The sequence below is a fragment of the Thalassotalea sp. ND16A genome, from assembly GCF_000764205.1.
Taxonomy (GTDB): Bacteria; Pseudomonadota; Gammaproteobacteria; order Enterobacterales; family Alteromonadaceae; genus Thalassotalea_A.
This window is the reverse complement of sequence record NZ_JQDZ01000112.1, coordinates 288358-336715: the sequence shown is the minus strand read 5'-3', so window position 1 is coordinate 336715 and position 48358 is coordinate 288358. Positions and strand designations below refer to the sequence as shown.

The following is a 48358-nucleotide window of genomic DNA, read 5'->3' as shown; positions in this document are numbered from 1 at the left end:
CGCTAGAGTAAGAAGAGGCTTTTGCATCCCGAGAAGCTAAAAGCTTTTGACGTCTTAGCCTCTTCTTCTCACTCTAGCTTAGCCCTTAAGTAATAATTTATTTAGGGGCTTCTTCTTTTATATGACGTGGTGTAAGTAAACCTAAATAGTTGGTTATCATATACTTAGAAAAATTACTCCGTCATCCCGTTATGCTTTTGAACGGGACCTCCCAAATTCAAAACGTGCATAGGAACAATGGCTCTTCGCTTCTCGTTTCTTAAGAATAATAAATTATCAATCAAAGTTGATATTAGAATATATAGACAGTTCTGTGAGTAATGCGCAGTCTGCTTGTACCTTGTACCCTGTACCTCGTACCTCGTACCTTGTACCTCGTACCCTTTTTTACCTACACCGAAAACGGGTATTTGATCGCATCGTGATGCTCATAACCTGTCACTTCAAAGTCATCCATCGTCACCCAGGTTTCAATATCTTCTAGCGATTTAATTTTAGGATTAATGGTAAGTTTTGGCGCCGAAAGTGGCTCTCGTTTTAACTGCACATTTTTCATTAAATCCAATTGATCTTCATAAATGTGGGCATTAACAATTTTATGGTAGGCAACACCAGCTTTATGGCCGGTAATTTGCGCCATAATCGCCAAAAAGGCAAACACTTGAATTTGATTAAAATTCAGTCCCAGAGGTACATCACAAGAGCGCTGAGCGCTGGTTAAATATAAGGTATCGCCGAGCAGTGAAAAATTGTGCGTATGCATGCATGGACGTAAACAGCCCATATGAAATTCACCCGGATTATAAAAGGTAATAATTTCGCCGCGGTCATCGACACCATTTTTTAGGTTTTCAACAACTTTTTTCAACTGATCAATGGTGCCACCATCAGGCTTTGCCCAGCCACGACCTTGCACGCCGTATACTCGGCCCATATCGTCTTCACCTTTGCGATATGAATTTTTCAGCCACACTTCATTGTCATTGGCATTGGCATCCCAGGTTTTGGTGCCCAAAGCGCGAAAATCGGCGGCATTGTCGTACCCTTTAAGGTAGCCAAGCAGCTCAGCAATTGCCGATTTGTAGAAGCTCTTACGGGTGGTAATTAATGGAAACTCATTGTTGCCAACCTGATACTCCAGATCCGCGTTAATTACCGTTAAACAACGCTTGCCGGTACGTTTATTATCAACCCAAATACCATCATCAATAATGCGTTGGCATAAATCTAAATACTGCTTCATTTGGCGACACTCTTGTTATTTTTTTTGTTTGCGGTTTTTGTCTTAGATGACTTGTTTTCAATAGGTAAACCTTTGTTTAAGCCCCACGTGATCAGGCCAATGCCAACGATCACCATAGGTAGTGACAGCATTTGTCCCATCGAGATAAAGCTAAAGTAAAAACCTAAATGGGCATCTGGCTCACGGAAAAACTCTATTATCATTCTAAACAAGCCGTAGCCCGCTAAAAATAGACCACTGGCAACCCCGGCAGGCTTTGGTTTACGACAGACGAAATAGATGATCATAAACAGCACTACGCCTTCAAGGAAGAACTCATAGAGTTGCGAAGGATGACGTGCTAGACCTAACGGGTCGGTCGGGAAGATCATTGCCCAGGAGACGTCGGTTTCTCTGCCCCAAAGTTCTGAATTAATAAAGTTACCAATACGGCCAGCACCTAAACCAAGCGGTACCAATGGCGCGACAAAGTCACCAACCTGTAAAAAACTTTTCTTTTCCTTGCGCGCAAAAATCGCAATGGCAGTGATCACTCCTAACAGTCCACCATGAAACGACATGCCGCCGGTCCAGATTTTAAACAGATAGAGCGGATCAACCAAGAAATAATCAAAATTATAAAATAAGACGTAGCCTACCCGGCCACCCAATATCACGCCAAGGAAGCCATAGAATAGTAAATCGCTAACTTGCTCTCGAGTCCAAAGGCCACGACTTTTATCGGCAGCTTTATTGGCAATCATCATGGCTAGAATAAAGCCAATCAAATACATTAAGCCATACCAGCGTAAGGCAATAGGGCCAATGGAGAAAATTATCGGGTCAATTTGTGGAAATTGTAGTGCAGCTAGGGTCATAAAAGATCCTGTGTTAAGTCATCATTTTTATTGCCACAAGTATCAGGAATGCAGCAAATACTTTTTTTATTGTTTTTACTGGCAGCTTATTCGCTAACTTTACCCCGTACCTTGCCAATACCGTAGATGTAGAAGCGATACCGAGTACTGCTGGCCAATATATGTACCCTAAACTCCATTCCGGAAGGTTGGGATTACCAAGACCTGCAATCATAAACGCCATTGTGCCAAAAAGCGAGACAATCATACCGCAAGCTGTAGAAATGCCAATAGCCTGCAATAAATTAACACCACAATAACTTAAAAATGGAATGAGTACGGCACCACCACTGATGCCCATTAAGCTGGCGATAACACCAGTCCCGGTGGCAACCCCTTTCAACACGTTATCTGAGGGCAAACCTCTATGTACCGTTTGTCTGATGGAAAACAACATGTAGGTTGCCAACGAGATCACAAAGGTAGCAAAAATGGCCGTTAACGTTTTGGTTGGCAGTAAATCGGCTAAATTGGCGCCAATTACTGCTCCTACAGCAACAAAGGCCAATAATTTTTTGGTTAATTTCCAGGGAATATTACCCGATTTATGATGATTAAATGCCGCACTGGAAGATGTCACCACGATGGACGCTAATGAAGATGCTAAGGCAATAGGCATGACAATATCAGGATGTAAGCCAATTGTCGGTAGTAACATAATCAACACCGGGACTATGACTAAACCGCCGCCAATTCCCAACATGCCCGCTAAAAAGCCGACCAAGGTGCCTAGTAACATACAAAATAAGAATACTGATAAAAACATTGTTAACTCTAGAAACGCGAGACTAGGAAAAAATCTCGCTGATAATAAATTTTAACCTTAAATCGCTAAAGCTGCTTATTAAATTACCGATTTCACCGGTCAAAGGTCTAATTACCGGCAATTAACCCAATATTTATTTACCGGCACGGACAAAACCGCCTAAACCAAGTAATTCTAATTGCTCATTCAAGTAATTATGCACTTGTTTCGCCGTGGTTAACATTAGACAATGGGATAGGATTAGCTGTGCCTGTTTATAATCAATATGGCGCAACACCCATTTAACTTTTGGAATATTATGAGTGTTCATACTTAACTTATCGTAGCCCATTGCTAACAGTAATAACGCCCCGCCAGGTTCACTGGCCAGCTCGCCACACAGGCTTAACTCTATCAGGAATAGTTGCGCTTGTTCGGCAATCTGGTTTAGCGCCCGCAATACGGCAGGGTGATACGAATCATATAACGGTGCTACTCTTGAATTGTTCCTATCTACCGCAAGCAGGTACTGGGTGAGATCATTGCTGCCAACAGAGAAAAAATCCACTTTTTTTGCTAATTCTTCTAATTGAAAAATGACTGACGGCACTTCCAACATTATGCCGATTTTGGGTTTCGACACTGGCGTATCGCTTTCATTGCACACTTCAAAATAAGCCTGATTTACCAGTCTTACGGCATCATCAACTTCGGTCACACCAGAGATCATTGGCAACATGATTTCCAAATTACCGATGCCGATATTGGCTTTTAACATGGCTCTGACTTGTACCAAAAAGATTTCAGGGTGATCTAAGGTAATGCGAATGCCGCGCCAGCCTAAAAACGGATTATCTTCATTGATAGGAAAATAAGGCAAAGCCTTATCACCGCCCACATCCAAGGTACGCATCACTACGGGTTGCCGAGGAAAAGAGCGCAATACCGTGTGATACAAGTTCACTTGTTCATGTTCTGAAGGAAAACAATTACGCTCCATAAATGGAATTTCAGTACGGTATAAGCCGATACCAACCGCACCATTTTTCATCGAAGAATCGAATTCGGCACTAAGACCCGCGTTCAATAATAACTCAATTGATTTGCCATCTTTAGTAATAGCCGGTAAATCAATCACTGCCTTTATCAGTTCTTGTAATTCACCTTCTTCGCGAACCAAATGTTGATATTCACCTAACAGCGCAGCATCGGGAGATAAGAATATTTCTCCTGAATAACCATCAATAATGGCCTGTTTATATTTAAAGTTCGCCAAGCCGATATTGCCTACCGCCATAATTGCCGGAATGCCCAATGCCCGGGCTAAAATAACGGCATGTGAGTTGGTTGACCCCGATAATGATACAATCGCTTTTAATCCCTTATGCTGATATTCCGCCAATAAAGAGGCAGTAACATCTGTCGCCACTAGTATCATATTTTTCGGAACTTGCTCTCGACTCGCTTCTTCTTCTTGTAAATGAAATAAAACCCGATTGCCTAAGTCTTTAATATCGGTTGAACGTTCTCGTATATAAGGGTCTTCAACCGACTCAAATTGAATAACATATTGATCTATTACCAGTTTCAAAGCACTTTCAGCATTCCAGCCGAAACTAATTTTTTCCACTATTTCGTCGCCCAAACTGGCACTTTCGAGTATATGTTTATACATTTCAAAAATATCTAAGGCATCTTCAGGGATCGCACCTTGCATGCGCTCACTCATTTGCGAAAGATCACGCTTAGTCTTTAGCACTGCGTGTTGAAACATTTTCGTCTGTGTAGCAACTTGCTCGACTTTGGTCAGGCTGACACTGCTGAGCTGTGCTTTTGGATAACTAATATAAAAGTTGCCAATGGCAAGACCGGGAGACGCAGGCACGCCTTGCACGTAGTGTCGATTTTGCTGATTTTTATTGCGGCTTAAAATACCCGTGGTTTCGGCATTGGCGATGGCGATGGCAAGTTGCGCCGCCAGGGTGACTAAAAACGCTTCCTCATTCTCGTTAAATTGTCTGGCTTGTTTTTGTTGGACAGAAAGTATGCCTAACACCCGTCGTTGATGAATGATTGGCGTTCCTAAAAAAGCATTAAAATCATCTTCTTTTACTTCCGGTGCATGCTTAAAGCGAGGGTGATGTTGGGCATCAGCAATATTGATCGGTTCTTCACGCTGACCAACCAAACCGACCAGGCCTTCAGAAAAACCTATGGTCACCTGCCCAAGGGAAGCTTTAGCAAGACCGTCAGAGGCCGTTAACAAAAAATGTTCGCGCTCATAATCAGCAAGATATACCGAGCAACATTCGGTGGCCATAGCGGTTTTCACCTGCGCCACCAAATTCTGCAAAGCATTACCTAACTCAGGTTCTTGCCCAAACGCTAAAACAATTCTCCGTAAAGTGGTTAACATAAACTCCCTTGCTAAAATACTATACCAAGTTGGCTAATTATCTGATCATTTTTAATGAATCAAATTGGTCTTAACCAGAAATATCAGTATAACCTAAAACTTAGCCATCTAAAAACAATGTAAGCTTTTGCTTTAACAGAGGATTTAAGATTCCATCTTAAATTAAGCACAACCTTGTGCAATCACCCTCAAAAGGCCTCTTGCCTGCCGGGTAAAGGTAGAAAATATTAATCGCTTCTGGCTACGAGCTTCAGGCAGCATTGGTATTGTTACACTATAGGTGAATTCATCAAATACACAGCCCGTGGCCAGTAGCTAGTTGCTCGAAGCTTAAAACAATCACCCTCAAAAGGCGTCCTGCCTGCCGGGTATAAGCACATATCCTTGTGCTACAAATCTAATACCATCCCTGGCGATTTGCATTCCATCATCCATGAAGTAAAAAAAAAGTTGTGCAGCGTTAGCTGCACAACTTTTGTATTACATAATGATCACATACCACTTTGAGTGTTAACCTCGACGTCTTTGATTATTACGTCGCTGATTGTTACCTCGATGGAATTTGTTTGCTCTACGTTCATTGCCCTCGCTCTTATGGCTAGGTAATGCAACGGCAGCAAACTCTTTCATTACCCGACGATATACATCGCGTTTAAATGAAACCACCTGACGAACTGGATACCAATAACTTACCCAGCGCCAATCATCAAACTCAGGGTGACCTGAATGCAACAAATCAACCTCATCTTCGGCGCAAGTCAGTTTTAGCAAAAACCATTTTTGTTTTTGGCCAATACACACAGGTTTACTTTCATGCCTAATTAAACGCTTCGGTAAACGGTATCTTAACCAATGCTTGGTACTGGCAATGATCTCCACTTGATGAGGTTTTAAACCTACCTCTTCATGCAGTTCACGAAACATCGTTTGCTCAGTGGTTTCACCTTCGTCGACGCCACCTTGCGGATATTGCCATGAATGCTGACCAAATCGCCTAGCCCAAAAAACTTGACCTTTGCCGTTCGTAATCACTATGCCGACATTGGCTCTATAGCCTTCGGCATCAATCACATGAACTCCCGTTCAAATTTTAATATATGAAATGATTGTTCCACAAACTACGATGATGAGCAAATTAAAGATTAAAATTAATGTTAATCTTTAATTTTTTTAAGCATACTTAGTGAAAGTACTCTAATGACCTATCCACCATTGCAAAATCCACGGCCCGAAACAGAGCAGCAATTAATGACTCATGCCCAATCATTGGCTGGGTTGAGTCTTGGTGAGCTTGCAGCACAAGCAGGCATTGTGGTGCCTGAGAATTTAAACCGGGAAAAAGGCTGGATTGGTTTGTTGCTCGAAAAAGTTCTCGGTGCCAGTGCCGGTTCACTGCCATTACCTGATTTTCCTGATTTAGGCATCGAACTAAAAACCTTGCCAATAAACCGTGCCGGCAAACCATTAGAGACCACTTTTGTCTGCGTCGCGCCACTAACCGGAATCACCGGCATGACCTGGCAAAAATGTCACCTTAAGAATAAATTAGCCAAGGTGTTATGGGTACCGGTAATTTCTGAACGTAGTATTGCGATTAAAGATCGCATCGTTTGCACACCATTTTTATGGCAAGCTAACGCTGAAGAAGAGCAGTTATTAGCACAGGACTGGCAAGAACTGACTGACATGATAGCCCTGGGCAGAGTCGAAGACATTAACGCCAAATATGGGCAAGTATTACAGTTAAGACCGAAAGCGGCTCACTCGAAAGTAAAAACCCAAGCGTTTGATGCCCAAGGAAGACCTTTTATGACCCTGCCAAGGGGGTTCTATTTAAAGATTCCATTTACCCAATCAATTTTAAACAATCACTTACGGGTAAATTAACTCTTCAGTGCTTGGCTCGGGTTTATCGGCCAATTACAATTTATGAAGCCGAATTTGCTGACTAAGCACCGTGGTTTCGCCCGCAGGTAGATTAATCCAGTTGGTATTAGCGGCTTCTAAACAAACAAATTCCTGTTCGCCTTGCGGATGGATATCAGCCATATTGTTAGCAATCTCAACTCCAGGATTCCACAGTACCCATTGAGCTGAGTTAGTTTTGCTAATCTCTATCGCTCTTTTTGCTCCGTTATCAACAATCGTCATCGATGAATCATTATGATAAATCCGGTCGATTGGGCCAACACAATCTAAAATATCAACCCCATTACAGTGTGATAACTGGTTGATTTTATCGTCAAAGATGCTTTCGCTTAAATCAGGTATGGCAACATTTTCGGGACTGCTTACGTTGAAATAACTGTGCAAGGCATCGGTAAATTGAAACGCACTTTTGCCATCATTGCTGACAGTTAATTGCTGAGAAAAAGTATCGGCAAAAGTGATAATTTGTTTAACAGTAAAAGCATAGGGCCAATCTGCAGCGTATTCAGAGCCAGATAAGAGCAACTCGATGCGTACTCCTGCGGCAGTCATCTGCAGTTGTTCTACTTGCCAGACACTGGTGCGAGCAAAACCATGATTTGCTGCCTGTTTAAAGCTGCCAAACCAGGGCCAACAAAGGGGGATACCGCCCCGAATAGCCGTGCCAATTTGATAAGCAGTATCATTGCTTAACCAAAAAACCTCCTCATGACCTTGCGGCTGCCAACTTAAAACATGACCACCATGTAAACAAAGTTTTGCTTTGCAGTGTCGGTGTTCGATGCTGATAATTTCAATGTCTTTATTGACATTCACTTTTTTAATGACACCAAATTCATTATCAATGAGTACTTTTTGCTGGTTCAACTGCTTGTTTTTCATTTAAAACTTTATCGCTCAAGAGAGTATGGTAGAGTTGATTATATGGTATTCATCGCCTCTTCGTTAGATTAAAACTCTATAAAACAGAAAATTATTATTGTGAAATTACTTGCTCCGCTACTTTGGTTTATGTTCTGCCTGTCGTTATTACTGTTTAGCTTGGGGTTATCCTGGCAAGTGAATAAAAGCGTTAATTTTACCTATCCATTTTGGTATCAAGTGCTCGATATCAGCAGCCATATTGATAAATACGCGCCGCAGAATAAATATCAAAAACAAGACTTCGTCAACACCGATGCTGGCCAACACCAGCAGCTGTTTAGCGATGTGGTCGTTGCCATTAATAATCATGGCGAAGGGCTGGCAGAAATGGAGTATCACCTTGGTGCTGCAAGTAAAACGCTGTTTACTCATAGTGAGGTAGTACATTTACAAGATGTCAGCAATTTAGTCGATAAATTACGCTGGCTTTGGTTAATTAATCTTATCCCGCTAACAACACTTTTGTTGTGCTATCGGTCAAAAAAACTGTTAATGCCAGAGAGAAAGTTAAAAATACACGCCTCAGTGGTTTCGTTATCAGCACTGCTGCTTAGTTTTAGTGTTTTTGGCTTCAAAAAAATATTCTATTACTTACACACCGTAGTTTTTCCGGATAATCATCAATGGTTCTTTTATTACCAGGAATCGTTAATGAGTACGTTTATGAAAGCGCCAGATTTATTCGCGGCTATTGCCATAAACTTAACCGTTGTGGCACTTGCTATGTGCATACCGCTATATTACTACATTGCCAAAATCAATAAGTCCTTACTCTAAAACATACAGATTGCTTTCTTCACTCATGCCAGCAAGGGTGATGGTTTTATCGAAAACGAAACCCAGCTTAATTAATAACGCTTTTGATGAAGGGTTGTCCAATGCCGTAATCGCTAATACTTTCGCCAATTTTTTATCGTTAACTTCATAATTTAAAATCGCTTGCGCCGATTCAAAACCAAAACCTTTCCCTGAAAACCCATCTAAAAATGCAAAACCGATATCCGGTTCTGGCAAAGTTTCTCTTTGTAATAAACCACATATGCCGATGGCTTGTTGTGAATCTTTTAGACAAACAATATGCAAAGCAAAACCATAATCCTGATACATCTGCTGAGGTCCGGTTTTGATGTAATGCAGCGCATCATTGATGGTTCGAACCTGCTTATCACCAATATTTTCAATAAAGCTGTTTTGGTTTAGCAATTGCAAAATAAACTTAGCATCATGATTGCTAATTTGTCTAATAACAAGATTGTTGGTGGTAATTGGTTTCATTGTTTACACTTATTTTTATTTTAACTTTTAACTTTTAACTCAATAGTTTTAGTGTTCTGTAGTGTCGATAAACTCAATACCATCAACGTTTAAAGTATAACTGGTGGGGATTTCTTTGGCACCATCTACCAGGTTTAATTCCGGTGCATCGAGTTTGCTCGTCATTACCCCTTTAACCGTTACCGCAGTAAACATATTCAAGGATGGCGGTGCCACTGGCGTTGCCAATTTTGCGTACACAATTTGGTTTGCCGCCGGTGGTGGCTCATGAATACAAGCGCCAACATACGGCACTAAGAGAAATTCCTTTACCTTTTTGCCTTCAAATTCAAGCGGCAATAAAAAGCCTGACATTTCAATACTGGCATTGTCTAACAGCGGATTTGTTGATTGAAATTCCTGCTTTCTCTGGCTAATGATCTGTTCTCGGACTTTAAATAATTCCTCAATGTTTATCCCATCAGCTTCCAATTCTTTACGCGCTTGTGCACCTAGCTTTTCCGACTCAGCATCCAGCGGCTGACCACTGGCGACAATATCGTTAATGATGGCGACCTGTTGCAGTCTACGAATTTGATCAATGTTCATACTTTCAAATGGATTGGCAATTTCAACGGTCTGCACGTGTTCGTTAAGGGTCTCCCAAGAGATCTTTTTGACCACTTTCGCATATGAGCTGGCAGACCAGAAAGCACTTACTAATAAAATACTGGTTAAGGAAAATAATGCGACTAATTTTTTCATCTAAACTACCTGTTTGTATTTAACTGCGGATCGACATGCCATCAGATAAGGCGTAACGATAAATTTGCATGCTCGGAAATAAACTAATGACTAAGCCCGCGGTGCCAACCAATGCCAGTAACGTCCATTCTTCGGCCGTGGGTAAACTTAACTCTAAGTAAATACCAAAGCCGTTGAGAATAAAAGGCTTAACGGCAAATAAAACGGCGTATAAACATGCACTGCCTAGCACTAACCCGGAAATGATAATCGCCATTGCCTCGCCCATCATTAAACCAAAGATATGATTGGGTCTGGCGCCAATGGCCCGAAGAATGGCCATTTCCCGGCGACGCTGATTTAAACTGGTTAATAGAATAATCAGCATGGTCGCCAGTGAAATCACCACGACCATCAACGACACGGCTAATAAAGTTTTCTCGACAATAGCTAATACTGACCATAACTCAAGTAACGCCACCCCCGGCATTATCGCCATTAATGGCTCGTCTGCAAAGTTATTGACCCGCTGCATCATAGTTAACGCTTGTGGACGCTGCTGCAAGCCAAGGTAAAAACCAGTAATGGTTTCGGTGCTATGGTGATGGTCCTGATGCTCATCAAAGATTGCCGTAACCGATTTTTTCAGGCTGGACAAATCTAACGTCAAAAATGGATCATGGCCTACCGCGATACTTTTTTGCGCGGCATGCAATTGATCAACCCCAGCTAACGAGACAAATACGGTTCTATCGATAGGGGTTGCCGTTGGGGCTAAGATACCCGAAACTTTAAATGGCTGCTTATCGTGATGAATGTAACTGTCATTTCCGCCATGAGATATGATAATTTCATCGCCTATTTTATACGCCAGCTTGTTGGCAATTTCATCACCGATCACAACATCAACATCACCATGAAACCAAGTGCCTGAGCTCACGGTTAGTGATTGCTTACTGCCATATTTATAGTGTTGATAGAAATCTGCTGTTGTGCCCAACACCCGGTAGCCTTGATGGGAGTCCCCTAATGCAAATGGAATCGAAAATTTCACCGACGGGTGGTTAATAATTTCTTCATAAGACTCATAGCTAATGCCATTTGTGGCAGTGCCCATTTGAAATACCGATGATAATAATAAATTCACCGAGCTGGTTCTGCCACCAACAATTAAATCGGTACCGGAAATGGTATTGGTAAAGCTGTCTTTCGCTTGCACCCGAATCTTTTCAATGACAAGCAGTAACGCAACACTTAAAGCAATAGAAAAAATGGTTAACAGTACCGTTAACTTCCTATTGCGAAAGCTTTTTAACGCCAAATTTGCAATCGCCATTATGCACCTCCCTCAGCAAAGAGCGAGACAACAGCTTTGCCGTTATTCTTGTCATTGCTGTTGTCATAGCTTTGTCGGTTGAGCAACACACTGCGTTCAAATTCAACTTTTAAGCGTAGATCATGACTGACAAAAATTAACGTGGAACCTGCTGCTTCACATTCTTTAAATAGTAATTCCAAGAACGAGTGACAACGGTCGGCATCCAAAGATGATGTCGGTTCATCGGCAACAATTATTTCCGGGGCGCCCATCAATGCGCGCGCGGCAGCCACTCGTTGTTGTTGCCCTATGCTTAATTCATTTACACGCTTATGCAATAAATTTTCATCGCTCATATCCAGGTGTGCTAACAAACGAATCGCCTCTGTTTCTAGCGTTGCCGAATTTGTTAACGCCCGTTGTTTGCGCAATGTTGAAAAATGGCAAGATAACACCACGTTTTCAATGGTAGTAAGGTAGGGAATTAAATTAAACATCTGAAAAATTACACCAATATGATCGGCACGAAATTGATCACGCTTGCCAGCTTTCATCGTTGTCAGGTTTTCGCCAAGAATATTAAGGCTGCCAGAGTCCGCTGAAATTATTCCGCAAAGTAAACTTAACAAGGTAGTTTTGCCACTGCCGCTAGGGCCACGCAAAAACAGTCTTTCACCTTTGTGAACATTAAAATCATCAATATGAAATTCAAAATCAGAATTTTCTGACCATGAATATTTTAACTGCTTAATATCGATAATTGCCGACATGGAGTCATTGCCTCAGGAGAATATAAACTTTAATTAGTGCTAATGTTATGCCAATGCGAATAACAAGCTAGCATAAATCCACTTGCTATAAGATCTTGGCTATCTGAACACAGCTGAAATTAGCAAGCAAGAACTGCTTTGTTAAGTTATGTATTTTAGTCATTTAAAGCCCAACAAATGCCACAGTATTACCGATTTTTAAACACTTTGGTTTGCATTTCCATTAACCGTGACTCACAGCGAGCAAATTCAAACGCCAGTTTTTTGCCTTGATATAAATCGATAATATCCACCTCACTGCTAATAAACACTTCAATATTTTGATCGTAAAATTCATCCACTAAGGCAATAAAACGCCGGGCTTCATCGTCGGTTGATTGCATGTTGGCAAAGATGTTTTGTTGGCGTTGATAACCGTCCTCTACCCCTGAGGCAACATGACTAATATCAATGCCGGAAAATTGCGGGACATCGGTGATCATCACTACCGAAAATTGCCTGGCCAGAGCCATATAATCACGCTGGCTACGGGCGCCTTTACACAAATTGGCAAAGTTAAACACAATCACTTTACTCTCATTATCACTGGCCAGATATGACAAAGTTCTGGCATTAATCTCAATATTTCCTGCGGTTAGCGGTTTATTGGTGAATTGCATAAATTTCTCAGCGATATAACCGCGATGCTCTGCTACAGGATACACATAACGAGCATATTGTTGTTGATGTTGGCGATGATCTTTTTCACCATTAACGCTGATAATTTGGCAATATCGATTAAGCAGAGCAATGGTTGGCAAAAACCGTTGCCGTTGTAAGCCATTTTTATATAATTCTTCCGGTTTACAATTAGAGGTTGTGACTAACACCACTCCTTGTTTAAACAGTTCATCAAACAACCCCGAAAGCAACATCGCATCGCCAATATCGCTGACCAAGAACTCGTCGAAACAAAGTACGTCAACCTTAGTTGCGTATTCTTTGGCGATAACCCTTAGAGGATCCGATTTGCCCTGATGGCTTAATAAACTTATGTGCACCTGCTCGATAAAATGATGAAAATGCATACGCTGTTTGCGGGCAATGGCAAGATTGGTAAAAAATAAATCCATCATCATGGTTTTGCCACGGCCCACTTTACCCCATAAGTAGATGCCTTTAGCGGGGTTAACTTCAGCTTGAAAAGGCAATTTGTGGACAAAGTTAAATTTTCGATGAAAGCTTTTCTTCCATCGAAAAACGGATGATTTATGTTGCTGGCATAGCGCTATAGTTAACTCATTAAGTGCTTGCAAGGCATTTAATTGAGCGCGGTCTGTGGTTAAATTGCCGGTAGCGACCAAACGCTTATATTGTGTGACTACAGCCATGAAATGTCATCAACTTTGAATATATTTTGAATGAACCATCAATTATAAATGCGATTGCAAGATAACACAGCAAAAAAATCAACTGCCCCAGACTACAACTTATCGCATATTATTGCATTTCACCCCATCGATGTTGACTCATCCAGCACAGCCATTACTATAACGCGCGCAAAAAAAGTATTACTTTTGATACTCAACACATTTTCCTAGCGAGTCGTACACCTCAGGAAAATATCAGAGTAACCTCATATTCAGAATATTTTGGGACCCCTATGAGCTTAAAAAATTTGTTCATTGCAGTATCTTTGTCTGCATTGTTAACCACCCCTGCCACTGCTTCAGCAGTGAAACAGACGAAAGGTGATTTCGAAGATAAATTTCGTCAATTAGAAGAAATTCTGCCAACACCAAACGATTACCGAAACGCCGCTGGCGAACCAGGTAAAGAATACTGGCAGCAGCAAGTCGATTACAGCATTCAGGTAAAACTTGATGAAGAAAAGCGTCGTTTAAGCGCTACTCAACAAGTGACTTATCACAATAACTCTCCGTATCGGTTAAAGTATTTATGGTTACAACTTGAACAAAATCGTTTCAAGCAAGACTCTATCTCAGAGTTAAGTGGTGATTTTGGTGGCATTGGTCGCCGTGGTCCTTCTACTGGCAAACCATCAGCGGATAACCCTGGGAAAATCAGCATGGGCGAACTACGTCGTCAGCAATACTATGCCGATAATACCGTAGGCTATGACGTTTTCAACGTTACCGATAAACGCGGTAAGCCGTTAAAAGTCACTATTGTTGGCAGCCAGGCGCGCATCGATTTACCCAAAGCGCTGGCCGCGGGTGATGAAACCAGTTTTAACATCGAATTTGCCTTTAATATTCTCGAAGAAAATGCCGTACCGGCACGTTCTGGTTACGAACACTTTCCCGATGATGCCCGCGAAGGCGGTAACGATATCTTCCTGCTGGCTCAGTGGTTCCCACGCTTAGCCGCATTTTCCGATTACGAAGCCTGGCACAACAAAGAATTTTTAGGTCGTGGAGAGTTCACTCTCGAATTTGGTAATTACGACGTAGAAATGACAGTACCGGCGGATCACATTGTCGCTTCAACCGGGGTATTGCAAAATGCCAGCAAAGTACTTAGCAAAGAACAGCGTAAGCGTTTAGAAACCGCAAAAACAGCAAAGCGACCAGTATTTGTGGTAACCGCGGAAGAAGCATTAGAAAACGAAAAATCCGCTACTAGCAAAAGCAAAACCTGGCGCTTTAGTGCCGAAAACGTTCGTGATTTTGCCTGGGCATCATCGCGTAAGTTTATGTGGGATGCGAAAGGTTTCGAGCAAGGTGGCGATGAGCAAGAATTCGTCATGGCAATGTCTTACTTTCCCAAAGAAGGTGGCGATCTATGGAAAAAATACTCGACCGAATCGGTTATCCACACCATGGACGTGTACTCTCGCTACACCTTTGATTACCCATACCCGGTTGCCATTAGTGTAAACGGCCCTGTAGGCGGTATGGAATACCCAATGATCAGCTTTAACGGTCCACGTACCAAATGGCATAAAGACGATACTCGTACTTATACCCTTGCCGAAAAACGCTTTTTAATTGGTGTGGTGATTCATGAAGTTGGCCATAACTATTTTCCAATGATCGTGAACTCTGATGAACGTCAATGGACCTGGATGGATGAAGGCTTAAACAGCTTTCTAGACGGTATTGCGGGTCGTGAATGGGATCCGACCATTCCATGGGGCGTAGAACCACGAGACATCACCTCTTACATGAAATCTGACGTACAAGTGCCGGTAATGACGCAATCTGATAGCGTATTAAAACTTGGCCCTAATGCTTACACTAAACCGGCTGCCGCGTTAAACATTCTTCGCGAAGTCATAATGGGTCGTGAATTATTCGACTTTGCTTTTAAAGAATACGCGGTGCGCTGGAAAAACAAACGCCCTACGCCGTCAGATTTTTTCCGTACCATGGAAGAAGCCTCAGGGGTTGATTTAGACTGGTTCTGGCATGGTTGGTTCTACACTACCGATCACGTCGATATCTCAATCGACAGCGTTTATAAACTACGTTTAGACACTAAAAATCCAGATATCGACCTAGATCGTCGTCGTCAGGAAGAGTTTGAAAAGCCTAGTTCTTACCATGTTGACCGCAACAAAGCCGCTGGCCAGAAAACCTGGTTAGAATTGAACCCGGACGTAAGTGATTTTCATGATAAAAACGACCGTTGGACCGTAACTAACAAAGAGCGTAACGAATATAAGAAAATGCTGAACAAGTTAGAACCTTGGGAGCGTAAAGCGTTTGAGCGTGCGGTGATCGAGGATGATAACTACTACGTGTTAAATTTCTCTAACCTAGGTGGCCTGGTAATGCCTATCTTATTAGATTTGCACTTTGCTGATGGTACTTCCGAGTCAATGCATATTCCTGCCGAAATCTGGCGTCGAGCGCCGAAAGCGGTAAGTAAGCTGGTCATCACTCCAAAAGGCAAAGATTTGGTATCGGTTGAGGTGGACGCCCATTGGGAAACCGCTGATGTTGATGTGCACAACAACCATTATCCACGTAAAATCATTGATTCTCGTATTGAAGCGTTCAAGAAAGAGAAATCTGAGAAAATGGAAGCACGTGATATCATGCACGACAGCAAAACCGAGCTGAAAGAGCCGGAAGTTAAAGTGTATAAAAAGTAATAGCTAACGATTGAAGGCAACGATGAAGAGAATGATGAAGCAGTTAATCACCCAAATCACTAGCAAGTTTTGCTTAATTTTGGCTTTAATGGTGAGTAGCAACGCTGTTGCTCATCAACAAAAAGAAGCCTACAGCACGATATTGTTCAATGATCACAGTGGCAATATTGAAGTATCGCATCGTTTTTATCTACACGATGCTGAGCATGCCTTAGTAAAACTGTTTAACAAACATGCCGACTTAATTGCTAGTGAACAAACCCAAATTGAATTTGCCGAATACATTCAATCCAAATTTCGCCTGCTTGATGACAAACAACAGTTGTTGCCATTAGGTAGCGTAGGTTTTGAAGTGGAAGGCAAATTTTTCTGGGTTTATCAGGAAATTAAACAGCCACAACAGTTAACTGCGGTCTATATCAAAATGGCGGCATTGCAAGATGTGTGGCCTGGGCAAGTGAACCAAATTAATGTCGAACATACTTTTAAAGACAGTTCGCAACAAAATGGTTTGGGCAAAAAAGCGCGTTCGGTGCGTATTAATGAAGATGATGACTGGCAAAAAATCATCATCGATTAATGTTTAGCTCTGTTAATCGTCCCTTTTCGCAGTTTTTTAGTGAATTGGTGCATTCAATCACCCTCTAAAGGCTATCCCTGCCTGTCGGGTATAAGTACAATCCATGTACAAAAAAGGTGAGAATTTTTTCACCTTTTTTATTTTAAAAATTTGTTATCTTTAGCCTTTATCGAGCAACTGGTTAAAATTCAACCAAAGCATACAGTTAGCAGCTGTCAATAGATTTATTAGCAAAAAACGTAAAAAAACCACAAACAAAGCCTTGCTAACTGGGCATTTCAAAGTAAAATCTCGGCACCAATTTTTCTTACTAATAATGCGAGTTTTTTCAATTTATGCGCAAATTGCTTACATCCCCTGCGAAAATGTCTATGGGTAATACCGAAGATACTATTTATCAAAACGCACTAAAATACATTGCCGATTTATCCCTAAATTTAATGGCAGTAAAAGTGAATCATCACCCTGAAGACTTTTTAGGCTGGTGCAAAACCTTACACCGTATTTGTAAGCACGACATCAATATGAATTTGCTTGAAGAAAAGCAATTACTGCCATTAAAAAAGCTGAAAGAAATCTTAGAACAAGGGATCTCAGTCACCCAACTTAAAATGTTGCGCATTGCGCCATGGCCAATATTTGCCAACATAGTAAATGATATGGCTGAGCAGCAATCATTGACAGAACGATTAGCACTTATGACTCATATTGATGGTTTGCGTGAGCAAAACCTGAGCGATATGATTGAAGAAGACCGCTTAGCTTTTACCGGCAAGCATACTGCCGCGCATGACCCAAGCATGTATCAATTTGATGTTGAATGGTTTGCTGGCACCAAAGGCGCTAAAACGTTTCATATGCTGATACAAGCACACCCAGAAGATTTTGATCAGGCATTAGCTCACATTCCATTAACTGGCGATGTTAGCCTGGTACAATATCAAGCGTTTGTCGCAACTTATAAGCAAATATTTGCCGTACATACCGATGGTGAAAAAGCCCCGTTAATGGCAGCAACACGCTTGTTGGCAATGCGTCGTCCCGATCAATTTATCGCGCTAACCAACAATAAATTATCAATACTTTGTCAGGGCTTAAATATCGCTAAATTTAATAACCAGGATTTTGACAGTTATTATCAAGATATGGTGCTCAGTCTGCAAAGCTTTGCCTGGCATCGACAAGCTGAGCCAGAAAATAGTGAAGAATTGAGTTTATGGAAAGTACGAGCAGTGTTGGTGGACATGTTCCTATTTGCCGATGAAGACCAGGCGCAAAATTCAAACTATATTCGCATGCGCGATAAGCCAACCAAAACCAAAATTGGCGTGGCTAAAGCGGTTAAGCGCTCGAAAGAATCGGCCGAAGTATTAGTCGATAAAGCGCTTGCTGGTGAAGACATTCCTGAGTATTTATTAGACATGCGTTCGACTATCGTTAACAGCGTACAAGGTGGTAAAACCGTGGAGCAAGCAATTAGCTTAATGCGTACCATTTTTGGTTAATATCAGGCGATACCAGTAAAAAGCTACCCGTTAATTTAAGAAAAACTATGGCTAACCAATTAAAATATTTATCCGCTTATGCTGCTGACATTCAAACGAAAATTCAGCAGCTTATTGACGATAAACGGTTGGCCAGGTTTTTACTTAACAAGTACCCAACAACTCACCACATTAATAACGACAAAAAGCTGCGCCAATTTGTCCTCGCCATTAAAGATCAATACCTGAAAAAATCCGCACCGCTGAGTAAAATCACTTTCGATAATAAAATACACGTCATTAATAACGCCCTTGGTCTTCATACCTATGTGAGTCGTGTACAAGGTGGCAAGTTAAAAGCTAAAAATGAAATCCGCATAGCGGCAATATTCAAGCATGCGCCAATCGAATTTTTAACGATGATAGTGGTGCACGAACTCATTTAAAAGAGAAAGAGCATAACAAAAGTTTTTATCAACTGTGCCAACACATGCAATGTGATTATCATCAGGTTGAGTTTGAGCTCAGACTCTATTTAACGCAATTGGAGTTTGTTGGTCCGGTTTATGAGTAAAGAGAGCTAGGTAAAAGATACAAGGTACGAGGTACAAGCAGATCGAGTGAGCATTAGGATAAGGTAATGTTTCTTCAATGCGCAGCGGGCTGCGGGCTGGATATTGTATGTCAGCAAGTGCCACTTTCCCAGACTTACCGATAATAAAAACAGTGCCGACTTTTATCGCTAATGCGATCTGCCCGTAGCTCGTAGCCAGTAGCTAAACTGCTACAAGCAGATAGAGTGATCTATCGGGTTAGCATCATGTTTCTTGGGGCAGTCTTTCACTTTTATTGATTTCAATGGATACGTGAGCAAGGTTCGGTAAAAACTTCATTAGAATTTTCCTATACTCAACATAATCTAGCGGTTTATTCGATGAAATAGAAAGAATAGCGGCTTGCTGTGTTGAGGATATTTTCCATACATGAATATCTTTAATCACAGTGTTTTTTTCATTCATTAAATCCGATACTTTCTCTAATGTTGCAATATCCGCAGATCTATCTAACAGGATCTCGCTCGATTCTTTGATTAACCCATACGACCAGCGAAGAATCACTATTGCACCGACGATTCCCATCAATGGATCCATCCAAATCAAGCCAATATATTTACCAATGAATAACGCCACAATGGCTAGAATGGAGGTCAAGGTATCAGCTAAAACATGGAAATAGGCTGCTTTCATATTATGATCGTGGTGATGACCCTCGCCATGATGGTGATGATGCTCGTCATGTAAAATAAAAACAGAGGCTATATTGACCATTAAGCCGATGAACGCGACAACGATAGCTTCGTTAAAGTGGATCGGTTGTGGCTCGAATAGTCTTTGCACTGATTCGATTACCATCATCAGTGCAACTATCGCTAGCGCAATGGCACTGGCAAAGCCTCCTAAAGAGTTAACCTTACCGGTTCCGAAGCTAAAGTTTTGGTTATTCGCATGTTTTTTAGCATAAGAATAAGCAAAAATGGCGATAAGAAAAGCAGCAGAATGCGTCCCCATATGCCAGCCATCAGCAAGTAACGCCATAGACCCCGACCAGGTACCAGCTGCAATTTCTAGCACCATGATCACCGTGGTTAACCAAAAAACGATTTTCACCTGGTTTTCATGCTGCTTATGCTCAATACCGAAATCATGAGAGTGTTCCCACTCAATACTGCTTTCGTTTTTCATTAAGTTTAATCTTCAATAATTAAGTTATCGATTTTATTCTTTACGCCATCCCATTGTTTCGCATCTTCCGGCGGCGCCTTCACTGCAGTAATATTTGGCCAAACCTTTGCTAACTCAGCATTAAGCTTGATGAATTCCTTTTGATCTTCGGGTACGTCATCTTCTTGATAAATCGCCCCAGCCGGGCATTCGACCGGACATAAATCGCAATCGATGCAATCGTCAGGGCCAATCACCAAAAAATTGGGGCCTTCATAAAACGCATCCGCCGGACACACCGCCACACAGTCGGTGTATTTACATTGAATACAATTATCGGTTACCACAAATGTCATGAAAGTCTCTTATCTTTATACTTACTGGCTATGATCATACCTGTTGTATTTTCAATTTCAATCTCTTGTTTGTTGATTGCAGTGATTAAGGTAGAATAGCGCGCAATGGCGCTGTATATACTATCTGGAAAACAATTAATGATCCGTCTTACTAATGTTAAATTAGCTCTCAACCATCAAGAAAATGAACTGCAACAAGCGGTGTTGAATTTGCTTGATATCAGCGAAGAGCAACTGATCAACTTTACCATGTTTAAACGTGGTTACGATGCACGCCGCAAAAATGCCATCATTTTGATGTACACCCTGGACGTTGATACCACTTGCAATGCTGAGCTCTTGGCCAAGCATGATAAAAACCCCAATATAAAAGCGACACCGGATACCAGCTATAAGTTTGTCGCTCAAGCACCGATAAACTTAAGCCAGCGCCCGGTGGTTATCGGTATGGGACCCTGTGGTCTATTTGTCGGTTTAGTATTGGCACAAATGGGCTACAAGCCGATTATTCTAGAGCGTGGTAAAGAAGTGCGACAGCGCACCAAAGACACTTTTGGCTTTTGGCGTAAAAAAATACTGAATACCGAATCGAACGTACAGTTTGGTGAAGGTGGCGCGGGCACATTTTCAGATGGTAAATTGTATAGTCAGGTAAAAGATCCCAAACATTACAGCCGCAAAGTTTTGCATGAATTTGTCGATGCTGGGGCACCGAGCGAGATTTTATACGTATCGAAACCGCATATTGGTACCTTCAAGTTGGTGACCATGGTTGAGCAAATGCGCGCAAAAATACATGAACTCGGTGGTGAGGTTCGTTTTGAGCAGCGCGTTGACGACATTGAAATTGACAATGAACAAGTACAAAGCTTAACCATGGCCACCGGTGAAAAAATAGCAACCAACTATATTGCTCTGGCCATTGGCCATAGTGCCCGCGACACTTTTGAAATGCTGTTTAATAAAGGCGTTTACATTAAAGCCAAACCGTTTTCGGTCGGCTTTCGTATTGAGCATGAGCAATCGGTTATCGATGACGCTCGCTTTGGTAACAATGCTGGCAACCCTATCCTTGGCGCCGCCGATTATAAACTGGTACATCACTGCAAAAACGGTCGTTCGGTATACAGCTTTTGTATGTGCCCGGGCGGCACTGTGGTTGCCGCAGCGTCCGAAGAAGGTCGCTTGGTAACGAACGGCATGAGCCAATACTCGCGCCATGAACGCAATGCCAACAGTGCTATCGTGGTCGGCATTTCGCCAGAAGATTATCCTGGTGGGGTATTGGCCGGAATTGAGTTCCAACGCCGCTTAGAAGAAAAAGCTTATGCCTTAGGGGGGTCTAGCTATGAGGCACCGACACAACTGGTGGGTGATTTTCTTGCTGGCCGAAAAAGTGGCGAACATGGTGAAGTGGTGCCGTCTTATAAACCCGGGGTAACCTACACCGATTTAAGCGAAACCCTGCCCGATTACGCCATTGAAGCCATTCGTGAAGCCCTGCCGGCATTTGAGCGTAAAATCAAAGGCTTTGCAATGAATGACGCCACCCTTACGGCGGTAGAAACTCGAACCTCATCGCCAATCCAAATTACCCGCGACAAAGAGCTATTCACTAGCTTAAATGTTAACGGCTTATACCCTGCCGGTGAAGGTGCCGGTTATGCTGGTGGTATTCTGTCTGCGGCTATTGATGGCATTAAAATTGCCGAAGCGATGGCATTGGCAATCAATAAAGACTTTGAACAGTAGCTATTGCTATGATTTTAAAATCACCCTCAAGCCGGGGATAAGTACAATCCAACTACAAAATATTAATAGCTTCTGGCTACGAGCTACGAGCAGTGTTGATGTTGTTACACGATAGGTGAATTCATCAACTGCACAGCCCGTGGCCAGTAGCTCGTAGCTAGAATTTGTTGTACAAAAACGGCGAGTCAGCCTCGCCATTTTCTTTATTTAAATGTTTATTCAGAAATAGCAGAAAGGCATCAAAAAACTTTGTCGTTTGTTCCGGACTGCCAAAACTGTGGGTGCCGTCAGGATCGATTATCCATTCAAAAGGTTTATTGTGTTTTTCTAACATCAGCTTCATTCGATAGGCGTGTTCTATATCGACAATTTCATCTTTCACACCATGAGCAATCAGTATTGGTACCTGAAATTGTGCTGCCAGATACACCGGAGAGATAGCTTTTAATTGCTCGTACTCGGTGATGCTATCGCCAATATGTTCCTTCATCCACTCGCTTTGTTTAACCGACACCGTCGTGCGGTTAACCAATAAGTTCACATCGGATACGCCGGCAAAGTTTACTGCACATTTAAACTTCCCCGGATAATTTAGCGGCAACATCATCGCCGCATAGCCACCATAACTCATACCAAAGGTACAAACATTGCTATCATCAATATCGGGTTTTGCCATCACTTGTTCTGCGGCACGGTAGATATCTTCCAGCATTAACCCCCCGAACTGTTTTTTACCCGCATCCCTTAATTCAGTGGAATAGCCACTAGAGCCGCGAAAGTTTACCTGCAATACCGCATAACCACTTGCCACTAATAATTGTGTCACCGGGTTGTAGTAGCGGTTATCAAAGACATCAATTGGGCCACCGTGTGGCATAATTACCAGAGGATATTTTGCTTGTTCAGAGTTAGGCATCGGTTTTGGCGTAGTTTCTGGCATGGTTAATAAATACGGTATTTTTAAGCCTTCAACTTCAACCGTATTTTCTATCAACTTACTACTTAATTGCTGTTTTAACTCCGGGAACATCGCGCCGATATATTCAACCTTGTTCGGCTTAGTTTGCACGAGAAAGAATTCGCCGGGCTGATCATGGTTTTCGCCATAATAAATACTGGCGCGGCTATCAGCTGAAGTCGATATTTCGGCGATTAAAGACGACTTGTTACCCAGACTAAACTTCTCTTTAGCTTGGTTACTGGCAATAAATACCGTATCAATTTTGCCTTCATTGAGTACTTTAACCGCTGCCAGTTTGTCGTCTTTGGTCAAATTCACATCAACAATTTTATAAGAGTCGGCCTGATAAACGATACGTTCTTCAGCAGTCTCAAAATTTACTTTATATACAGTTCTTTGTTGTTCTTCATTAAAATCTAAGCAGTAATAACTGTTTTCTTCTCCGGCATAGGCAATTGGCAATAATTTAGCTCCATCCGTAGCCTTGTCGTCATCTTCGTTGAACTTCCAGCTATGAATGACTTGGGTCTCATTATTCTCATCAAATTGGCTTAACTGCCACTCGCCTTCCCGGTTTAAGTTAAATGCGGCTTTTATTTTGCCCGATTGATCCAAAAACCATCGAGTAGCAAAGCCTTTTAAACTCACCACTTCATTCGATTTTTTGAATTGGCCGCCATCCACTTTATGCAGTTTGCTAAGCTTTTTACCATGTAAGCCTAATTTATCAATTTTTAGGGTGTAAACTTTGGAAGATAAACCGGACTTGGCATAGAGAAACTCGTTTTTTTGCGCTGGCAGAGGATGAATTAATGAGCCCTTGGTTCTTACCGAAAATACTTTCACGTGCTCATTGCCTGGTCGCTGCAAAATTAACAGGCGTTGCACCGCTTTAGTGTCTAAAAGCCCTTCAACACCTTTTTTAATTTCAACAAATTGAGCCGCTAAATGCTGATCATCTATCCAGGTAATGTTACTGATTTTGGATTCAGACTTACTAAATTCTGCTAAATCCAACCATATTGTTTGCGTCTTGGTTTTGCTGTCAATCAAGACGATCTTTTCAGTGTCATCAACATAACGCAATGCCGCTATTTGCTTACCATCTGGACTTATTTTTGCAAGCAGCATATCGGGCCGCTGAAAAAACAATTTGCTATCTACCTTGGCCATCGCGTGCAGTGGTATTGCCAAAAACAACAAGACAATAAAACCGATGAATCTGTTATTTAACATCTACTCGGCCTCCCATTCAGTAGCAAAATCATCTCGATAACCACTACCGCCCACTAGCGGGAATTGCGCAGATAAATCCGTTAACAACACCTGAATTTGTTGCTGATCGGTGGCAAAACGATTTAATAAGTTCACGTTAATAAAATCGGTGCCGCGTTCTGCCGAAATACTAACTTCACCGGCATAATTAATCTTCCCGGGAGTGATATGAAAGCGCCAGCTTGCTAGCTCTTTGGTGGGTCGCCAATACGGTAAATTATAAAATGGCGCATTAACGCGAGTTATTTGATAACCACCGGCTAACAGTGGGATCAAGTAAAATTCATTGTCGGCATTTTTTAAATTCAGCAGGTATTTCTGACCTAGCTTTAAGGTTTTTTTGTCAAAAATATAACTTGCCCGCTTTTTTCGAATTTTCGCGAAGTTTATCGATGCAGCGTCATGATTGACGTTTAATTTAATCAGCAGAAAACCTTGATTTTTTGCCAACCGTTTATCGGCTTCCAGAGCGGTAATTTGCTCAACAGTTCTTAACAATTTTTCCAATTCTGCCGAAACCGATATGCCTGAAATAAACAGACTAGAGAATAACAGCACGGATAGTATTTTTTTAAATTCCATTTTGATTTTTTAGTCGTAGCTTTGATAACGCTAAAATAAACTATTTAAACGGTTAGCACCATGATAACCTTTCGCTAACGCAAAAATGTTACCTGAAAAAAATAAAATGGAGTTTAATAATGGCAATATTCTCAATATTTTCCAAATCACTATTTAATCGCTACCTATTGCTGATTGGCTTTATCTTTTTAAGTGGTTGTTCTAGCCAAATGAATGTTAATCAGCCACTCACCGCAAAGACGAAAATCGACTCACAGCAAGGGGTTGTTGTGGTCAGGGTGATTAATACCTCGTCATACCCATTACCGTTTAATTACCTGACTATCGCACCAAAAAACTTAAACGAATCGAAAAAAGTAAAGTTTGAACGATTAGTGTCGTTAAAAACGCATACCACCGACAGTAATATCTTTTCTTCTGCCATCAAAGCGGGCAGTTATTCTTTAAGTTCAATTTCATCATTCCATCAAAAAGGCGACTACTATTATTCTCGTGGTACCGGAGCCGACATTAAATTTGGCACCTTTGAAGTTGAGCCGGGCAAGATAACCGATTTAGGTACCATAATTTACTATCCAAAGCCGCAAGATGATAAATATGTCAACACCCTGACAAGGCTTGAAGACACTCAACCGGTAGAAGTGTTGAATAAATTTTTCCCTTTCTATAATTATGATAAAAATCAGGTATTGACTTGGAACGAAGATGAGTTAGACGAAGAGCGAGAGTCTGTATATGTTTCAATCGCGCAAAACCCGGTCACCTTCAATCATAAATACGCGGCGCCTGATGGCTCAGTGTATTTTATTGGAAAATTAGGGGTGATCCTTAAACGCAGCGCATCAGGTGAATGGGACATAGATGCCGTTGATAGTAACGTCGATTTAAATACGATTAAACAAAACTTAGCTGGTGATTTGATTGTAGCCGGTAATGAAGGCGCAGTATTTCTCAAAAAATTTGATGGCGAATGGCAAGACGTGTCGCTAGCAACAAACAGCAATATCAAGCAAATTGAAGTCAACGACAATGGCCGGGTCGAGTTAATGAGTTTTCAAACCAAAACGGCTGAGATTTATCGAGCAAATTTAACCGATAATACGCCAAATTGGCGCTTAATGGCGAGTTACACTTCGTTATCGGGCTGGAAAGATGGCGCTGGAAATACCCAACAAATATCCGTGCTTAGCAAAGAAGAGAAAAAGAAAGCGAAGAATAAACGAAAAATTAGACAGATATTCAATGTTCAAACTCATCACCTAAACGACAAGCATGTTGTCAGCATTACCTATGGCAGAAACCATGATTTAGCCGCCTTTGGTGACGGCGTCAGCAAAGACTATACATTTGACCCAGAAACCTGGGAAATTCAGGCGATTGAACATTCAGCTCAACTCACTAGAACACTGCAGGCAGGACAAGCGAAAGTCGCGATTGAACAAGCCGGCTATTGGTCATGGACAGGCATGCCAAGCATTTATACGGTCGATGAAAATGGCATGCGAAAAAATGAACTAAGCACGGCGATTAAATCATGCAAAGCAGGCTACACCTTAGGTAAAAAACTTTGCTTTAAAGGCAAAAACCATGAAAAAATTAAAAAAGAATCGTTTAAATTCGTCTCAATTCCATGGTTCTTAAATGATCTAGAAGCGCTGAGTATTGTCTCATTCAGACATTACAATTTTTTTACCGGTCCGGCGAAAACAGAATATAAAATATTAAAAACCACCGATGGCGGTAACAATTGGGTAAAAACCGAATTGAAATTGCCGAATGAATATTGCATGGACATCGTTGCTGAAGTGAAAGACAAAATTTTACTGTCTTGTGATGGTGTTTCCGGTGACTTTTACGAATCGGCCGATTTTGGTGAAACATGGCAACATGTTCGCCAACATGAGAATTTTTAATGACTGATATAATAACGTTGAAATACCTAGTTTAGGAACAAATTATGCTAAAAGCGATTAAAGACCTGATACAGCAAGTTGCGCAAAATACAAGGCGCATCACCGCAGCACAAGCAATTGCAGAAATCCAACAAAATAAAGGCTTACTGATTGACGTAAGAATGCCAGCAGAGCACTTGGCTAAGCCTGTCATGGGGGCGACAAATATTCCCCGAGGCGTAATTGAAATGACGCTAATGGAGACTGAGAAAGACCCCAAAAGGCCGATTTACTTACACTGCGCTACCTCTGCTCGTGCGACTCTTGCAGCAGAACAACTGCAGCGAGTTGGTTATGAAAATGTGACAGTTATCACCTGTGAGATCGATAAAATCCAAATCGCTTGTACATAAGGATACTGCCGCAGGCGGTTAACTTACCTGTAGGGATCAGCGCAGGTTAACCGTATTTTCAAACGAAAAAAGGCAAACTCTCGTTTGCCTTTTTTTAATTCATCCTTGAATTAACTTAGAATTGCCATGGAAGGTTTAAATTCTGTTAATTCGAAAGTTTATTTTTGCAAGTAAATATCGCTTACTTTATCACTGCCATCAGCGGTTAAAGCATCATCGTCAGCGTCTGTAGCATCGGCCTTTTTCGACTTTTTCGCTTTCGCTTTTTTCAAAGCTTCTTTTTCCGCAAGCTCTGCTTGTTCTAATTCAACTTCAAAATCAAACTTCGGTTTAGACGCAGATTCGCTATCGTCTTCACTATCATCATTTTCTAACTGTTCGAGTTCTTGTAAGTCCGCAATGGCTTTCAATTGTTGCTCTTCAGTTAAAGCGAATGACGCATTTTCTTCTTGCTCATCTGCCGTTGCTTCTTCACTGGCTTCCAGGCTAGCTTTTGCCGCGGCAAGTTCCGCTTTTTTCAATTTTTCCTGATATTGTTCAGCGCGCTCTTCATCATGACGCTTATTGCGTTCAATATGATTGACTAAAATTTTCTCTAACTCTACTTTCGCCCAGGCAATGCCTTCGTCTTCGCTGGCAAAACTGGTTTGACGTTTAGAAACCACTTTCTTTTTCGATGTTGCCTGACGTTGGATTTCTGCAGTCCAGGTATTGTTGCGTTTTTCAACAACGCGATAGCTGTATTTTGGCGCTTTGCTCATGGGGATCCTAAATTTACATAGCCTTACTTGATATGACTCTATTTTACACTGATTTGTCTAACTTCACACGCAGTTAATCGCCTTGCTGTGCCAACGAGCAATTGTTGCTCAAGTTCTAAATTACCAATGGCAAAACGATGCAACGCCACAACCTTGTTTTGAAAGCGGCCAAACATCCGCTTAATTTGATGATACCTGCCTTCGGTGAGTGTTAACACCGCGGTATGTGGCGAGATTATCGTAAGTTTAGCAGCCTTAGTGGTGATGTCTTCATAGGCAAAATACATGCCCTTGGCAAAGGCACTCACATAATCGTGTTGCAGATCTTCGCTAATTGCATCTGCTAACGTCACTTTATAGTGTTTGGCAACTTTTGCATTCGGTTGCGTTAAGCGCTCAGACCAGCTGCTGTCATTGGTTAGCAAGATTAACCCGGAAGTATTCAAATCCAGCCGACCAACAATGTGCAACTCGGTCTTTTCCGGGTATTGTTCGCTGTCGAGCAAATCAATCACCGTTTTATGTTGTTCATCGGTGGTCGCACTCACCACTCCAACCGGTTTGTGTACCATCACATAACTAGGTTGATAATTCTGCAACACCTTGTCATCAACCACTATCAAAGAAAATTTATCGATGATCAAACCAATATCGCTGACAATAATGCCATCTACGGTTATCCGTTTTTGTGCCAGCATTAACCGCACATCACGGCGACTGATATTTAGCGTTAAGCTGATAAAGCGATCTAAACGGCTACGTTGCATTTATCCAGTAACGCTCGCTTATCGGAAAAACATTAGCCGCAGCATTTCTTGTATTTTTTGCCACTGCCACAGCTGCATGGGTCATTGCGCTCAGGGGTTTTGGCAAACACTTGAGTTTTCGGTGTATTTAGTACGCCATCAAGCTCAAGCAAGTTTTCTACCGTTTCACTATTTACGTCGATATTGGCAACCAGGTTATGCTCGATAACTAGCGCTTGCACTTCTTTCAGACGTTCATCATTGGCAACAACCAAGGTCAACGGATTGTTTGCCGTGCCTAATTTCATTTTCGCTTTCGGGCTATAACCCGCTTTACCGTACTTACCCATAACGTCTGGTGTACCACGGTAGAAAAATTTAGACATAATAAGATCCTAAGTGTTAATGAAAAAGCCCAAAATTAAGCGGGCGTATTCTATCAGCTTAACTTATTGACCGTCAGCTTATTTCTTTAACATCGACTTTAAATCGGCAAATGGATTATACGTCGCCGAGTCTTGGTTAGTATCGCCGGCTTTGACTTCTCTGCCATATTGCTGTTGATCGGTATATTTGGCGTGTTCATTGTCGTGACAATAAATACACAATAACTCCCAATTACTTCCATCTTGCGGATTATTGGTGTGATCATGGTCGATGTGATGCACGGTTAATTCTTTAATGTTTGAGTATTCAAACTCGCGGGCACAGCGGCCACAAACCCAGGGAAACAGCTTTAACGCCCTATCCCGGTACCCTTGTTCTTTACTTTTATAATTGGCGCTGGTGCCAAATCTATCTGAAGACATCTCTTACAAAACCTTATTATCAATCGAGCTAAACATATAATGACTCAGCGATTGCTGTAACTAATTCAATAACGCTAAGCATACCGCAAGCACAATCTAAATGGTATAATCGGCGCACGCTAATCAAACAAGAATATATTAATGAGTTATATCGCCATTGACGATTTAAAACATGCCTGGGTTTTTCGTTTTAAAAACCTGCCCATCAGTGAGCAAGACTTAAAAGCAATTAAACCAATGTCACTCGCACGTTCGAGCGCATTATGGAGTCAGTTTATTAGCAAACAAGTCGATCACCCCGATTTCTTCAGTCAGGGAGACTGGCCATTTGATGATGCCAGCTGGAGTGATAAAGCGATGTGGGAAAAGGCCTGGGAAAGTGATGCCGACGCATTGCCGGACATGATCCTTGAGCACCTCAGCTGGCAAGATAACACTACCGTGTATTACTGCAATTCAAAAAAACAGGTGATCGAAACTACCTGGGCAGTATTTAAGCGTTGTTGGAAAAACTTTTTAATGATGGATGATGGGCCAATACTGATCGGCAAAAAACGACCTGAAGCGGTACAGTTTTTATCAAACGGAACGTTTAAAGTTGGCCGAAAATAACCCCCATAATGTGCTAAAACCACAGTTACACCCGCGTAACCGGCACAATCATGGCTATGATTTGGTGGCACTTGTTCGCACGCATCCGCCCCTAAAGGCGTTTGTAACAACCAATCAATATCAAAATCTCAGCATTGATTTTGCCAATAGTGACGCGGTAAAAGCGCTTAATCTGGCATTGCTAAAGCACCATTATCAAATACAGCACTGGGATATACCTGATGGCTACTTATGCCCCCCCATTCCTGGCCGAGTTGACTACCTGCATTACCTTGCCGATTTATTAAAACAAAGCAATGGCAATAAAATACCGCGCCCCGGCAAAGTCAGAGTACTCGATATTGGTACCGGTGCCAGTTGTATTTACCCTATTTTGGCGCAACGCTGTTATCAATGGCAATTTGTCGCCAGCGACATTGATCCAGTGTCGATAAAATTTGCCAACGAAAATCTTAGTCACAATTCAGGCTTGTCGGAAAATATTGAGTGCCGGCTGCAAGGTGATCCTACTCATACCTTTCAGGGCATTATCAAAGCCAATGAGTACTTTGCTTTAACCCTATGTAACCCGCCCTTTCATGCATCGATGAATGATGCCACTAAAGGCAGCCAGCAGAAGTGGCAAAACCTCAATAAACACAAAAGTAACGCCATTAAAAGTGAAAGCAAATTAAACTTTGGCGGCCAAAATGCAGAGTTGTGGTGTGATGGTGGTGAGCTTAAATTTGTGCGCAAGATGATAACTGAGAGTAAACATTATCAAACACAGGTGCTGTGGTTCACAAGTTTGCTGTCTAAAAAGGACAACATTAAACCGTTGAAATTGGCGTTAAAAAAAGCGGGAGTGGCCGACATTAAAGTAGTAAAAATGGCACAAGGGCAAAAAATTAGTCGTTTTATTGCCTGGAGCTTTCTTAACCCAGAACAAAAAGCGCACTGGGTTAACGAAAGGTTTTAATGCATCTGATATTCTAAATTCAGCTTAGAGTATTATATTGATTCTTCTGTTTTAAATAAATGCACATCGGTTTGCGGATAAGGAATTTTAATCTTGGCGTTATCAAGCGCCTGATAAATTTCTTCGTAAGCCTGATATTTGGCGGCGTATAAGTTTTCCGTCGGCACCCATAACCGTATCCCCAAAACAATGGCACTATCGGCAAATTCATCAATGCCAAATTGCGGTTTTTTATCTTTACTGAGCACCGTTAAGCCGCTAATTGTTGGGCTGAGCATCTTAACCACCTCAACCGGGTTATGATCGTAGGAAATGCCCACGCTCAATTCTAATAACGAGTCTTGTTGCGAGTTTTGCAACACTTCACCAACGATGTGCTTATTAGGAATGGTTATTTGCACACCATCTTCATCGGATAAAATAGTATAAGCAAGCAACACTTCTTTTACTACCCCAGTGACGCCTTGCACAGTAATGGTATCGCCCACCACAAATGGCCTGATCATAATAATATTAAAGCCAGCGGCGTAATTAGATAACAAGCCTTGCAACGCCAAGCCAGCACCAAGAGACAAGGCACCAATAGTGGCAATAAACGGAGTCACACTGACCCCTATTTTGCCTAACGCGATAATGGTAATTAACACCACCATCAACATTTTCGTGGTATTGGCAATGAAACGACTTAAGGTTACATCCAACTTATTTTTTTCGCAGAGAAATAATACCCACTTCGCGACTTTACCGGCAATGTAATAGCCAACTAAGAAGATGATGAAGGCACCAATTAACTGAAAACTGTAATTGGCAAAAAAGTTAACGGATATTTCGTACAGCTGATTGATTAAATCGATTTCATCTTTCAATAAATTTGCCGCATCGTAGTTGCTTGCTGTTGTGGGACTTTGTGCTGTTGCCTGTTCTGCCATTTCATTATCTCAAGTTATTTTTATTCAAGTCATGAGGGGTAATTACATAACTAACCCTGGTCTGATTTTAACATGTTCAGTGTTTGCAATTCTTCTTCGGTTTGTGTTTTCAATAGTTCGATATTCTTGCCATGCGGCATTGGCAAACGCGTTACCGGGTCAACTTGGACAAAGACAATATCATCGGCCAAACAAATGGTTTTTTTTGTGGCCTTGTTGCGAACCAAACAAGACACAGTGATCGACGACTTACCTACGGCTTTAATTTCTAAGCCAAATTCAACAATATCACCTTGCAATGCCGGTGACTCAAAACTGATCTCACCAATGTGCTTGGTCACGAGCGAATTGGTGCCTAACTGGCAAATCGCATACATCGCCGCCTCTTCATCAATCCACTCCAGCGCCCGGCCCCCAAAAAGTGCATTGGCATAATTTAAATCATTGGGCATTACTAACCGGCGTGAAAGAAAGCGCATACAGACTCCTCATCATTAACGTTATCTAAGCAGTATAGTCCACTCACCACTAAATACTGTTAACTCTTTGTATCAACGGCTATTTTATTTATTTTGCAACCAGTTAACAAGTTTCGGAAAATGATCATCAACTGCTTTTGCATGGGTCAGTATATCGATATGATCATAATCTACCGCGTTGCCGTTGCGTTTCGATAATACGGTGAATTTGGCATTGCGATTTTCAGTTTCCTCGATGAAATGTTTTACGTCCACTTTATTGCCTAAAACCGAGTCGTTAATACCGGTTAAATGCCAGGTGGGGGGCCAGATAATATTTTTCGCCGCCGATTGATAATCAAAACCGTCGAACGGATCATGCCAGGGACCGCGTTTTACCCAGGCGACACTGTGAGCTAATGACTTCTGTGTTTCATTATCTGAGCCAACCCCGTATTTTTTCGCATCTAAATAGCCTTTACGTTTTGCCATTCGCAATGCCAGCCGGTTCCAAAACAGATTCACCTTCAGGTACTTTTCAATACCACTGATGGTGATCGAGCGTTTCGTACCAAAGCAAATGTTAGAGCGCACCTTATTGACTAGCTCAGCATGTCGGGCCAACACGCTCGCCACTAAAACTCCCCCCCAAGAGTGAGAAATCAAATGCAGCGGCTGCTTGGTTAGGGTAAATATATGCTCGATGATTAACGGCAAGTCGTGGGTGATCACCTCATGTTGACCATAATCCGATTCGGCATTAATCAATGGCGTGCTTTTGCCGCGGCCGCGCAAGTCGAGTACATAAACATCAAAGCCTTGTTCTGCCAAGTAACAAGCTAAGCCTTTGCCTTTTTCGGTATAAAAAATTCGGCCATTCTCCACCGCCCCATGCACCATTAACACCGGCACACCATCAAGCTTACTGGTAGTTGTCGGTTGATGAATATGACGAAGATGTAATTGATGGCCATTATCTTCAATAAAAAGTGATTCTTGCTGGATCAAAATGATTGCATCCTTACTAAGTAAAATTCAAACCAAGGTGGTATGACCAGATAATATACGGCGAAGTAATGCAGACATCAATAGATATCATTAACTAATTGAGTGGTATAAATTAGGCAACGACGTTACGCTGCTTTGCAGTTAGATAGAAGCTAATCGACTACAGTGGAGCTACTAAAAATACTCCATTTCAGCCCCAGCGCTACGGTATAGGTAAGGTCTTGCTGGAATAACGGGCTTGCTTCATTTTTCGCACCAGCCCACACGCCCAGTTGCACGCCAGCAAACACCATCAAGCGTTTGTTAACACTATAACGGTTGGCAATGGTCACTTTACTGCCTAAATAACCGCCGTTGGCCTGATAAAATTCTCGCTCGTCATTTACATAGGCTTGCTCGACATCGTAAAAATATTGGTGGGTTTTGGCCGTGGCAAAGGTTGGTGCAATCGCTAAAAACAAGGTGTTGTCTGCTACGACAAAATCATGTTTTTTATAAGAAATTTCTGGTTGGAACACATAACCACGTTGCTGAACAGCAGAGAAATCGGTAGAGAAAACCGAGCGAAGTTGCAAATTTAACCAGGTTTCACTGTGCTCACTCTCTGCCAATAAAAAACTTGCCTGTGGACCTATTTCAAACATAAAGTCTAAATCGGGCATGCCCTGGCGAATTTTCGAATCTTCGGAATCGGCATTAAAGGCGCCCCCTAAGGAAACATCTAACTTAAAGGTTTCTTTTTCAACAGCGATGGCTTTGATCAACGACTCGTCACCAATGCGAATTTTATCACCGCGATAAATAAAAAATGGCACAGGCAAAAATTTGTTTTGATAATCTTCGGACGCCGGATATATCGGCCCGCGAAATGCCGCACTGAACAGCCCTGCTTCCCATAACGGTTTGCCTTGTGAAAGATCTAGCCCTAAAGCACTGCCCTGATTTGCCGCCGAAAAAGGAGATACAGACGCAGTACCGATTAAAGTAATCAGCAAAAGCGGCTGGCGGACAAACGCTTTTACTTTGGCTATCAGCATAAATTTACAGATAATTTTCAACAGGGTTACTTTCTATCGGGTTATTATTAACAGATACGCCATATTAACCAAACCACAGTGTTGATCAATAGCTAATTTAGTTTACAGTTAAAGCGATTCGGCTAAACTTAATACCCGCCCAGCCATGAGTGATGAAATTGCGAATATTGGCATGATCACTGCCTTCTGGGTTTGGCAGAACGTCCTGACGGTAATAATCACCAAAACATGCCAAGGTTTGCGCTTTGGTTAACTGATTTAATTGCGCAAAGGCAAATATTTTACAAGACCCTTCATTGCTGCCAGCTTCATTAGTAATATCACCATTAACGAACGTGCTGGCCGTATAAGCGTAGTTATCCTTGATCACCGCCATCGTCTCGGTAAACTGAATGCTCTCAGGGCTAGTGTTTAGCTTGCTTAGAAATGTTGAAATAGACATTATTTACTCTTTTAAAAAATTGATGTTTAAAAAAACATCAATTATAACGGGTGCTCCCGCAGAGTAAACGAAAAAATAGAACAGTTTATTCGAATTTATCCGCTAGTAAATATTTTTGAAAAACCAGACAATAGCTGCAAGTTTAACGAAGACAAATTATTTATTAATAGAGGATCATCATTATGAAAATTATCGCCCTGGCAGCAACAAGCAGTTCAAAATCGGTAAACAAGAGCCTGGTAACGTACGCGGCAAACTTGGTCGAAGACAGCGAAGTTGAAGTAGTTGATATTAATGATTATGAATTACCGCTATTTAGTGAAGACCGTGAAGCCGAGTTAGGAAAGCCTGAGCTGGCACAACAGTTCTTTGATAAATTGGGCAGTGGCGACGCCATCATGATCTCATTTGCCGAACATAACGGCAGCTACACCGCCGCCTATAAAAACTTGTTTGACTGGACCTCGCGTATCGATCAAAAGGTATTTCAAAACAAGCCGATGATCTTACTGGCAACGTCTCCTGGCCCTGGCGGTGCGGGTAGCGTGTTAGCCGCAGCAACAGGCTCTGCGCCATACTTTGCCGGTGATGTGAAAGGCAGTTTCTCTTTACCAAGTTTTTACAATAACTTCGATATGGAAACGCAAAGCATTAGCAATAATGAAATAAAAGCCCAACTTATGGATGTGGTCAGTGCATTAACCGAAGAGCAAATAGCTGTTGCTGTAGCTTAAACCGTAATCCCCGATAATAAATCACCCTCAAAAGGCGTTCTGCCAGCCCTGGATAAGTACAATCCATAATGAATGGCTATTGGCTTCGGGCTTCGGGCAGATTTGGTATTGTTAGATTATAAGTGAATACATCAAATACACAGCTCGTAGCTCGTTGCCAGAAGCTTAAAAAATACCACTCTAAAGGCGTTCTGCCGGCCCTGGATAAGTACATCCTTGTAAAAAAAAGCCAAGCTTACCCGAGGTAAGCCTGGCTTTGATTAGAGCCCGGCAAATAAAAACCAGGCGATGGTCCACATTAAAATAGCCACAATCAAATTGATACCACGTTGCACTTTGCGCTGACTCAACCATGGTGACATTCTTGCCGCACCTAGCGATAACGCATAAAACCAGGCAATTGAGGCAAGCAAAGTACCGAATAAGAATGCCAGTTTATCGGCGTCAGCAAACTTGCCACTGATACTACCAATAATCACTACCGTGTCTAAATAGGCATGCGGGTTTAACAAGGTGACTGCCAGGGTGGTAAAGATCACCGCTTTGCGGGTACTCGGCTTAATTTCTTTAAGCATGTCATCGTTATTGGCCAGATAAAATTGCTTGAAGAAAATCAGTCCATAGACAGTCAAAAAGATGATACCGCCCCAGGTGATAAGCTCAGCTAACATGCTATTGCTATTAATTAATGCACCACCACCAAACACGCCCAGTGACATCAAAATAAAATCACACAATATACAAATAGTCGCCGCCAGCAAATGATGATTACGTTTAATACTTTGACTTAAAATGTATGAATTTTGTACGCCAATGGGGATGATTAAACCGGCGCCAATAACAAAGCCTTTAAATATTGGTACGAGTGACATGGTAGACATGAACTTTCCTTAAGAGAGATAAAGCTGCGGGCGACGAGCGACAAAACGGGCTACGGGCAAACAACAAAAAAACTTACAAACAACTGCAGCGAGCATTATTAACCTGTTTTCAGGTTAATTAGCGCTATGATAAGAAATCGATTATAGTTAGTAAAATTAAATAAACTTAATAATTATTAATTTATCTAATGATAATCAATTAACAATTTAGCATCATTAATAAGGTGATTATGCGTCCTCTCGATTACAAACTCATTCATGCACTCGATACGGTAATTCATGAGCAAAGTTTCGACAAAGCGGCACAAGTGTTGAACATTACCCAGTCGGCAATTTCACAACGAATCAAACAACTGGAGCAACTGGTGGCAAACCCGGTGTTGATCCGCAGCCAACCGCTACAAGCCACCTCTGTCGGCGAAAAAATACTGTCACATTTTCGTAAAATAAGGCAATTGGAATATGATCTGGTGCGTGAGATCATGCCCTGCGATGCGCCTTCGTCCCTGCCCATTACCATTGCGGTTAATGCCGACACGCTGGCCAGTTGGTTTATTCCGGCATTAACACCGCTGTTAAAGCGCTACCCAATAGAGCTGAATATTCAGGTGACCAATGAGGCCAATACCCAGGAGTTATTAAAAAAAGGCGAAGTATTTGCGGCGGTGAGCTCACAAAAATCGAGTTTTGCCGGCGTAAAAGTGGAACCGATTGGCACTCTCAATTATATCCTGTGCGCCAGCTCTGAATTTCAGCAAAAATTCTTTAGCGACGGTTTAAACAAAAGTAATTTAGCAATCGCACCGTGTATCGATTATGACCATCGAGATACTATGCATAAAGATTACTTAAGACAGCACTTTGGCATTAACAAAGCTGACTACCCTTGTCACCGCATTCGCTCTTCTGAGGCAGTGGTTACTATGGTCCTGGCGGGGTTAGCTTATGGTTTGATCCCAACAACCCAGGCTAATGAACATCTAGCCAGTGGCGCATTAATCGATTTGGCGCCAGACAAGCACCTAAAGCAGCCGCTGTTCTGGCATAGTTGGGTATTAGAACGCGGTATTCAAAAGCAGGTGAGTCACACCATTATTCGTTATGGTGAGCAACACTTTAGCCAAGCATAAAAATCACTCTCAAAAGGCCTGCTGCCTGCCGGGTATAAGCACATCCAAGTGCAATCATTTCCTCCATGGCCCGGGAATATAAGCACTTATATGTGCAAAAAGGCCAACGATAATGAAATATCGTTGGCCTTAAACTTGTTTTTTGCTTAATTTAATTAAGCGCGACTGACGAATTTCTTCTCAGCAGTGTTTATTTTAATTTTGTCACCAGTAGAAACATGCTCAGGCACTTGCACCGTTAATCCGGTTGAAAGAATTGCCGGCTTGGTACGGGCGGTGGCGGACCCACCTTTAATCGACGGGTCAGTTTCGGTGATAACTAAATCAACGGTTGCCGGTAAATCAACACCAACCGGTGAACCATCAACCATTAACATCACTAAACCTTCGGTTTCTTCATTGATAAATTGTACTTCATCACTGATCGTGTCTTTATTTAAGTGATACGGCGTGTAATCTTCGTTATCCATGAACACATATTCATCACCATCAACGTAGGAAAACATCACTTGCTGGCGACTTAAATCGCCTAACGTTAACATATCGCTATCTTTGAACGTTTCGTCAACTTTGTTGCCTGTGACAACGTCATACATGCGCATACGATATAAGCTACCTCCGGCACGTCCTTGCGGTACCGAACGTTCGATATCTCTGACAATATAAACGCTATTGTTGTATTCAATAGCTGCATTTTTTTTAATATCACTTGCCTTTGGCATAATAAATTTTCCTTTTTAAAACTATGCTGTGAAAGTAGCACGAACGGCAGGTTAAGCAAAGGCAAAAATATAGATTTGCCTGCTTTTCAGCTGATAACTGCTTTCGCTAATTTACGCCTCGGAGCTAACAAAGTTTTGGGTCGACTTCAACGGCTCAATATTGATGATTTTAGAGCGGTTCATGGTAATTTTAAAACGTTGTAAATACTCTTGTTTGAGCTTGTTGGTTTGCACCAGGATCACAGTTATTTGATAACGCCTTTCCACCGCCTGATGCGAAATTTTACTGCCATCATGGGCGTATAAGCGACCTTCGCCTTTTTTCAAGTAGCGCACAAATGGCGTTAAATTAAAAAAAATCCGATTTTGGATTTCTTCAAAGCCGGGCATAAATTCACTGGCCAATACCCTGGAGTCGCAACGAAAATGCAATAAATGGGCAGCTTGTTTATTTTGCTTACCACGCTTTTGCAATAGCTTATCGACGTTGTCGGGTAAGTCCTTGCTTTTGATGTATTCAAGCCAGATGGTCTGCGTACAAATTTTACTTTTGGTTAAACTATTGCTGAATAAGTGCAGCCATTTCGGCCTGCCGTGTTGAATTTTGCGCCACACATAATGGTTTAATTCGTCTTTAAAGGTTTCCCGGATGCCATAAATCAAGCCTAAGGTAGCAATTAAAACGACGGTGATTTCGGCAAACGCGGAGCGAGCATTAAGCACAATGGTCATCACAAATGCCATGATAATGGCGGTAATGGCACCACGGACAGAACGTTTCAAATTGGCATTCAAGTTTTTCGTTTGCCGCTTAAAGACTACGCCAATATCACTTAAGCGTTGCAATAAACGCATTTTATTGGTGATGCGATTAGGATCATCGAGGGTGATTTTCGAGTTATATTGATTGCTGGAGCGATACTCACACTCTTGTCGGCACAATTCAAATAACACTTCTCGCTGTTCGCTTTGCTCACTGGCTTTCGGGCCTTTGGCTAACAGTTTTAAAAAGGATTGCTCGGTGTGCCAGCTTAGGTAATTGTCCACATTTTCAAAATAAGAGCTCAGCTTTTGATCTGGCGGGGTATAACGACGTAATTTTTTCAGCAAATTTTGCGTTTGCTCACTGAGCTCATTCGCGGTTTGATAAAACGCCTCCACATCGTCAATTTTAATCGTTTGTTTTACATCCGTATCCAGGGCCACGCGAAATTGATGACAAAATAGATTTAAGTTGCTGCGATAATCGCTTTGCTCACCTTTTTGCTGACTGATAAATCGACTTCTGACCAAAGGCAAATGCACCTGTTCAGAATAATAAGAACTGTAACTTTTAATGCTAGAGTGAAAGTAATTTTCTTCACTCAGCGTTTTTGCGCTGATGCCCATGTCATCAGGAATGGAAAAATACAAATCTATGTGTTGATATTCATGTAATGCGAGTTGATGGCTTAGCTTAAATGACAGATTTTCATCTTGGCTTATGCTAATTTTTTTCACCGGTTAAATGCGCTCCCTGATTGTTGCTTATACCCGTCGCCATTCAAGATGCAGGTTTCAGAGCACTTGAGTAATTCCGATTCAAGGCGCATCTATACAGTAATGGTCATTCCCTTACAAATAGATGCAACGAAGAAGTGGGATTACTCAAGCGCTTCTTTGAATGGTGACGGGTATAAATGTTTTATAGACTCCTTAAGTATCTGTCAATTTTAGCTTTTTTGCTATTTAAAATTTCATTTTTCACTTTTAATTATTTCGTTAAACCCGTTAAAAATAGATGATGGCGGCCAATATCAATGGCACCAAAATAACATAACTTAATAACAACCAGCGCCATTTAGCCGGTGCGGTATTTAATTCCATAAATACGTCGATGATCTGCTGGCCTTTCACCACTACAGACAAGGTCACTAAAAAGGCCAACACGCCAATTGGAGTCGTAGACTGAGCCAGCATGGTGCTGACCAGTGTGAGCAGCACTAAGATAACTGCTGAAAAGTGTATATTAATCATGTTGATCTGATAGCCCGGTTAAGTTAGTGGATAATATAGATAAGAAAAAACACAATGATCCACACCAAATCGACCATATGCCAGTACGAGGCGCCAGCTTCATAGCCGCTACAATCACTCGGCTGATAAGCATTATTATTGGCTCTTTTTGCCATATAAGCCAATATGATCATCCCCAATAACACGTGCATAAAATGAAAGCCGGTAATAAAGAAATACAGGGTGTAAAAGGTGTTGGTTGAGATATCAAAACCAAGCTCTAGCAAAGCAGAATACTCGGTTATTTTCAATACTACGTAAATACTTGCGGTCAGCAAGGCAAAAACAAGCTGTCGTTTTGCACTAAAATTATTACCCCGCTTTACCGCCTCAACCGACCGAGCGACAAAGTAACTGCTGATAATCAACGATAAGGTACAAAATAAGCCAACCGCCGCACTCAAGGTTGCTCTACCCTCGCTAAACATCTCAGGTTGAAGGCGTTGGGTGATGGCAAAGCCAATAAAGAAAATGGCAAAAACGGTGAGTTCCATCAAGATGAAAAACCACATCGCCAAATCACCAGGCAATTTTTGCTCGCGCACAGGCTGTTCAACAATATCGGAAACAGCTAAATTTGACACTACAGGGCTAGACATTCATCACTCCAGGTTAAAAACGCATAGTAATGAATTTCTGCTCAGCGAACATTGATCTTGGCCAAAAAATATAGATCAAGAGCAATTAGGATGGTTGCTACCGTTTGGATTTTTATTGAGGTTCGAAATTGGCTTTTACAAACTGTGTATTTAGTTTTCAATTGGCAGGGGAATCTTTCTAGTTGCCCTCTTGCTGTAATCTTTTCAATATCTCACATTCACCAACAATTTCATTGGGGCATGATGTTGCCAACTGATGCAGGGTTTGCTCCAGCAGGGTCAATTCCGCGATGGTTTTACGCACTTTCTCAAGTTGTTGCTCAATGAGTGAGTCGACCTCTTTACACGATGATTTTTTATCCGCTTGTACCGCTATCAAGATCTTAATTTGCTCAATGGGTATTTGCAATTCACGGCAACGCCTGACAAACACCAAACGTTCTACATCATCAGCACGATATTCGCGATAGCCGTTGTCATTTCGTAACGCTTTCGGCACCAGGCCAATCTCTTCATAATAGCGAATGGTTTTACTGGGTAAATGGGTTAATTTAGCTAGCTGACTTATCTTCATCATATTTTCTCACAATTTTACTCACCTAACTTTACCGAGCGCTGTTATAAGTGCCTTTTTCGAAGCACTTTTGTCAAAGCCATGAGCACTACACTTGACCTTACTGTAACTGTAAGGTTTATAGTGCCGCGATGAAACCAAGAATTCAACCAAATAGTTTCAGTTAACCTAAGGTTGGCGGGAATTTACTCTCGCATTAGAGCCTAGTTAGCCCTAGGTTTTACCGCGCGGCGGTAATTACGCGAGGTTAAACCCCCGCCAACCATTATTTGGGCGAAGTTAGCCCTGGTTGGCGGGAATTCATTCTCGCGTTATTTATTTTAGGAAAAATAATGTTTTTTAATATTCGTGCCGCAAATAAGCAGGCACCGCAATCAGGACTGGCGCCCAGCTGCCTGCTTCTGTTGGGCACCTTGCTGCTCAGTCCGCAACTCATTGCCCAAGATAATAGCTCAACTGATGAGCTAACGTTATCTGCGGCAATTAAACGCACGCTGCAACAAAATCCGGCGTTGCAAGTGTTCAAGTTTCGCCAGGCCGCACTTGCCGGCCAACAACAAACGCAAAATTTAACTCCCGGTTATGAATTGGGTTTTGAAATTGAAAACTTTGCCGGCACCGGCGACTTAGGTGCCCTCGACAGTAGCGAGTTTACCGTATCGATATCGTCCATTATTGAGATCGGTGATAAACGCGCAGCACGTGTTGGCGTAGTGCAAAACCGCAGTTTGTTACTCGCGGCGGAACGTAAAATTCAGGCGCTAACATTACTTGCACAAGTCACGCGGCGATACATTGACGTGCTTGCTGCACAAGAGCGTGTGGCATTAGCGAAAGAAGCCAGCCAGTTAGCGGAAGATACGTTAGCAGAAGTTGAAAAGCGGGCAAAAGCGGGGAACAGCCCGAAAGCAGAAGTTAAGCGGGCGATGGCTGCGTTAGGCAATACTCGTTTGACCTTATCTGCTGAGCAACAACGTTTCGAATATTCTAAAGTCGCATTAACTCTGCTGTGGAACGAAACCACACCTACATTTGCTCAGGTTGACGGCAATTTGTTTCACTTTTCCGAAGATGTTGCCTTTACGACTCTGTTTGCCAAAGCCAAACAAAACCCGGCTGTTTTGGCGTTTGCCACCGAGCAGCGCCTAAAAGATGCGGAATTGCGTTTAGCTCGTAGCAACTCGGCTACCGACATCCAATGGAGCGTTGGCATTAAGCAAATGCAAGAGGTGGACGATACCGCCCTTACCGCAAGCTTTAGTGTGCCATTATTTGCTCAAAAAAATAATACCGGCGCCATCATTACGGCACAGGCCGCTCGTGATGAAGTAGTCGCCAGAAAAGCAGCAAGCTTAGTCAAATTGCATCGCCAGTTATATCGCGCCTTTGCCAATAGAAAACAAGCCATTTTCACCGTCAACAGTTTAAAAGACAGCATTATCCCGACGCTGACAGATGCGCTGGCAGAAACACAACTTGCCTATCAGCAAGGGCTCTATAGCTATCTGGATTATTTAACGGTAAGACAAGAGTTACTGTTTGCCCGCCGCGCAATGATCGACTCCGCCGCAGCGGCTTTACAATTCGGCACCGACATTGAAGAACTCATCGCCGAGCCTTTACCGGCATCACAACATAGCTCGAACACCACATTTCCAGGAATTGCACCATGAATGCCATTACTCAAACCAAAAGCTTAGCCAAAACCTTAACAACATTGATCTTTTGCAGCACTTTAACCGTTACGTTAAGCGCCAGTGCCAGCAATGAAGATAAACACGCTCAACACTCAGAGCAGAATGATGAGCACATAGCGCAGCCTAATGATAAGCATAACGATCAGCATGGCGATGAACATGCTGACGAGCACGGTGATGAACATGCAGAACAAGGACATATTGAAATCTCTGCTGATCAGGCAATGCAAGCCGGTATTGTTTCAAAAACGGCAGCAAAGGGTGAAATAAAACAAACCATCACGGTATATGGCAAAGTCGTGGCCGAAGCAAGTGCTAACAGCCAGGTTCGAGCACGCTTTCCCGGCATTATCACCAAGTTATCCGTCAATATTGGTGATACGGTTGTCGCCGGTGATATGGTCGCCGAAGTTGAATCGAACAACAGTTTAATGCGTTATCGCATTACCTCGCCTACCTCCGGTGTAGTAACACAGCGTAATGCCAATCCTGGAGAGTTGGCCAATGAACAAGCTTTACTCAGCATTGCCAATTACCAACAGCTATGGGTTGAATATCAAATTTTTCCATCTCAGGCGCAACAAGTTACAACGGGCCAGCAAGTTACCATTTTAAGCGAACACCTACAGGCAAACTCGCAGATAAAACACCTTATTGCCAGTAATACCGCATCGCCTTTCATGATTGCCAGAGTGCCGTTAAATAACGAACTAAACCAATTTTCGCCGGGTTTGTTACTCTCCGGCTCGGTGGTAGTAAATCATATGCCAGTGCCATTGGTTGTGGACAATCGTGCCATTCAACTCATCGACAATGAGCGAGTGATATTTGTCAAAAATGAGCATGGCTTTGAAAGCAGAGAAATAGCATTGGGGCAAACCGATGGCAGCTTTTCTCAGGTGCTTTCGGGTTTGCTACCGGGCGAGCAATATGCCGTGCAAAACAGCTATTTACTGAAAGCCGACCTGGGTAAATCCAGTGCCGCGCACCATCATTAAGGGATAGAAGATGATCGAATCAATTTTGCGCCTGTCTATCGCCAGGCGCTGGCTCATGATGTCATTAACGCTGTTACTTATTGGTCTTGGTTATTGGAGTTACCATAAGCTGCCGATAGATGCCGTGCCTGATGTGACCAATGTGCAAGTACAAATTAACACCCGAGCAACCGGCTACTCGCCGCTAGAAACCGAGCAAAGGATCACCTACCCGGTTGAAACGGCATTAACCGGCCTGCCCAATTTAGCCTACACCCGTTCACTCTCGCGCTATGGTTTGTCGCAAGTTACTGTCGTGTTTAATGAAGGCACCGATTTATATTTTGCCCGCAATCTGATTAATGAGCGGTTAAATGCAATCAGCAGAAAGTTGCCGGCAGATCTTGAGCCGGAAATGGGGCCTATTTCCACCGGTTTGGGGGAAATATTCATGTATACCATTGAAGCGGCCCCTGATGCTGCACAAGCCAATGGTCTCGCCTATGACGCAACGGCCTTGCGGGAAATACAAGATTGGATCATCAAGCCACAACTTGCCTTAGTAAAAGGCGTGACCGAGATCAATACCATAGGGGGGTATGATAAACAGTATCACATCACCCCGTCGCCTCGGAAAATGCTGCAATTTGGCATTAGTTTGTTCGACATCACTCGCGGGCTAAACAACAATAATAGCAACCGCGGTGCGGGCTACATTGAAACCAACGGCCAACAACTTACCGTACGTTCACCTGGACAACTGAAAACCATTACTGACATTGAGCAAGTGGTGGTCAAACACATCAACAGTGTACCAATCACCATTAACGACGTTAGCGATGTGGCTATTGGTAAAGGATTACGCACCGGTGCTGCAACCCGTGATGGCAAAGAAACCGTATTGGGCAGTGCGATGATGCTAGTGGGAGAAAACTCCCGAACGGTGGCGCTTGCGGTTGCTAAAAAACTGGAACAGGTGAAAGCCTCTCTGCCAAAAGGCATTATCGTCAAAGCGGTATATGACCGCACCACCTTAGTCGATAAAGCGATTGCCACGGTACAAAAAAACCTGACCGAAGGCGCGTTGCTGGTTATTGCCGTGCTGTTTTTATTATTGGGCAATGTCAGGGCGGCATTAATTACTGCCGCCGTGATCCCGTTAACCATGCTGGCAACCATCACCGGTATGGTACAAGCTGGAGTGTCGGCAAACCTGATGAGTTTGGGGGCGTTAGATTTTGGCTTAATTGTTGATGGTGCGGTTATCATCGTTGAAAACTCAATCAGAAGGATGGCTCAGGCACAACGCCATAAAGGCAGCCGCCTTGACAGAAATGAGCGACTGCATACGGTTTTTCAAGCTACCAATGAAGTGATCCGGCCGAGTTTATTTGGCGTCATCATCATCACTGTGGTGTACATTCCATTGTTCAGCTTAACCGGCGTTGAAGGCAAAATGTTTCATCCAATGGCAGCGACTGTGGTTATCGCCTTATTATCGGCGCTGGTACTGTCATTAACCTTGGTTCCCGCCGCCATCGCCTTGTTTATGACCGGCGATATCAGCGAAAAAGAAAGCCGGGTGATCAGCGCGGCGAAGTCGTTATACAAACCGGTGCTAATTGCGGCGATGAAAATCCATTGGTTGGTGTTATCTGCCGCTGTTGGATTGGTGGCATTTTCGATGTGGTTAGCCACAACCTTAGGCTCTGAATTTGTACCGCAATTGAATGAAGAAGACATTTTATTACAAGCCATTCGTATACCGGGTACCGGTTTAGATCAGTCGGTGACCATGCAAAAGGCGCTGGAAGATAGCATTAAGGGTTTTCCACAAGTGAAAAATATCTTTTCTAAAATCGGTACGCCCGAAGTTGCTAACGATCCTATGCCGCCGAATATTGCCGATACCTTTATCATGCTAAAACCTCGACATCAGTGGCCTGCGCCGAGTATGACCCATGCTGAGCTGGCCGCAGAAATTGTTGCCGCCGTGTCAGGACAGCCGGGCAACAACTTTGAGTTAACCCAGCCAATCGAGATGCGTTTTAATGAACTGATCTCCGGGGTGAGAGCCGACTTAGGCATTAAAGTTATCGGTGATGATCTTGAACAGTTATTAACTTCGGCCAATGCGATAAGGGAAGTGCTTGAAACCATAGACGGCGCCGCCGATATTCAAGTGGAACAAGTAACCGGCTTGCCAATGTTATCGATACTGCCAAAACGCAGTGCCATTGCCCGCTACGGCTTAAACGTCGCGCAATTACAACAAACGGTTGCCGCCGCCATCGGTGGGGAAACGGCGGGCATGATATTTGAAGGCGACCGCCGCTTTAACATGGTGGTTCGATTACCTGAGCCTATTCGCCAAGATGTACATAGACTCAGTGAGCTACCAATATTATTATCTTCTGGTGGATACGTGCCATTATCGGAAGTAGCGACACTTGATATTGCCCCAGCACCAAACCAAATCAGCCGTGAAAACGGCAAACGCCGCATTGTGGTTACTGCCAACGTGCGCGGCAAAGATTTGGGCACTTTTGTTGCCCAAACCAAGTCGATAATTAACCAACAAGTGAAACTCCCTGCCGGCTACTGGTTAGAATACGGCGGTACCTTTGAGCAACTCGAATCGGCAAGCCAGCGCTTATCCATTGTCATTCCATTAACGCTGGCGTTGATACTCGGCCTGTTAGTGATGGCATTTAGCTCAGTGAAAGATGCGTTGATCATCTTCACCGGCATTCCTTTGGCATTAACCGGTGGCGTGATCTCCCTGTGGTTACGCGATATGCCGTTATCAATTTCTGCCGGTGTGGGCTTTATTGCGCTCTCAGGTGTGGCGGTGTTAAACGGCTTAGTGATGCTGGCCTTTATTCGCGACTTGTGCAAAGAGCGAGGCGAACTTATCTCCGCCATTATTGACGGTGCGATGATTAGACTGAGGCCCGTATTGATGACCGCCTTAGTCGCCGGCTTAGGTTTTGTGCCGATGGCACTCAATGTTGGCACCGGTGCCGAAGTGCAACGGCCACTTGCCACAGTGGTGATTGGTGGCATCATCTCCTCAACATTGTTGACCCTGCTGGTGTTACCCATCCTTTATCGACTTGTGCATGCGCGCAGTTTTGTTAAAGACAATGCACTTCGACAAGGTTAGTAACGAATACTGGTACACCCTCATCAGTTAAATCCACAAAGTTACCTGTAATGGTGCAGGTAACTTTTTCCTTCATTCTGGCTTCGTATTAAGCGCTAATCAACGCCTAAGAAGCCGCCCGTTTGATGAGCCCACAATTGCGCATAAATGCCAGAGGATTTAATTAACTGTTGATGAGTGCCTTGTTCAACAATGTTCCCTTGATCCAAAACAATCAGCCGGTCCATCGCGGCAATCGTTGATAACCGATGCGCGATGGCAATAACCGTTTTGCCTTGCATTAATTGATAAAGACTTTCTTGAATCGCCGCTTCCACTTCTGAATCCAGAGCGGACGTTGCTTCATCAAGTAATAAAATAGGGGCATTTTTCAGTAATACCCGAGCAATGGCAATACGTTGCCTTTGGCCGCCTGAAAGTTTTACGCCGCGTTCGCCAACTTGCGCGTTTAAGCCATGATTACCATCGGGATCGGTAAGGGTATCAATAAATTCAGCAGCTTGTGCGCTTTTAATGGCCGCTTGTAATTGCTCGTTACTGGCGTCTGGATTGCCATATAAAATATTTTCTCGAATCGAGCGATGCAATAGCGAGGTATCCTGAGTCACCATGCCGATGTGCTCACGCAGTGAATCTTGTTGCACCTGGGTAATGTCTTGTTCGTCTATTTTAATGGTGCCTTGTTCAACGTCATAAAAGCGCATCAGTA

Annotated in this window: 46 protein-coding genes and 1 pseudogene (1 of these 47 cut by a window edge); 16 read left to right on the top strand and 31 right to left on the bottom strand. The window is 42.6% G+C overall.

The window, feature by feature from the left end:
* Window positions 1-391: 391 nt before the first annotated feature.
* From ND16A_RS02615 to rppH, 5 genes are all read right to left on the bottom strand, one after another.
* Window positions 392-1243, bottom strand: a complete 852-nt coding sequence (locus ND16A_RS02615; protein ID WP_033078959.1) for a thymidylate synthase — start codon at window positions 1241-1243, stop codon at window positions 392-394.
* Complete coding sequence (gene lgt / locus ND16A_RS02620) at window positions 1240-2100, bottom strand: prolipoprotein diacylglyceryl transferase (protein ID WP_033078958.1); 861 nt, start codon at window positions 2098-2100, stop codon at window positions 1240-1242. The genes ND16A_RS02615 and lgt overlap by 4 nt, the downstream gene beginning before the upstream one ends.
* Window positions 2101-2113: 13 nt before the next feature.
* Window positions 2114-2905: a sulfite exporter TauE/SafE family protein gene (locus tag ND16A_RS02625; RefSeq protein ID WP_033078957.1), complete on the bottom strand. Its 792-nt coding sequence runs from the start codon at window positions 2903-2905 to the stop codon at window positions 2114-2116.
* A 133-nt stretch (window positions 2906-3038) separates the two neighbouring features.
* Window positions 3039-5300 carry a phosphoenolpyruvate--protein phosphotransferase gene (ptsP, locus tag ND16A_RS02630; RefSeq protein WP_033078956.1) on the bottom strand — a complete coding sequence of 754 codons (2262 nt, stop codon included), beginning with the start codon at window positions 5298-5300 and terminating at the stop codon, window positions 3039-3041.
* Window positions 5301-5810: 510 nt separating this feature from the next.
* Window positions 5811-6371 (bottom strand): RNA pyrophosphohydrolase, encoded by a 561-nt coding sequence (rppH, locus tag ND16A_RS02635; protein ID WP_052073283.1) that lies wholly within the window; start codon window positions 6369-6371, stop codon window positions 5811-5813.
* Window positions 6372-6497: 126 nt separating this feature from the next.
* Between rppH and mutH the strand changes: the two genes are divergently transcribed.
* Complete coding sequence (gene mutH / locus ND16A_RS02640; RefSeq protein ID WP_033078955.1) at window positions 6498-7187, top strand: DNA mismatch repair endonuclease MutH; 690 nt, start codon at window positions 6498-6500, stop codon at window positions 7185-7187.
* A 33-nt stretch (window positions 7188-7220) separates the two neighbouring features.
* Here mutH and ND16A_RS02645 read toward each other — a convergent pair whose 3' ends face one another.
* Window positions 7221-8111 (bottom strand): D-hexose-6-phosphate mutarotase, encoded by an 891-nt coding sequence (locus ND16A_RS02645; protein ID WP_033078954.1) that lies wholly within the window; start codon window positions 8109-8111, stop codon window positions 7221-7223.
* 99 nt (window positions 8112-8210) lie between these two features.
* Between ND16A_RS02645 and ND16A_RS02650 the strand changes: the two genes are divergently transcribed.
* Window positions 8211-8930 carry a lipoprotein intramolecular transacylase Lit gene (locus tag ND16A_RS02650; protein WP_052073282.1) on the top strand — a complete coding sequence of 240 codons (720 nt, stop codon included), beginning with the start codon at window positions 8211-8213 and terminating at the stop codon, window positions 8928-8930.
* Here ND16A_RS02650 and ND16A_RS02655 read toward each other — a convergent pair.
* From ND16A_RS02655 to zapE, 5 genes are all read right to left on the bottom strand, one after another.
* The gene (locus tag ND16A_RS02655; RefSeq protein ID WP_033078953.1) at window positions 8922-9428 is read right to left on the bottom strand and encodes a GNAT family N-acetyltransferase; all 507 of its coding nucleotides are present in this window, start codon (window positions 9426-9428) and stop codon (window positions 8922-8924) included. The two genes, ND16A_RS02650 and ND16A_RS02655, sit on opposite strands and share 9 nt — an antisense overlap.
* A gap of 48 nt (window positions 9429-9476) precedes the next feature.
* A complete protein-coding gene (locus ND16A_RS02660) occupies window positions 9477-10172 on the bottom strand; it encodes a DUF3299 domain-containing protein (protein ID WP_033078952.1) in 696 nt (231 codons plus the stop codon).
* A gap of 19 nt (window positions 10173-10191) precedes the next feature.
* Window positions 10192-11487 carry an ABC transporter permease gene (locus ND16A_RS02665; protein WP_033078951.1) on the bottom strand — a complete coding sequence of 432 codons (1296 nt, stop codon included), beginning with the start codon at window positions 11485-11487 and terminating at the stop codon, window positions 10192-10194.
* Entirely contained in the window at window positions 11487-12239 is a 753-nt protein-coding gene (locus ND16A_RS02670) for an ABC transporter ATP-binding protein (RefSeq protein WP_052073281.1), read from the bottom strand. The genes ND16A_RS02665 and ND16A_RS02670 overlap by 1 nt, the downstream gene beginning before the upstream one ends.
* Before the next feature lie 188 nt (window positions 12240-12427).
* Window positions 12428-13609, bottom strand: a complete 1182-nt coding sequence (gene zapE, locus ND16A_RS02675; protein WP_033078950.1) for a cell division protein ZapE — start codon at window positions 13607-13609, stop codon at window positions 12428-12430.
* Between the two features lie 272 nt (window positions 13610-13881).
* Here zapE and ND16A_RS02680 point away from each other — a divergent pair, with 272 nt between their 5' ends.
* From ND16A_RS02680 to ND16A_RS20020, 4 genes and pseudogenes are all read left to right on the top strand, one after another.
* Window positions 13882-16338, top strand: a complete 2457-nt coding sequence (locus ND16A_RS02680) for a M1 family metallopeptidase (RefSeq protein ID WP_033078949.1) — start codon at window positions 13882-13884, stop codon at window positions 16336-16338.
* A gap of 31 nt (window positions 16339-16369) precedes the next feature.
* The gene (locus tag ND16A_RS0119685) at window positions 16370-16918 is read left to right on the top strand and encodes a DUF6702 family protein (RefSeq protein ID WP_152593925.1); all 549 of its coding nucleotides are present in this window, start codon (window positions 16370-16372) and stop codon (window positions 16916-16918) included.
* A gap of 335 nt (window positions 16919-17253) precedes the next feature.
* Window positions 17254-18423: a hypothetical protein gene (locus tag ND16A_RS02685; protein WP_081945675.1), complete on the top strand. Its 1170-nt coding sequence runs from the start codon at window positions 17254-17256 to the stop codon at window positions 18421-18423.
* 47 nt (window positions 18424-18470) lie between these two features.
* Window positions 18471-18976 (top strand): annotated as a pseudogene (locus tag ND16A_RS20020) (YgjP-like metallopeptidase domain-containing protein).
* A 244-nt stretch (window positions 18977-19220) separates the two neighbouring features.
* Here ND16A_RS20020 and dmeF read toward each other — a convergent pair.
* Both dmeF and fdxA read right to left on the bottom strand, forming a co-directional pair.
* A complete protein-coding gene (gene dmeF, locus ND16A_RS02690; protein WP_033078947.1) occupies window positions 19221-20144 on the bottom strand; it encodes a CDF family Co(II)/Ni(II) efflux transporter DmeF in 924 nt (307 codons plus the stop codon).
* A 5-nt stretch (window positions 20145-20149) separates the two neighbouring features.
* Window positions 20150-20479 (bottom strand): ferredoxin FdxA, encoded by a 330-nt coding sequence (fdxA, locus tag ND16A_RS02695; protein ID WP_033078946.1) that lies wholly within the window; start codon window positions 20477-20479, stop codon window positions 20150-20152.
* A gap of 138 nt (window positions 20480-20617) precedes the next feature.
* Here fdxA and ND16A_RS02700 point away from each other — a divergent pair, with 138 nt between their 5' ends.
* The gene (locus tag ND16A_RS02700; RefSeq protein ID WP_033078945.1) at window positions 20618-22231 is read left to right on the top strand and encodes an NAD(P)/FAD-dependent oxidoreductase; all 1614 of its coding nucleotides are present in this window, start codon (window positions 20618-20620) and stop codon (window positions 22229-22231) included.
* 157 nt (window positions 22232-22388) lie between these two features.
* Here ND16A_RS02700 and ND16A_RS02705 read toward each other — a convergent pair whose 3' ends face one another.
* Both ND16A_RS02705 and ND16A_RS02710 read right to left on the bottom strand, forming a co-directional pair.
* Window positions 22389-24428 (bottom strand): alpha/beta hydrolase family protein, encoded by a 2040-nt coding sequence (locus ND16A_RS02705; protein ID WP_033078944.1) that lies wholly within the window; start codon window positions 24426-24428, stop codon window positions 22389-22391.
* A complete protein-coding gene (locus tag ND16A_RS02710; RefSeq protein ID WP_033078943.1) occupies window positions 24429-25049 on the bottom strand; it encodes a hypothetical protein in 621 nt (206 codons plus the stop codon).
* Window positions 25050-25168: 119 nt separating this feature from the next.
* On the opposite strand from ND16A_RS02710, the gene ND16A_RS02715 reads away from it, so the two are divergent.
* Both ND16A_RS02715 and ND16A_RS02720 read left to right on the top strand, forming a co-directional pair.
* On the top strand, window positions 25169-26962 hold the full coding sequence (locus ND16A_RS02715; protein WP_033078942.1) for a hypothetical protein: 1794 nt from the start codon (window positions 25169-25171) through the stop codon (window positions 26960-26962).
* A gap of 44 nt (window positions 26963-27006) precedes the next feature.
* The gene (locus ND16A_RS02720; protein ID WP_033078941.1) at window positions 27007-27354 is read left to right on the top strand and encodes a rhodanese-like domain-containing protein; all 348 of its coding nucleotides are present in this window, start codon (window positions 27007-27009) and stop codon (window positions 27352-27354) included.
* 158 nt (window positions 27355-27512) lie between these two features.
* Here the strand turns inward: ND16A_RS02720 and ND16A_RS20795 are convergent, their stop codons facing one another.
* The 4 genes from ND16A_RS20795 to ND16A_RS02735 form a co-directional block, all read right to left on the bottom strand.
* Window positions 27513-28115 (bottom strand): DUF3622 domain-containing protein, encoded by a 603-nt coding sequence (locus ND16A_RS20795; protein ID WP_081945674.1) that lies wholly within the window; start codon window positions 28113-28115, stop codon window positions 27513-27515.
* 38 nt (window positions 28116-28153) lie between these two features.
* A complete protein-coding gene (locus ND16A_RS02725; protein WP_033078940.1) occupies window positions 28154-28882 on the bottom strand; it encodes a pseudouridine synthase in 729 nt (242 codons plus the stop codon).
* A gap of 32 nt (window positions 28883-28914) precedes the next feature.
* Window positions 28915-29247 carry a PBPRA1643 family SWIM/SEC-C metal-binding motif protein gene (locus ND16A_RS02730; RefSeq protein WP_033078939.1) on the bottom strand — a complete coding sequence of 111 codons (333 nt, stop codon included), beginning with the start codon at window positions 29245-29247 and terminating at the stop codon, window positions 28915-28917.
* Window positions 29248-29325: 78 nt separating this feature from the next.
* A complete protein-coding gene (locus ND16A_RS02735) occupies window positions 29326-29670 on the bottom strand; it encodes a YajD family HNH nuclease (RefSeq protein WP_033078938.1) in 345 nt (114 codons plus the stop codon).
* Between the two features lie 141 nt (window positions 29671-29811).
* On the opposite strand from ND16A_RS02735, the gene ND16A_RS02740 reads away from it, so the two are divergent.
* Complete coding sequence (locus ND16A_RS02740; protein WP_033078937.1) at window positions 29812-30282, top strand: DUF2947 domain-containing protein; 471 nt, start codon at window positions 29812-29814, stop codon at window positions 30280-30282.
* Window positions 30269-31240 carry a 23S rRNA (adenine(1618)-N(6))-methyltransferase RlmF gene (gene rlmF, locus ND16A_RS02745; RefSeq protein ID WP_052073279.1) on the top strand — a complete coding sequence of 324 codons (972 nt, stop codon included), beginning with the start codon at window positions 30269-30271 and terminating at the stop codon, window positions 31238-31240. Before ND16A_RS02740 ends, rlmF begins: the two co-directional genes overlap by 14 nt.
* A gap of 32 nt (window positions 31241-31272) precedes the next feature.
* Here the strand turns inward: rlmF and ND16A_RS02750 are convergent, their stop codons facing one another.
* The 5 genes from ND16A_RS02750 to ND16A_RS02770 all read right to left on the bottom strand — a co-directional run bounded on the left by ND16A_RS02750 (window position 31273) and on the right by ND16A_RS02770 (window position 35114).
* Window positions 31273-32169 carry a mechanosensitive ion channel family protein gene (locus ND16A_RS02750; RefSeq protein WP_081945673.1) on the bottom strand — a complete coding sequence of 299 codons (897 nt, stop codon included), beginning with the start codon at window positions 32167-32169 and terminating at the stop codon, window positions 31273-31275.
* A gap of 50 nt (window positions 32170-32219) precedes the next feature.
* Window positions 32220-32648, bottom strand: a complete 429-nt coding sequence (locus ND16A_RS02755; RefSeq protein WP_033078936.1) for an acyl-CoA thioesterase — start codon at window positions 32646-32648, stop codon at window positions 32220-32222.
* Window positions 32649-32732: 84 nt separating this feature from the next.
* On the bottom strand, window positions 32733-33635 hold the full coding sequence (locus tag ND16A_RS02760) for an alpha/beta fold hydrolase (protein ID WP_235282221.1): 903 nt from the start codon (window positions 33633-33635) through the stop codon (window positions 32733-32735).
* 152 nt (window positions 33636-33787) lie between these two features.
* Window positions 33788-34693 carry a MipA/OmpV family protein gene (locus tag ND16A_RS02765; protein ID WP_052073278.1) on the bottom strand — a complete coding sequence of 302 codons (906 nt, stop codon included), beginning with the start codon at window positions 34691-34693 and terminating at the stop codon, window positions 33788-33790.
* Between the two features lie 76 nt (window positions 34694-34769).
* A complete protein-coding gene (locus tag ND16A_RS02770) occupies window positions 34770-35114 on the bottom strand; it encodes a HopJ type III effector protein (protein WP_033078934.1) in 345 nt (114 codons plus the stop codon).
* A 182-nt stretch (window positions 35115-35296) separates the two neighbouring features.
* Between ND16A_RS02770 and ND16A_RS02775 the strand changes: the two genes are divergently transcribed.
* Window positions 35297-35848, top strand: coding sequence for an NADPH-dependent FMN reductase (locus tag ND16A_RS02775; RefSeq protein WP_033078933.1), 552 nt, complete (start codon window positions 35297-35299; stop codon window positions 35846-35848).
* A gap of 260 nt (window positions 35849-36108) precedes the next feature.
* Here ND16A_RS02775 and ND16A_RS02780 read toward each other — a convergent pair whose 3' ends face one another.
* A complete protein-coding gene (locus ND16A_RS02780; protein ID WP_235282218.1) occupies window positions 36109-36729 on the bottom strand; it encodes a LysE/ArgO family amino acid transporter in 621 nt (206 codons plus the stop codon).
* Between the two features lie 230 nt (window positions 36730-36959).
* Here ND16A_RS02780 and ND16A_RS02785 point away from each other — a divergent pair, with 230 nt between their 5' ends.
* On the top strand, window positions 36960-37859 hold the full coding sequence (locus tag ND16A_RS02785; RefSeq protein WP_033078932.1) for a LysR family transcriptional regulator ArgP: 900 nt from the start codon (window positions 36960-36962) through the stop codon (window positions 37857-37859).
* Between the two features lie 155 nt (window positions 37860-38014).
* Here the strand turns inward: ND16A_RS02785 and efpL are convergent, their stop codons facing one another.
* The 5 genes from efpL to ND16A_RS02810 form a co-directional block, all read right to left on the bottom strand.
* Window positions 38015-38581, bottom strand: coding sequence for an elongation factor P-like protein EfpL (gene efpL / locus ND16A_RS02790; RefSeq protein WP_033078931.1), 567 nt, complete (start codon window positions 38579-38581; stop codon window positions 38015-38017).
* A 111-nt stretch (window positions 38582-38692) separates the two neighbouring features.
* Window positions 38693-40081 carry a hypothetical protein gene (locus ND16A_RS02795; RefSeq protein WP_033078930.1) on the bottom strand — a complete coding sequence of 463 codons (1389 nt, stop codon included), beginning with the start codon at window positions 40079-40081 and terminating at the stop codon, window positions 38693-38695.
* 270 nt (window positions 40082-40351) lie between these two features.
* Window positions 40352-40597, bottom strand: coding sequence for a cytochrome C oxidase subunit IV family protein (locus tag ND16A_RS02800; protein ID WP_081945672.1), 246 nt, complete (start codon window positions 40595-40597; stop codon window positions 40352-40354).
* Window positions 40598-40620: 23 nt separating this feature from the next.
* Window positions 40621-41235 carry a cytochrome c oxidase subunit 3 family protein gene (locus ND16A_RS02805; RefSeq protein ID WP_033078928.1) on the bottom strand — a complete coding sequence of 205 codons (615 nt, stop codon included), beginning with the start codon at window positions 41233-41235 and terminating at the stop codon, window positions 40621-40623.
* 178 nt (window positions 41236-41413) lie between these two features.
* A complete protein-coding gene (locus ND16A_RS02810) occupies window positions 41414-41812 on the bottom strand; it encodes a MerR family transcriptional regulator (RefSeq protein WP_033078927.1) in 399 nt (132 codons plus the stop codon).
* Window positions 41813-42141: 329 nt separating this feature from the next.
* On the opposite strand from ND16A_RS02810, the gene ND16A_RS02815 reads away from it, so the two are divergent.
* The 3 genes from ND16A_RS02815 to ND16A_RS02825 are packed head-to-tail and all read left to right on the top strand — an operon-like array spanning window position 42142 to window position 47649.
* Window positions 42142-43482: a TolC family protein gene (locus ND16A_RS02815; protein ID WP_033078926.1), complete on the top strand. Its 1341-nt coding sequence runs from the start codon at window positions 42142-42144 to the stop codon at window positions 43480-43482.
* Complete coding sequence (locus ND16A_RS02820; protein WP_052073277.1) at window positions 43479-44504, top strand: efflux RND transporter periplasmic adaptor subunit; 1026 nt, start codon at window positions 43479-43481, stop codon at window positions 44502-44504. The genes ND16A_RS02815 and ND16A_RS02820 overlap by 4 nt, the downstream gene beginning before the upstream one ends.
* 10 nt (window positions 44505-44514) lie before the next feature.
* Window positions 44515-47649, top strand: coding sequence for an efflux RND transporter permease subunit (locus ND16A_RS02825; RefSeq protein ID WP_033078925.1), 3135 nt, complete (start codon window positions 44515-44517; stop codon window positions 47647-47649).
* A 95-nt stretch (window positions 47650-47744) separates the two neighbouring features.
* On the opposite strand, the gene ND16A_RS02830 is transcribed toward ND16A_RS02825, so the two are convergent.
* Window positions 47745-48358, bottom strand: partial view of an ABC transporter ATP-binding protein gene (locus ND16A_RS02830; protein WP_033078924.1) — the 3' end only. The gene runs 1216 nt beyond the window's last position; 614 of the gene's 1830 nt are visible here — the last part of the coding sequence; the start codon falls outside the window, past its right edge; its stop codon occupies window positions 47745-47747.

Bases quoted from the DNA above. Each gene is read 5' to 3' on its own strand.
- ND16A_RS02615 (WP_033078959.1), bottom strand. From the start codon at position 1,243: ATGAAGCAGTATTTAGATTTATGCCAACGCATTATTGATGATGGTATT.
- lgt (WP_033078958.1), bottom strand. From the start codon at position 2,100: ATGACCCTAGCTGCACTACAATTTCCACAAATTGACCCGATAATTTTC.
- ND16A_RS02625 (WP_033078957.1), bottom strand. From the start codon at position 2,905: ATGTTTTTATCAGTATTCTTATTTTGTATGTTACTAGGCACCTTGGTC.
- ptsP (WP_033078956.1), bottom strand. From the start codon at position 5,300: ATGTTAACCACTTTACGGAGAATTGTTTTAGCGTTTGGGCAAGAACCT.
- mutH (WP_033078955.1), top strand. From the start codon at position 6,498: ATGACCTATCCACCATTGCAAAATCCACGGCCCGAAACAGAGCAGCAA.
- ND16A_RS02645 (WP_033078954.1), bottom strand. From the start codon at position 8,111: ATGAAAAACAAGCAGTTGAACCAGCAAAAAGTACTCATTGATAATGAA.
- ND16A_RS02655 (WP_033078953.1), bottom strand. From the start codon at position 9,428: ATGAAACCAATTACCACCAACAATCTTGTTATTAGACAAATTAGCAAT.
- ND16A_RS02660 (WP_033078952.1), bottom strand. From the start codon at position 10,172: ATGAAAAAATTAGTCGCATTATTTTCCTTAACCAGTATTTTATTAGTA.
- ND16A_RS02665 (WP_033078951.1), bottom strand. From the start codon at position 11,487: ATGGCGATTGCAAATTTGGCGTTAAAAAGCTTTCGCAATAGGAAGTTA.
- ND16A_RS02670 (WP_052073281.1), bottom strand. From the start codon at position 12,239: ATGTCGGCAATTATCGATATTAAGCAGTTAAAATATTCATGGTCAGAA.
- zapE (WP_033078950.1), bottom strand. From the start codon at position 13,609: ATGGCTGTAGTCACACAATATAAGCGTTTGGTCGCTACCGGCAATTTA.
- ND16A_RS02680 (WP_033078949.1), top strand. From the start codon at position 13,882: ATGAGCTTAAAAAATTTGTTCATTGCAGTATCTTTGTCTGCATTGTTA.
- ND16A_RS0119685 (WP_152593925.1), top strand. From the start codon at position 16,370: ATGATGAAGCAGTTAATCACCCAAATCACTAGCAAGTTTTGCTTAATT.
- ND16A_RS02685 (WP_081945675.1), top strand. From the start codon at position 17,254: ATGCGCAAATTGCTTACATCCCCTGCGAAAATGTCTATGGGTAATACC.
- dmeF (WP_033078947.1), bottom strand. From the start codon at position 20,144: ATGAAAAACGAAAGCAGTATTGAGTGGGAACACTCTCATGATTTCGGT.
- fdxA (WP_033078946.1), bottom strand. From the start codon at position 20,479: ATGACATTTGTGGTAACCGATAATTGTATTCAATGTAAATACACCGAC.
- ND16A_RS02700 (WP_033078945.1), top strand. From the start codon at position 20,618: ATGATCCGTCTTACTAATGTTAAATTAGCTCTCAACCATCAAGAAAAT.
- ND16A_RS02705 (WP_033078944.1), bottom strand. From the start codon at position 24,428: ATGTTAAATAACAGATTCATCGGTTTTATTGTCTTGTTGTTTTTGGCA.
- ND16A_RS02710 (WP_033078943.1), bottom strand. From the start codon at position 25,049: ATGGAATTTAAAAAAATACTATCCGTGCTGTTATTCTCTAGTCTGTTT.
- ND16A_RS02715 (WP_033078942.1), top strand. From the start codon at position 25,169: ATGGCAATATTCTCAATATTTTCCAAATCACTATTTAATCGCTACCTA.
- ND16A_RS02720 (WP_033078941.1), top strand. From the start codon at position 27,007: ATGCTAAAAGCGATTAAAGACCTGATACAGCAAGTTGCGCAAAATACA.
- ND16A_RS20795 (WP_081945674.1), bottom strand. From the start codon at position 28,115: ATGAGCAAAGCGCCAAAATACAGCTATCGCGTTGTTGAAAAACGCAAC.
- ND16A_RS02725 (WP_033078940.1), bottom strand. From the start codon at position 28,882: ATGCAACGTAGCCGTTTAGATCGCTTTATCAGCTTAACGCTAAATATC.
- ND16A_RS02730 (WP_033078939.1), bottom strand. From the start codon at position 29,247: ATGTCTAAATTTTTCTACCGTGGTACACCAGACGTTATGGGTAAGTAC.
- ND16A_RS02735 (WP_033078938.1), bottom strand. From the start codon at position 29,670: ATGTCTTCAGATAGATTTGGCACCAGCGCCAATTATAAAAGTAAAGAA.
- ND16A_RS02740 (WP_033078937.1), top strand. From the start codon at position 29,812: ATGAGTTATATCGCCATTGACGATTTAAAACATGCCTGGGTTTTTCGT.
- ND16A_RS02750 (WP_081945673.1), bottom strand. From the start codon at position 32,169: ATGGCAGAACAGGCAACAGCACAAAGTCCCACAACAGCAAGCAACTAC.
- ND16A_RS02755 (WP_033078936.1), bottom strand. From the start codon at position 32,648: ATGCGCTTTCTTTCACGCCGGTTAGTAATGCCCAATGATTTAAATTAT.
- ND16A_RS02770 (WP_033078934.1), bottom strand. From the start codon at position 35,114: ATGTCTATTTCAACATTTCTAAGCAAGCTAAACACTAGCCCTGAGAGC.
- ND16A_RS02775 (WP_033078933.1), top strand. From the start codon at position 35,297: ATGAAAATTATCGCCCTGGCAGCAACAAGCAGTTCAAAATCGGTAAAC.
- ND16A_RS02780 (WP_235282218.1), bottom strand. From the start codon at position 36,729: ATGTCTACCATGTCACTCGTACCAATATTTAAAGGCTTTGTTATTGGC.
- ND16A_RS02785 (WP_033078932.1), top strand. From the start codon at position 36,960: ATGCGTCCTCTCGATTACAAACTCATTCATGCACTCGATACGGTAATT.
- efpL (WP_033078931.1), bottom strand. From the start codon at position 38,581: ATGCCAAAGGCAAGTGATATTAAAAAAAATGCAGCTATTGAATACAAC.
- ND16A_RS02800 (WP_081945672.1), bottom strand. From the start codon at position 40,597: ATGATTAATATACACTTTTCAGCAGTTATCTTAGTGCTGCTCACACTG.
- ND16A_RS02805 (WP_033078928.1), bottom strand. From the start codon at position 41,235: ATGTCTAGCCCTGTAGTGTCAAATTTAGCTGTTTCCGATATTGTTGAA.
- ND16A_RS02810 (WP_033078927.1), bottom strand. From the start codon at position 41,812: ATGATGAAGATAAGTCAGCTAGCTAAATTAACCCATTTACCCAGTAAA.
- ND16A_RS02815 (WP_033078926.1), top strand. From the start codon at position 42,142: ATGTTTTTTAATATTCGTGCCGCAAATAAGCAGGCACCGCAATCAGGA.
- ND16A_RS02820 (WP_052073277.1), top strand. From the start codon at position 43,479: ATGAATGCCATTACTCAAACCAAAAGCTTAGCCAAAACCTTAACAACA.
- ND16A_RS02825 (WP_033078925.1), top strand. From the start codon at position 44,515: ATGATCGAATCAATTTTGCGCCTGTCTATCGCCAGGCGCTGGCTCATG.